Source organism: Candidatus Binatia bacterium (assembly GCA_036493895.1).
Lineage (GTDB): Bacteria > Desulfobacterota > Binatia > UBA1149 > CAITLU01 > DATNBU01.
In genome coordinates, this window is record DASXOZ010000013.1 from 230,687 (window position 1) to 281,305 (window position 50,619).

Consider the following 50,619-nt stretch of genomic DNA (forward strand, 5'->3'; position numbering starts at 1 on the left):
CGCCCGCCGGGAACCGATTTCCACTCCGAGGCCGCCGCCGGCCGCTACGACGTCGTCGTCGTCGGCAGCGGCATCGGCGGCCTGACCGCGGCCGCCCTGCTTGCGCGGGCGGGCCGCAGCGTGCTGGTCATCGAGCGCCACGACCGCGTCGGCGGCTATGCGCACGCGTTTCGCCGTCGCCGCTACCGTTTCGATTCGGCCGTGCACCTGGTCGGCGGTTGCGGCAGCCGTCGCGGCGACGGCGGCGGCCTCGTGCAGAGAGTCCTGGCGGCGTCGGGCGTCGAGGGACGCTGCGAGTTTCTCGCCGTCGATCCGTTCTACGAAGCAGTCTACGACGGCCAGCGCTTCGAGGTGCCGGGACGCGTCGACGATTTCCTCGCGATGCATGCGTCGCTGTTCCCGCGCGAGCGCGACCAGATCGTACGGTTCCTCGCAATCGTCGACGAAGTCTACAACCAGACGCGGCTGGCCCAGCAGCTCGAGTCGGCGCTGGACATCCTCGGGTCGGTCGAACGCTTTCCGGCGCTGGTGCGCTACCATCGCGCGACGCTGGCCGACGTGCTCGAAGCGAGCGTCGGCGATCCGATGCTGCGCGCGCTGCTGGCGACGACGTGGCCCTACGTCGGCCTTCCTCCGTCGCGCGTGTCGTTCCTGTACTGGGCCAACATGATGGGCACCTATCTTCGCGAAGGGCCGTGGTACTGCCGCGGAACGTTCCAGAACTTCGCGAATGCGCTGGCCGAGGGCATCCGCGGCGCCGGCGGCGAGCTTCTGCTTCGCAGCGCCGTACGCCGCATCACGACCGAAAACGGGCGCGCGACCGGCGTCGTGCTCGAAACCGGGCAGCACATCGGCGCCGACGTTGTCGTCTCGAATGCCGACGCGTTGCAGACGGCCGAGGAACTGGTCGGCGAGTCGCGGCTTCCACCGCGCTGGCTCAGCCAGGTACGCGGGGCGAAGCGCTCGATCTCGGCCTTCGTCGTCTACGCGGCCACCGACATGGACCTGGCGGCGGCGGGCGTCTGTCACGAGAGCTTCCAGTTCCGCGATCACGACCACGACCGTGCATTCGCGACGACGCTGGACGGCAATCCGGACTGGTTGTCGATGACGGTGCCGAGCCTGATGGACGCTTCGCTGGCGCCCGACGGCCAGCACGTGCTGGTGCTGACGACGCTGATGCCCTACGAGGCCGCCGCCAGTTGGAGGACACGCAAGCGAGGCGTCACCGATGCGATGCTCGCTTTCGTCGAGACCCGTGTGCCCGGACTCGCTTCCTCGCTGCGCTTTGCCGAAGGCGGCACGCCGCGCACGATGGAGCGCTACACGCGCAACACGGGCGGCGCGATCTACGGATGGGAGTTGTCGCCCGCCCAGGTGGGGCCGGGACGGCTGCCGTCCGCTACTCCGATCGAAGGATTGCACCTTGCCGGACACTGGACTCGGCCGGGAGGCGGAATATACGGTGTCGTATTGTCGGGAATCGATGCAGCGGTTCGCGTGCTCGGCCTGAAGACTCCAGACTCGCTGTGGAGCCTGCTCGGAGTCTGAGCCGCGGTGAAAAGTCTCACTGCCCCGGAGAAGATCCCATGATCCACAAGAAATGTTTCCAGGCGCACCCGACCATGGCCGCCATCGTGGCCTCCCTGGCGCTCCTCGTCGCGACGAGCGGCGCCTGCCTTGCCCAGGATGCCGCGACCGGCTCGGCTTCGGGCGCTGCCGATGCCCCGGTGAAAACGGGCAAAATAGGTCCCGGCAGCCCGGCGTCCCATGCAAAGTCCTCCGCAAAGTCCGCGAAGGCCGCACCTGCAGCCAAGGGCATTCATCTTTCGCCGGTGACGCCGGTCGCGAGCAGCGTCAACGTGCACCCGCAGGTTCTCTCCGAGTGCAAGCTTCAGACGGCGCTTCCCCAGCAGATTGCCGAGAAGAATTCCGAGATCGTGCTCTCGGATGCTCCCGGCGCCGAGACTCTCGAGCTTCGCATCGTCGACATCCATGCGCCCAACGGCGGCTGGTTCTCCGGGCCGAAGTGGGTGACCGTCGATGGCAAGCTGATGGCCGGCAAGACGGTCAAGGGCAGCTTCACCGCGAAAGAAACGTCGATGGCTTCGGCCACGGCGTGCGGCATGCTTTCGAAAGTGATCGCGGTGATGGCGGGCGACATCGCCGAGTGGGTCAAGAATCCGACCAAAAACGGAACGCTGGGGGGCGCGCACTAGCGAGCGTGCCGTGAGCGGCTCCGCCGCAGCGCTGCAAAATTTGTAGCGCTGCTCGCTGCGAGGAATCAGCCGTTGCCGTCGCTGCTGTCGTGGGCGCGCCCGAGCGACTGCCCGTGCGAGAATTCCACCCGGTTGCCGTCGGGATCGCGCAGCATGCAGTAGTAGCCGACGACGGGTCCGGCATAGATCGGTCCCTGCACTTCGATGCCGTCGGCCAGTCCCCGGGACGCCGCGCGATCGACGTCGTCGCGCGAACCCATCGCGTAACCCAGATGTGCCACCGGTCCCTCGCCGCGGTCCGGTGGCAGGATGCCGAGCAGCACGAGCACGAAATCCTCGGACCGCCCTGCTTCGGCCATCCAGACCACGATGGTTCCGTCGTCGCTGCGCCGGTGTACTTCGTGCAGTCCGACGTGGCGCGCGTAAAAACCGACCGAAGCCTCGATGTCACGGCAGAACAGCGCGACGTGAGTGCAGGTGGGTGTCAATGCGGCAGCCTCGCGCGAATCGCCGATGTCCGGATTGTCGGCATTGCCGGATGAAACGGTCGGCGCCGGCGCGTCACGCGCTCAGCTCCGGTGCATCAGGTCGGCGGCGTGCTCGCAGAGCACGTCCATCGCGGCGGCGCGGAAGATGCCCCAGCTCCGCCACGTGGGCGTCACGCGGCGCAGCTTGTCGGCAAACGACGGCAGCTCCTCGGGCAGCGCCTCCTGCCAGTCCGAGATCTTCTCGTCGGGATCGTTGCTCTGCAGCACGCCGGAAAGCTCGCGAACCAGGAACAGGTGGGTGAAGAAACGCGAATGCGCCTCCCCGGCCTTGTAACCGATGCGTGCGACGAAGCGCTCGATGCTGACCGTGAGGTTGGTTTCTTCCCAGATCTCGCGCAGGAGCGCACGCTCGACCTTCTCCCCGCGCTGGATGCCGCCCGACGGAAGGCGCATCACCGATCCGGGATAGCTCTGCTTGGTCTGCAGCAGCACGCGTCCGCTGCGGCGCACGATGGCCATGCAGACTTCGCCGTGGGCGCGCTCGCTGACCGGCGGAAACCCGATCGTCGGGAGCTCGAACGTGATCTCGCGGGGCCCGTTCCAGGAAGAGCCCGACGAAGACTTGGGGCTCAACGGTCCACCCCCCTCGCCAACGCATCGGCAGTGCGGCTGGCCAGCGTATCGGCGCGATTGGGGCCCGGAACTTCCATCTCGCATCCCGCGGCCGCCTCGTGGCCGCCTCCACCGAAGCTCGTCGCCAGGCGCGAAAGATCGACGTCGCAGTCGGGCGTGCGGCGGAAACTGATACCGCCGCCGCGACGGTCGTAGAGCGCAAAGACTCCGCGCTGCCAGCGCTGGCGCCAGCGGTCGGCAATCTCGCCCGAGTAACCGTCGCACTCGCTCGCGATCACGCGCAGCTCCCTGGCCGGAACTTCTTTCACGGTGCAGGTGTTTTCCGCCAGCTTGAACGTACTTGCCAGCTCCCGCTGCACACGGTCGTGCGCACGGCGAAGCTCGGGGCCGTACTCGAGGTCGGAACCCATCGCGAGCAGCGCGCGGTAGGCATCGTTCTGCTCCATCGCGCGCACCGTCAGCGCCAGCTCCCGCGAGCCCTCGATGGCGAGGATCCAGCGGTCGTTGTCGTCGGCCGTGCGCACGAGGTTCTCGAGCGCGAGAAGGTCGGGATTGCTGTGGCCGGCCGCGGCATCGCGCGAGCACAGCTCGTCGAAGAGCAGGCGGCTGGCCGCGTACTTCATGTCGAGCACGTAGCTGGTGAAGCTCGCGTGCAGCTTGCCCTTCTCGCGTGCCTCCAGCGCAGACTTGTGGTGGTCGATCCAGTTCAGCTCCAGGCCGCGGTCGACCAGGGCGTTGAGATGGCTCGTCGTCTCGTCGTCACGCCACGAGATGTCGGTGATCCACAGCTCCTCGTTCTCGGGATGCGCGGGGGAGAAACGCCGCAGCGTCTCGTCGATCTGGCGGTTGCTCGCGAAGGTGGGATGGAACTCGCGCCCCTCGAAGTAGCGCGCGGCCACCACGGCGCAGGTCAGCCCGTCCAGGCAGTTGGGGCCGTGGCTGACGACGGTGACGCGACGACCGGAAGACACAGGGGCACTTTAACCGCTCGTCGCCGCAAGACAATGGCCTCGCGGCTCCGCTGCGCCGTGTCAGGCCGCCGCAGGCCGTCAAGGAAGGGGGCGAACACGTTCGACTGCCTTCGACGTGACGGAGCGATAGCAGGCCTCGGCGACGGCGACGGCGGCCAGGCCGTCGCGGTAGGAGATGGGGGGAGCAAGATCACATCGTGCGTCGGCGACGAAACGCTCCAGCAAAGACCGGACCGTCATGCGCGGCGGCTCGATCACCAGCTCCTCGCGCCCGTCGGGGGAGAGGCGGTAGCCGGTGCCGAGCACGTGGTCGACGACGAGCTGTCCGTGTTCGCCGCTGGCCTCGATCAAACCGCTGCGGCTGGCCGTCGACCGCGAGCAGGCGACCTGGGCGAGCAGGCCGTCCGCGTCCATGGCCAGCAACGCGATGAAGTGGTCTTCGGTATCGCGCGTGCGAACGCGCCGCGCCGCCGCCGAGACCTCGACCACCCGGTGCCGCGACAGCCAGTGCAGCAGGTCGAAACAGTGCACCCCGGTGTGCAGGATGTTGCCGCCACCCGAATCCTCGGGAGCATCGAGCCACGCAAGGTCGAGCTGGGGAGGAAAGCGCTGCGAAAAAAGCAGCGAGTCGAGCCGCCCGATCGAGGGCAGATCGCGTCGCAGCGCTTCGACGGTGGAATTGAAGCGCAGCGTGTGGGCGGCAAGGCAGTAGACACCGCTCCTCTCGACGAGGCCGAGCAGCGCCAGCCCTTTGTCCAGCGTCGGCGCAACCGGTTTCTCGAGGATGATGCGCTTGCCGGACTCGATCGCGAGCGCAAGGAAGCGCGGCACGAGGCGCGGAATGGTTGCCAGGACGACCGCATCGACGTCGCGGCGCGAGATCAGCTTCTCGGCATCGCTCTCGAACTCGCATCCGACCTCGCGCGCCAGCGCCTCGCCTTTGTCGCGATCGCGACGGCAGACGGCGACGAGCTCGATGCCGTCGACGTCGCGGGCGGCATGGGCAGCGTAGCGGGAGCCGTGCTTTCCCGCGCCGACGACTGCCAGGCGAAGGCGGGACGCTGCGTTCGTAGTCTTCATTGCGGCAAAAATCGGCAGCAGGGTTGCATGCCCGCAGGGGCTTTCCTATTGGGCTGACGGTGCCGCGCCCGCGCGAAACTGCCGCCGGGCCCGGGCCCGTGACCAACGCCGAGCTGCCGGCGATCGTTCGCGCGCTGCGCAAGGAGGCGGCGAAAAAGCTCGCGCCGGTAGTGACGCTGATCGCCGTCACCACGCGCGAGCCGTGGCGTGTGCTGTCCTCGTGCATCCTCAGCCTGAGGACCCAGGACGCGGTGACGGCGCGCGCCGCCGCCCGCATGTTCGAGCGCTGGCCGGACGTATATGCGATGGCGACGGCGGATCCCCAGGAAGTCGCGAAGGTGATCTACCCCGTCGGCTTCTATCGCACCAAGGCGCCCCAGCTCGTCGAGATGGCCCGGCGCATCCGGGACGAGTGGCAGGGCCGAGTTCCGGACGAGATCGACGAGCTGCTCGGCCTCAAGGGAGTGGGGCGAAAAACTGCCAACCTCGTCGTCGTTGCCGGATTCGGCAAGCCGGGCATATGCGTCGACACCCACGTCCATCGCATCACGAACATCTGGGGGTACGTGCGCACGAAGACCCCGGAGCAGACCGAGCTGGCACTGAGGGCAAAACTGCCGAAGCGCTACTGGATGGAGATCAACGACCTTCTCGTTTCGTTCGGCCAGACCATCTGCCGGCCCCAATCGCCGAAGTGCAGTGAATGTCCGATCGACAGGTGGTGTCCGAAGATCGGCGTTACCCGCCGGCGCTGACGCCGACGACCGGACGCCCGCAGGCCCGCAGCGCCGGAGACACGCATGGCCACCATCGAGAACGTCGCTTCCCACATCCTCGACCTCGAAAAGGGAGCGCTCGAACGCTGGTGCAACGGGGATCCGTCGGGGTTCCTCGAGATCTGCTCCGACGACGTCGTCTACTTCGACCCTTTTCTCGAGCAGCGCATCGACGGGCTGGCCGAGCTCTCGGAGTACTACGAGGGCATCCGCGGCAAGGTCCGGGCGCGTCGCTTCGAGATCCTGCAGCCGAACGTGCAGGTGATCGGCGAGGCGGCGATCCTGACGTTCTGCTTCGTGTCCTGGGGAGGCAACGAGGATGCGTTCCGGTGGAACTGCACCGAGGTGTACCGCCGCGAGGGCGACGACTGGCGCATCGTGCAGACGCACTGGTCCTACACCAAGGGGGTTCGCGGCTGAGCCGGCCGGGCATCGTCTTTGACGGCGTGCGCCGGCCTCGCAATGATCGCCGCGACGACGAGCATCTCTTGCGAGGGAAACGATGAGAATTGCCGGGAGCTGCCTTTGCGGCGCCGTTCGCTTCGAGCTTACCCAGGACCCTCTGTGGGCCCACAACTGCCACTGTTCGCGCTGCCGCAAAACGCGGGGTGCGGCGTTTGCGCCGAATCTTTTCGTCGGCCGCGAGGGAGTGCGCTACCTCGCCGGCCAGGACCAGATCGCGTCTTACCGTCCGCCGGGCGCCGAGCGTTTCACGCACGCGTTCTGCCGCGTCTGCGGCTCGAGCCTGCCGTGGCTCAACGAGGCGCACGGCATCATCGTCGTTCCGATGGGAGTGCTCGACGACGATCCGGGGTCGCGCCCCCAGGGACACATCTTCGTCGCATCGAAAGCGCCGTGGTTCGAGATCACCGACGACCTGCCGCAGAGCCAAGGCGCCCCAGGCGCCGGGTGAAAAAGGACGCCCCTGGCGCCGGGCGCAGGCTGAAACAGTCGCGCAACCGCGCCCTGACGGAGGAATCCCCATGAAAGTCGACGGACGCTGCCACTGCGGCGCGATCACGTACGAAGCCGAGGTCGATCCGCAGAGGGTCGGCATCTGCCACTGCAGCGACTGTCAGAACCTGACCGGCTCGGTCTATCGCGTCACCGTGCAGGCTCCGAAAGACGGTTTCCGCATCCTTGCGGGCACGCCGAAGATCTACGTGAAGACGGCGGACAGCGGCAACAAGAGGGCGCATGCATTCTGCCCGGACTGCGGCACGCCCGTTTATGCGTCGGCCGTCGAGAATCCGCCTGCGTATTCGCTTCGCGTCGGTTGCCTCGCGCAGCGCGCCGTCCTTGCTCCGAAAGCGCAGCAATGGAACCGTTCCGCGCTGCCGTGGTCGTCGGACATTCGCGACGTGCCGAGAGTCTGAGACACGGGATGGAAACCGCCTTTACCCGCCTCGTCGGCTGCCGCCGGCCGCTGCAGCTTGCGTCGATGCCCGCCGTGGCGACCGTCGAGCTCGTCGCGGCAGTCGCTCGCGCCGGTGCGCTGGCGATGATGCCGGGCGTCGGCATTCCAGGCTCCCTGCTCGCACGACTGCTGGACGAAGCGGCCGACGCGGCGGGAACCAGGGTCGGCGTCAATTTCCTGATGCCTTTCGTCGATCGTGATGCGGTGCGGGCAGCGGCACCGAAGGCGCGCGTCGTCGAGTTCTTTTATGGCGATCCCGATGCGGATCTGGTCGCGATTGCGCACGACGCGGGAGCGCTGGCGAGCTGGCAGGTCGGCAGCGTGGAAGAAGCGACAGCGGCCGCGGCGGCAGGCTGCGACATGGTCGTCGCGCAGGGAACCGGCGCCGGAGGACACGTCCGCGGGCGCGGCGAGCTGTTGCCGCTCGTTGCGGCCGTGCTCGATGCCGTCGACGTCCCGGTGGTCGGGGCCGGCGGCATCGGCACCGCGCGCGACATGGCCGACGTCCTTTCGGCCGGTGCTTCGGCGGTTCGCGTCGGTACGAGGTTCATTGCGTCGCGCGAAGCGGGGGCCCATCCCGACTACGTTCGCGCGGTGGTGGCAGCCGGAGCCGGCGACACCGAGCTGACCGAAGCGTTTTCGGTAGGCTGGCCGGACGCGCTGCACAGGGTGCTGTCGTCGTGCGTGCGGGCGGCCGCATCGCTGGACGAAGAGCTCACGGGCGAAGACGTGCGCTACGGCGTGAAGTTTCCCATCCCGCGCTTTTCGACGTTTCCGCCGAGCCGCGACGCGACCGGCCGGATCGACGCGTTCGCGCTCTATGCCGGAGTGTCCGTCGCGGCGGTTCGCGACGTGCAGCCGGCGGCGGATATCGTCGCCGAGCTCTGCGACGGAGCCGAGAAGCTGCTCGGATCGCGCACGCGGACGACAAGGGAGGAATCATGAGGTCCCGCGAACAGTGCCTGAAGATCGCATTTGTCGCCGGCGCGATTACCGACGCTGCAGCGCTCGTGCCGATGCTGTACCCGCCGATGGCGAAGCTGCTGTGGGGCTTCGACGATACCGGCGGCCCCTACCTCTTCGCGATGGGATACGGTGCGTCGCTGATGGCAGCGTGGACGGTGCTGCTGGTGTGGGCGTGGCAGCGCCCCGTCGAGCGCGCGTTCGTCGCTGCGCTGACGGTGTTCGTGATCTATGGTCTCGTCGCAACCGAGATCTTTGCGGTGTTGTCGGGCGTTCTGCCTGCGTGGCGGATGATTCCGACGTGGATCCTGCAGGCTGGGCTGCTGGCGCTGTTCGTGCGCGGCTACCACCATTCGTGGTTTGCACGCGACACCGGCCAGGTACTGCCGGGCGGTGCGTGAGCGGACCGCGGGCACTCAGCTCGCGCCGGCGCGCGGCGCAGGGCCGGCGCCGAGGAACGGCATGATCGCGGCCATCGGGTTGACCTGGGAATCCAGCGTCTTGCCGATCCCCGACAACAGCCCCATCACCCGCAGCACGAGCATCAGGTCGGACGGCGCGCGCACGATCGGATTGGCGCGGATGGCCGCGAGAAGCTCGTTCTGGATGCGGTCGACCATCTCCTGGTTCGCGTAGGCGCGGCCCGACTGCAGCGCCTGGCCGAGGAAAAGCTCCCCGAGGGCGACGAAAGTGCTGTCGCCGCCGTCGCGAAGACGAAACCCGAGAGCGCGAAACGCCTCGCCGGTCGCGTGCGGGTCCTTGCCGATGATCGCGACCGTCAGGCGAACGACGGCGTCCCTCAGCTCGGGCGTGAACTCCTTGGCCAGCCCGAGGTCGAGCACGACGAGCGTGAGGCCGGTCGCTTCCTTGCGCACGAGCAGGTTGCCGGGATGCGGATCGCCGTGGAAAAAACCGTGCTCGAGGATCTGCGTGACGCAGACCCGCGTCAGCAGCGCGGCGACTTCGTGCTTGTCGATTCCCTGCCGCGCGAGGGCCTCGAGATCGGTGATCTTCGTACCCTCGATGAAATCCATCGTCAGCACGTGGCGCGAAACGAGGTCATCGACTGGCACCGGGAATTGCACCGACGGATCGCCGGCGAATTCCGCCGCAAAACGACGGGCGTTGGCGGCTTCGCGAATGAAATCGAGCTCGAGCGGGATCAGCGTGCGCACCTCGTGAAGGACGACGCGCATGTCGAAGGCCGGCTCGAGGCGCACGAGGAGGTTGACGAAGAACGTAAGGTTGGCAAGGTCGGTCGCGACGACGCGCTCGATGTCGGGATACTGGATCTTGATCGCGACGTCCTGTCCTGCGAGCGTGCGCCCGCGGTGCACCTGGGCGAGCGACGCGGAGGCGATCGGCGTCGTTTCGATTTCGGCGTAGCACTGCTCGAGCGTACGGCCGAGCGAGCGCTCGACGTGAGGGCGAATCAATGCGAACGGCCGCGGCGGCACGCGGTCGTGCAACTCGCCGAGAACCTCGATGAAGCTGGGTGGCAGAACGTCGGCACGGCTGCCCATGAACTGGCAGACCTTGATCAGCAGGCCCTCGAGGCGGACGGCGGTATCGCGCAGGCGCCACGCTGCGCGGTGGTGCTGGCGGTCGTACCAGTCGGCCCTCTGGTTGCCGCCGGTCATCCGCCCGTACACCTGGCGGACCTTGTAGTCGGCGTAAACCGTGACGACGAGCCGCGCGACGAAGAGAAAACGGACGAAGCGAATTCCCGGCGGAAGCGGCAGAGGAGCCGGCGACAGGACCGGCGAAGGGATTCGGGAGCTCAAGACCCGGCGGGCTCCGTCAACGGCGGGCCCGGTCGCGCTCGATCTCGTCGACGCGCTCGCGCAGCCTTCGCGTGGCGGTGGCCGTTTTCCACGCGTACGCGAAGACGAGCACGAAGATCAGGGCATAGGCCCAGCCGACATGGTGAAGCTGGCGCAGCGCGAGGTCTTCGGCGCCGACTGGGGCGGGCGCGGCCTCGGTAGTCTCGTTCACGTGGAAGCACTCCGTTGGGAAAGGACGCTGCGGCTCATCGCGTACTGCTCCTCGTCGCGCAGGTCCGCTTCGAGAAGCTCGATCCGCTCCTGGCTGCGCAGCTGGGACAGGCGCATGGCCCACAGCCACAGCACGAGGCCGAGATGGGCCGCGAAACCGAGCATCAGCGCGGTGACCATGCGCGGATCGTCGATGCCGCCGTTGGGATTGCCGACGATCTGCGGGTGAATCGAACGGAAAAGACGCGTGGCCATCATCACCAGCGGCATGTTCACCGCTCCGACGATGGCAAGCACTGCCGCGTAGCGCGGCGCCATCTCGTTGTCGCGCGCGAACACGCGCAGCATCACGTAGGACGCGAACACGAGCCACAGCACGAGGAACGTCGTGAGGCGCGGGTCGCCGGTCCACCAGGCCCCCCAGGCGGTGTGCGCCCAGATGCACCCGGTCACCAGCACGATGGTCGCAAACAGCATTCCGACCGAAACTGCCGCGTGCGCGGCATGATCCCACTGGCTGCCGCGGGTGCGCAGATATCCGATGCTCGCGACGCCGGCGATGCCGAACGCGAGGAAGCAGGCGGTCGCCGCCGGAACGTGCCAGTAAAAGATGCGCTGGCTGAGCCCGAGCATCTTGTCCGAGGGCACCCAGAAGAAAATGGCCGCGAGCGAGGCCAGCCCGAACGCGAATGTGACGATGGGCGTGATGCGAAGCAGCCAGCGTTCGAGGGTGTCCATGCTGATGTTCCTGGCCGATGATCTTGGCTGATGATCCTGGCCGATGATCCGTGTCCTGGCCGCGCGTCCGGGGAGCTGCGGCCTGCCGCAGTGTGCTGGGGGCCGGGTGTCGAGTCCACCGTCGCGCCGTCGTGGCTCTGCCCGGGAGCGCCGCGCCGTCAGTCCACGAGCACGAACTCGAACAGCATCCAGCCTCCGGTCACCATCACGACGTCGAACCCGGCGATGATGTCGACGCGCATGCCGAGAGCCGCCAGGCCGGAGCCGCCGAGTACCATCTGCGTGGCCTGGGCCGCCGCGATCAGCAGCGGAATCTGCAGCGGAAGCACGAGCAGCGGCAGAACCATCTCTCGCGCGCGAGTGCCGAGTGCGGCAAGGGCGAACAAAGTTCCCGTTGCTGCGATGCCGATCGTCCCTCCGGCGACGACGACGAGGAGGCCGGCGACGTTGGCGCCGAGCCAGACGCCGTACATCAGCGAGAATACCGGCAGCAGCAGTAGCTCGAACGCGACGAGCAGCAGCAGGTTGACCGCCAGCTTGGCAAGGTAGATCGACCCGCGGTCCATCGGGGACGTCATCAGTCCTTCGATGCACGAGCCTTCGCGCTCGACGAGGAACGTGCGGCCGAGCGAGAGCACGGACGCGAACAGGATCGAAACCCACAGGATTCCCGCCGCGAACCGGCCGGTTTCCTCGGGCTTCAGCGCGAGCGAGAAATCGAAGATCACGAGTACGAGAAGGCCGAGCACGAACAGCGCCGGCAGCGTCTCGCGCGAGCGCGCTTCGAGCACGAGATCCTTCCACACCAGCGCCAGCATCGCGTATCCCGACGCCGCTTCACGCGGCGGCAAGGGCCTCCGAGTAACGAAGCGCCATCGACGCCGCGTCGGGCGGGGCCGCGTCGCCGCTGTCCCACACGATGCGGCCGCGGCCGAGCACGACGGCGCGGTCCGCCGATTGCAGCGCCCTTTCGATGTCGTGCGTGGCCATCAGTACGGTGACGCCGTCGTTCGCCAGCGATGCCAGGATGCGCGCGAGAACTGCCGCGCCCTCGGGGTCGAGACCCGTCAGCGGCTCGTCCAGCAGCAGCAGCTCGGGGCGGTGCAGCAGCGCACGCGCCAGCGCGAGGCGCTGCAGCATTCCCCGCGAGTACGCGCCGGCGCGGCGGCCGGCCGCGTGCCCGAGGCCGACATCGGCGATCAGCTCGTCCACCCGCCCTTTGTCGACGACGCCGAACAATCGCGCGTAGAACGCGAGGTTCTCGCGCGCGTCGAGGTCGCGGTACAGGAACCCGTCGTGGCCAAGGTAGCCGATGCGTCGGCGCAGCGCCGCGTCGGGCGGAAGCGGCTGACCGAGCACGAACGCCGATCCGGACTGGGCGCGCAGCAGGCCCGCCAGCGTGCGAAGCAGCGTGCTCTTGCCGGCGCCGTTCGGGCCGAAGAGCGCGACGCACTGTCCGCGGCGAACTTCGAGGTCGACGCCGCGCAGCACCGGTTGGGCGCCGAATCGGCGAGAGAGTGCGCGCAGCGATACGGCGGCGCCTGGCGCTTGCGAGCTCACGCGCTGGGTCGTCCCTTGTTTCAGGCAGCCTTTCCCAGCGCCATCGTGCGGCCGTCGTCGCGAGGCCTGGTGATCAGCCACAGCACGTAGAAAAGGTGACTGGCCAGCGCAGCGGCCCACAGGAAAAGATCGAGGCGGCCGGCGGCCGCGGCGAACAGCAGCGCGTAAGCCACTCCGTCTCGCTGAACGAAGCGCGAAACGAACTCGTCGCCCGTAGCCGATGCGGACTCGCCGCCCGGGCGGCGCTCGCCGCGCTGCGATGCAGCCTGGCGTGACAGCCAGGAGTCGCGCAGCACGAAGACGTACGCGATGCCGGTGCTGACGAGTACGCCGACCGTCGCGACTACCGCCAGCGCGACCGCACCGTGGCCCCTGGCCGGCCCTCCCGCCAGGCTCCACAGCAGCGCGATGTGGAGCACCGTGTCGCCCGCGAGGTCGAGCTTTTCGCGAACATCGCCGTCGGCGAAGCTCGCGCGCGCGAGCACGATGCCGGCGGCACCGACGATGCGGGCCGCAAGGTACAGCAGTGCGCCGGAGACTCCGGCAGCGTAGCTTCCGCTCTCGATGATCCACGCGGCGGCAAGGCCGATCACGAGCTTGATCGCCGAGATGCCGGCGGGTCCGAGGGCGGTGTCGTTGAAGCGGCGCGCAAGAAGCGGGGCAAGGGTCGGTCGCAGCCGCAGCAGCGGCAGCAGCTGCGGCGGGCCGAACAGCGTTTCGATCAGCTTTTCTTCGGCATGCGCGGTCGAGACGTTGTCGCTCAGCCTCTGCTCGCTGTGCGCGTCGAGATCGAGCGTGGCCTCCGGCCCGACGAGCAGGCCGGACAGCGCTGCGGCGGCCGAGGTGGTTCCGAGGCGCAATGCAATGTCGACGGCGTCTTCGCGAGTGACGCGCGCGATCGGAACCGACACGCAGCCGCGCTCGCAGACGCGGCCGAGCAGCACCGGCTCGCTCGCATCGCGGATCGCGACGACGGCCGCGATCGCGAGGTACCATTCGGCTGCAACCAGCAGCATCGTGCTCTCGCCGAAACCGAACTCGGCGACGAAGCGGTCGGCGGGAATGCAGAGGGCGTCGGGCTCGACGATGCCGCGGATCTCGGCGCCGAGCGCGCGGCGCTCGGGCGGGTAGACGACGACGACGCCGAGCCCCAGCATGCGCGCCGCGTGGACGTGGCGCAGCACCGAAGGCACGCCGGCCAGCTTGGCCAGCGCACCCCTTCCGCTGACGAGCACGACCAGTGTCTCGGACATCGCAGCATCTATATCGGCCCGCGGCCGGGTAATCGAACGGAAAATCGGGGCTTTCGCCGGGCGCTGCTACTGCTCGGGGCCACGATCGTCGCCCCTGCTGCTGCCGGGGAAACGTTCGTTGACCCTCCTCTGCCCGGAGCAACGTTCGTCACGACCCCGCGGCGGGCCAGGAACCGGTATCGCGCAGCTGGCTGGCCTGCTGCGGATCCGACCAGCGCAGCGGCAGCGCCGAGCGGGCCAGTCGTCCGCCGCGGGCGGTGATCTCGACGAGGCGCTGCGCCTTCGCGAACGCCGCGACTTCGGGACCTTCCCAAAGGATGCGCGCGCTGCCGGCGATCTGCAGCACGTCGCCGCTGCGATAGTCGACGAAGAGAAGCCCGGCGCACGGATTTACCGTCAGGTTGCCGAGAGTGTTGAACAGGAAGTTGCCGCGAAAATCCGGAAACGTGAGCACGCTGGCGCCGCCCTGTTCGGTCACTCGCACGAAACCCGGCTTGCCGCCGCGATGCGAGACGTCGACGCCGTCGGAGCCGCCGCTGCGCGCCCGCGCTGCCGCCGATGCGATGAAGAACGTATCGGCGCTCCGCACCAGCGCGAGCGATGCCTCGCCGAGCGCGGCGCCAAGCGGTTCGTCGGGCGAAGCATCGTCGGCGCGATGAGGTTCAGCCTGCGCGTCGCCGCTCGCGCTTCTCGCACTGCTGGAAGGATCGCGCGTCCACTCGGGCCGCCGCGCCTGGATGTACTGGGGACAGTTGCCGAAGCTCTGGTCGACGCGAACCGTGAAACCGGCGGGATCCGCAGCGACGACGGTTCCGTTCATGCGATTGCGCCGTCGCGTCGCCGGCTCGATGCCGAGAAGCCCGAGCGGAGCGCCGGCCGACAGGTGCGCGGCAAGAGGGTCGTGCGTGGCGGGACTGGCGTCGATGCGAAGGTGCTTCTCGTCGAGCGCGTGCACGAAACCGGGCCAGCCCGCGACGATCGAGGCCCACGGTCGTCCGCTGGCGTCGACGCTGCCGACCAGCAACGTCGGCAGCCTCTCGAAGAACTGGCGGTGCTCGATCGGCATGGCATCGCGAATGATCGCCGCGCCTATCTGCTCGATGCGCTCGCGCACGCCGACCCGCTCCTGCACGGCGAGCTCGCCCTCGTGGAACACTTCCCGCGGGTCGTCGCTGTCTGCCATCCCCGCCGATTACGCGGCGGGGCCGTATTGCGCAAGAACGGCCCGCGTTTGCTCAAATTCGCCTCGTCCGCGAAACTCCGGCCATGAGCGCAAGGTCGTCCGTATTGTCGAACTGGGGAGCGGTAATCTCGACGCAGAACCTGCCGGAGGGAGCCGAAATGGACCTCGGCTCGCGCTGGCTGCTGATCATCCGCGCCAGCGTGTTCCCGATGACGCTGTTCTCGGGCCTGATCGGCGGCCTGCTGGCCGCGCGCGCCCCCGACGCGAATTTCGGCTGTCTTGCGCTCGCGGTCTTCGGGCTGGTCATCGCGCACAGCGCGAACAACATGATCAACGACTACTTCGACGTGGTCGGCGGCGTCGACACCGAAGGCTACGTGCGCACCCAGTACGCGCCGCATCCGATCCTTTCGGGACTGATTTCGACGACCGGCCTTCTGCTGGCGATCCTGGCCGCGAACCTCGTCGATCTCTGGATTCTCGTCGAGCTCGTGAAGATCCGCGGCCCTCTCGTCGTGTTCTTCGCGCTCGCGGGACTGTTCATCAGCGTGTTCTACGTTGCGCCGCCGCTGAAACTGAAGCACCGCGGGCTCGGCGAGCCGGGCGTTGCGATCGTGTGGGGTCCGCTGATGATCGGCGGCACGTACTTCGTGACGACCGGGCATGCCCCGCTGTGGGTCTTTCTCGCTTCGCTTCCGTACGCGATGCTCGTCGCGACGGTGCTGTTCGGAAAGCACGTCGACAAGCACGATTCGGACAAGGCCAAGGGCATCCGCACCCTGCCGGTGATCCTCGGCAAGGAAGAGGCGCTGCGCTGGACGCGCACGATGATGGTGCTGTTCTTCCCGCTCGTCGTTGCGCTCGTGATCACCGGTGCAGTCGGGCTGTGGTGCCTGCTCGTGCTGCTCGCGGTGCCGCGCCTTCTCGAGACGCTCGAGACGTTCCGCAAGCCTCCGCCTCCGCAGCCTCCGCCTGGCTACCCTCTGTGGCCGCTGTGGTACGTCGCGTGGGCCTTCCGGCTCACGCGCCGCGCCGGTGGCCTTTTCGTGCTCGGGCTGCTGCTCGACGCGATCATCCCGCTGCACCTGTCGCTGCACGCCTGACGCGCTCTTCGGCTCACTCGCGCGTCTGCCCGAAGCACAGGCGCTGCCGCACGAGCGGGCAGCCGTGTTGCCTCCGGCACGAGGCGACAGTGTCCGCGGCTACCCTTGTCAGGCGGCGCCAACGCGGCGAATCTCCAGCAGCTTCGCGTGACGGCGCGGCGCCGGCCGATGTCCGAGGGCAGTGGCATGCCCGTTGCTGCTCCACATGCATGCTCGGTCTCGTGCTCACCGCGGGTGGTGCGCGCGGCGCTTACCAGGCCGGCGTCCTCCGGCGGATTTCCGAAATTCCGGCGCTCGCCCGCCGGCCTCTTCCGTTTGCGATCGTGACCGGCGCCTCGGCCGGCGCGATCAACGGCGTGGCGCTGGCGGCGCGCTCGGGAAACTTCGGCAATGCCGCGCTCGAGATCGCGCTGCTGTGGTCCCAGCTGCGCGTCGAGCAGGTGTTCCGCTCCGACGTTCCGTCGCTGCTGACCACCGGTGCGACGCTCGCACGCGACTTCGTGCTCGGCGGGCTGTTCGGTTCGACGCTGACCAGCGGCTTCTTCGACACCTCGCCGCTCGAGGCCATGCTGCGCAACGCGTTCCCGCATGGCGGCATTGCGGACGCGATCCGGCGAAACCAGGTCTACGCAGTCGCGGTGACGGCCACCAGCTATCATTCCGGCCGCTCGTACACGTTCATCGAGGGACGCAGCGGCCATCCCGTGTGGAACAAGAGCCGTCGCGTCGTCGTTCCCGGGGTGCTGACGTACCGGCACGTGCTCGCGTCGTCGGCGATCCCGATCCTCTTCCCGCCGGCGCGCATCGATGACCGGCCCGACAGCCTGTGGTTCGGCGACGGTGCGCTGCGCCTGGTCGCGCCGATGAGCCCGGCGATCCGCCTCGGAGCAACGCGCATCCTTGCCGTCGGGGTGCGTTCGTCGCGCGCCGCAGCGACGCTCGCGCGCGAAGAGCTCGCCGGAAACGCCGCGCTGGACGCCGAAGGCGGCCGTATCGCCAGTCCGCCGCTGGCCCAGGTCTGCGGAGTGTTCTTCAACGCGATCTTCCTCGACCACCTGGATGCCGACGTCGAGCACCTGCAGCGAATGAACACCCTGCTCACGAGCCACATGCGCGGCGGCGACGACGATGCGCGCGATACGACGATCGAAGGCATGAAGCCGATCGAGCCGCTGGTCGTCTCGCCATCGGAAGACCTGGCGCTGGTGGCGCAGCGCTTCGCGCACCGCATGCCGCGCCTGGTCCGCTACATGCTGGACGGCCTCGGCATCCCCGATGCCCAGAGCGCCGACCTCATGAGCTATCTCCTGTTCGATTCCGCGTTCACGAGGACTCTCGTCGACATCGGGTGGCGCGACGCCGACGCGCGCATCGACGAGATCGAGGAGTTCGTGCGCGGCGCCGACCCGCTCCTGGCCGAGGTGCGTCAGATGCCCGTTCGCCTGCACGCAGTGGGCGGCGTCGAATAGCGCCCGGATTGCTCCAGGGCCGGCGTTTCCGCTAAGGAAGACGCATGCGCGCGGCCAGGCTTCTCGCCGTCGCCGTCTTCGCGGTTGCGGCTGCGCTGACGGCTTTCGTGCAACTGGCCCCCGAGACGGCGCTTCGTACGGCGCTGTCGCTCGAGCGCCACCGCTCCGGCCTCGTTCGCAAGGAGATCGACCTGCCGGGCGGACTCCACTACGTCTACCTCGAAGGCGGCAGCGGCGAGCCGCTGATGCTTCTCCACGGCTTCGGCGCCGACAAGGACAACTTCACGCGCATCGCGCGTCTTCTCGTGCCGAACTACCGCGTCGTGATCCCCGACCACATCGGATTCGGCGAGTCGTCGCATCCGGCCGATGCCGATTATTCGCCGCCGGCGCAGGCGGAACGCCTGCACGAGCTGGCCGCCGCGCTCGGCATTACGCGCGTGCACCTCGGCGGCAACTCGATGGGCGGCCACATCGCGATGAGCTATGCGGTGGCGTATCCGAACGACGTCGCGTCGCTGTGGCTTCTCGATCCCGGCGGGATCTGGAGCGCGCCGCCGAGCGAGCTGGCGCAGGTGCTGCAGAAGACCGGACGCAATCCGCTGATGGCCAGCAACGAGGACGAATTCGCGAAAGTCTACGCGTTCGCGATGAGCGATCCGCCGTGGGTTCCGCGGGCCTTCCTCGACGTGATGGCACGGCGGCGCATCGAGAATTTCGCGCTCGAGCAAAAGATTTTCGAGCAGATCCGCGGCGACCGGCTCGAAGAGCGGCTGCGCGGCCTGGCAACGCCTACGCTCATCGTCTGGGGCCGCGAAGACAGGGCCATCAACGTCGCGACTGCGGAAGTTCTCCACGGCATGCTGCCGCATTCGCAGGTCATCGTGCTCGACCACATCGGCCACTTGCCGATGCTCGAGGCTCCGGAAAGAAGCGCCGCCGATTACCTCGCCTTCCGTGCGTCGCTCGCTGCTTCGCCGGCCGCCACGGACCCGACCTGACCGCGCCGCCGTCGCATTTCCAAACCCGGACGCTTCCGCGTAGGGTCGCCGGGCCGGCAACGGACGACTGCAAGGCGTCCGGCCGAGCCCCGACTTCAAGGAGTTCGATCCATGCGAGAAGCCGTCATCGTTGCGAGCAAGCGCACCGGCCTGGCCAAGTCGTACCGCGGCTCGTTCAATGCGACGAGACCGGACGAGCTGGCGAGCCACGTCATCAAGGCCGCGCTCGAGCAGGTTCCTGCGCTCGAGGCGCGCGAGATCGAGGACTGCATTCTCGGCTGCGGCTTTCCCGAGGGAGCCCAGGGAATGAACATCGCGCGCGTAGCGGCGCTGGGTGCCGGCCTGCCCGAGACGGTCGCAGGCACGACGGTCAACCGCTTCTGCTCCTCCGGCCTGCAGGCCATTGCGATGGCTGCCCACCAGGTCATCAACGAAGGCGCCGACGCGGCGATCGGCGGCGGCGTCGAAAGCATCACGATGGGCCAGGGCAAGATGAATGCCGACGGCATCGTCAGCCAGAAGGTCTTCGACCTGTGGCCGGGCGTCTACATGGGAATGGGAGAGACGGCCGAAGTGGTCGCCGAGCGTTACGCGATCTCGCGCGAAGACCAGGACGCGTTCGCGCTGCGCAGCCAGCAGCGCACCGCTGCCGCCCAGGAGAACGGCACCTTCAACGACGAAATGGCGCCGATGCAGGTCAAGTGGGCGAAGAAGGGCAACGACGGCAACATGGTCATGGAGGACAAGCTCGTCGACCGCGACGAGTGCAACCGCCCGAGCACGACGCTGGACGGACTTGCCTCGCTGCCGCCGTCGTTTCGTCCGACGGGCACCGTCACTGCCGGCAACGCGAGCCAGCTGAGCGACGGCGCGTCGGCCACGGTGCTGATGTCGTCGCAGAGAGCCAAGACCCTCGGCATCCAGCCTCTCGGCATCTACCGCGGTTTCGCGGTGGCCGGCTGCCGCCCCGAGGAAATGGGCATCGGCCCCGTCTACGCAGTGCCGAAGCTCCTGAAGCGCGCGGGCCTCAAGATCTCCGACATCGACGTCGTCGAGCTGAATGAAGCGTTCGCGTCGCAGCTTCTCTACTGCATGCGCCAGCTCGGGATCAGCGACGAGCAGATCAATCCGAACGGAGGCTCGATTGCCATCGGGCATCCGTACGGAATGACCGGGTCGCGCATGACCGGGCACCTTCTCTACGAGTTGCGCCGCCGCGGCGGCCGCTACGGCATCGTCACGATGTGCATCGGCGGCGGCCAGGGAATGGCGGCGCTGTTCGAAGCCTGCTGAGCGCGCACGTTCGCAGACGGCCCGGCTCCCGCACGCGATTTCGCGCGGGAGCCGGCCGCTGCGCCAACGTCGGCGGCCTCCCGGCCGGGGGCGACCGGCGTCGCGCGCGCAGCCAGGCGACCGCGCGCGCCTTTTCGTGATAGAACGCCGCCCGTGGCGGCATCGCGCAAAGTGATCCTCATCGCGAGCGGGACCAGTCCCGACCGCGCCATCGCGCTCGAGCACCTGCTTTCGGCTGCGGCAGCGACGTTGGGCTGGACCGATCGCCTGGAAATCCGGCTCGGCGGCATCGACTCCGGCGCCGGCCGCATCAGCGATGCCGGCCTGGCGGCGCTGCACTCGGTCGGAATCGATGCCGCGAGCGCGGTCTGCCCCGACCTTTCGCGGCGTCCGACATTGCTCGAGGGCGCGGACTTCGTCGTCTGCGACCGCGGCGACGTTGCCGACGCCTTGGTCGACTGGGACGAAGCGGGCGAGGCCGAGTTCGTCGTCGTCAGCGAGATCGACCCGGAGCCGGACGGCGACGACCGGCCGATCGGCGACGACGTCAGGCACTACGAAGGCGCGATCGAAGAAGTCCTGCGCCGCGTCGTCGCGGCGCGAGCCGACCACGATCTCGGCTGACAAATTGCGCAAAACCGGAACCGCCGGCAGAAGTTTTTCCGCAGCCTTCCGGCTCGGACACTACGGTACGATCCATACCGGTGTTCCTACCGGCACTTCCGCTGCAACCGCACGAATGTCCGGGTCCGAGAGCGCGATGCAGCCTTTCGTCCAGTCGATGCCGGCGTCCTGCACGACGAGGCGATCGTTGCCGTGGATGGCGACGGAGCCGCCGATCGCAAATGGCTTTCCGTGGTCGTCGGGAATCCGCCCGGCACCGCGCGCATCTTCGTAATTCCTGCGGTCGCGCGCGTTCGGATAGTCGAGCGCGAGATAAAACTGCCATCGCGCATGGGGATGCCTGGCAATGATGCGGTAGAGACCTTCGGGAGTGCGGGCGTCGTTTTCGTGGAGCTTGGCGCCGTCGGGATCGAGGCCGAGCACGACGCGGAATTCTCTTTCGAACCGTCCGCCGCGATAGAGTGCGAGCTTTCGCTCCGACTTGTAGACGACGACCTCGACCCCCGCGGCGCTCGAGACGCGTGTGGCGGCAGGTACGCGTTCGTCCGCGCATGCGCGGCCCGCGGCAATGCATGCTGTCAACGATGCCGCGGCGATGCCGGCCAGTGCATTGAATCGCGTCCGTTCCATGGCGTATAAACGCTCTCTTGCAGGCTGCATCTTCGAACGCGGTGTGCGATGCCGCAACCGCCGCAGGAATCGGCGCCGCGGCCGCCGTGACGCGCGCCGCTGCAGGCTGCGGCGAAGCAATGCCGAAGCTCGTCGCGCGTGCGGCCGCAAAGCGGAAGCTCGTTTCGCGAGCCGCCGCGCTGCTGGCGCTCCTCGCCAGTCCGCTGATGCTCGCCGCGAGCCCGGCCGTGCGCGATCCCGCTACTGTCGAATGGGCCCTTCCGGAGCTGCTCGAGCCTTCCGGAATCGTCTGGCACCCGGGCCGCCGTACTCTGTTCGTCGCCGGCGACGACGGGGACCTCGGCGAAGTTTCGGTGGATGGAAAGCTGCTGCGCAGGTTTCATCTCGGCGGCGACCTCGAGGCGATCACCGTCGATCCCGCGACCGGCCTGCTCTACGTCGCGCACGAGGGCCGCGAATGGATCTACGAAGTGCGTCCCGACGATTTCAAGACGCTGCGCCGCATCACGATCGACAGGACCTGGAAGGGTGATCCGAATTTTCTTCGGCGCGGCGGCGACGGGGTCGAAGGACTGACGTTCGTTCCCGACGACAAGGATCCCGAGGGAGGCCGGTTCTGGGCCGTCAACCAGTACGATCCCCCGGTGCTCGTCGAGCTCGCGACGCCGCTGCGGTCATCGAAGGAAAAAATGCTGACGGCGACCATCGTGCGCGTAGTCCCGGTCAGCCCGGCGCCGCTGTCGGAAGTCACGTGGAAGAGCGACACCCGCGAGTTCCTCGTGCTGTCGGCGATCTGGCGCCGCGTGGCCGTCCTCGATGCCGACGGCAATTTCGAGCGCAGCGTCCACGTGCCCGGTTTCATGCCCGAGGGGCTCACCCGCCTTCCGGACGGCCGCATCGTGATCGCCCAGGACTCCGGCGGCCTCGTCCTGTGGAAACCCGACGGCGATCCGTTCCGCGCCGATGTGGCCTCCGGGCCGCCGGCGCCGGCCCCGGGCCAGGCGCCCGGCGCCGCGCGCACCCGCCACTGAATCCGCCGCTGAATCCGCAATGACCCCCTGCCCTGCCGCCGCCTGTCGAGCCGAACGCAAAACTGGTCTAATCTGCGCCTTCCTCGAGAACCCATGACCATACCCAGAGCCTCCCGCAAGGGTGCCGCGCCACGGCCGGCCCGCTTCCTTCCTCCGACGTCCCGCTCCGGCCGCAGGCCGCTTGCCGCGATCGTGCTCGCGGCCGGCCAGGGCAAGCGCATGCAATCGCCGCGTGCGAAGGTGCTTCACGAGGTGGCCGGCCGCAGCCTGGTCAGCCTCGTGCTGGACGCAGTGACGCCGCTTTCTCCTTCGCCGCTCGTCGTCGTCGTCGGACATGACGGCGAGCGCGTGCGCGCGACCGTCGAAGCGCGCGCGACGACCGTCGTGCAGCCGCACCAGCTCGGCACCGGCCACGCGGTGCTGCAGGCAAAGAAGGCGCTCGCCGGCTTCGACGGGGACGTGCTGGTGCTGTGCGGCGACGCACCGCTGCTGCGCACCGGGACGATGCGCGAGCTCGTGCGCCTGCACCGGCGCGTCGGCGCCAGGGCCACCGTGCTCAGCGCGATCGTCGACGACCCGACCGGCTACGGGCGCATCGTGCGCGGCAGTGCCGGCGGCGACATCCGCATCATCGAGGAAGCCGACGCCGACGAGGACCAGCTCGAGATCTGCGAGATCAACACCGGAACCTGGTGTTTCCAGGCTTCGTTCCTTTTCCACGAGCTCGCGCGCCTCGGACGCAACAACGCCCAGAACGAGTACTACCTGACCGATCTCATCGAGGCCGCCTCTGCCGAGAACGCGGCAAGCTGCGTCGCGCTCGAGGACGGCGACGAAGGCCACGGGGTCAATACCCGCGCCGATCTCGCGCGCATCGAGGGCCTGATGCAGGAACGCCTGATCGACGGGGCGTTGCAGGACGGAGTGACTTTCCTCGATCCGGCCACCGCGATGCTTTCGGTGACGACGAAGTTCGGCGCCGACACCGTGGTCGGACCGAACGTGCGGTTCGAAGGACAGGTCACGATCGGAAGCGGCTGCACGATCGAAGGCAACGCCCATCTTCGCAACACCGTCGTCGGCGACGGCGCGCTGCTGCGCTGGGGCGTGGTTGCCGACGGCGCCCGCATCGGGCGCGGCGCCCGCATCGGCCCGTTCGCCCACCTGCGGCCCGACGCGGAGCTGGCCGAAGAAGTGCACATCGGCAACTTCGTCGAGGTCAAGAAAGCGACGATCGGCGCCCGCTCGAAGGCCAACCACCTCGCCTACATCGGCGATTCCAGCGTCGGCACCGACGTCAACATCGGAGCCGGCACGATCACCTGCAACTATGACGGTTTTGACAAGCACCGCACCGTGATCGGCGACCGCGTGCAGATCGGCAGCGACACCCAGCTCGTCGCGCCGGTGACCGTCGGCGCCGATGCGTACATTGCGGCCGGCTCGACGATCTCGCGCGACGTCGAGCCCGGCTCGCTGGCGTTCAACGACAAGCCGCAGCGCGGCCGCGCGGGGTGGGTCGAGGCCTTCCGCAAACGCACGCGTCCGGCGGCCGGCGCCAAGCTCGTCGCGAAGCCCGCCAAGCCCGTAAAGGCCACTGCCAAGCCGGGCAGCACGGCCGCCAAGCCGGGCAAGACCGCCGGCAAGTCCCGCAACCCTTCCTTGAAAACCGGCAAATCCGCCGCCGCTGCCGGCAAGCCGCGCGCGGGCAAACGATCGAAGGCGAGGCGCTGACGGCCATGTGCGGCATCGTAGGATACGTCGGGCACCGACAGGCCGAGCGCGTGCTCGTCCAGGGGCTGAGGAAGCTCGAATACCGCGGTTACGATTCGGCCGGCCTCGCCATTCTCGACGAAGGGCGAATCGACGTGCGCCGCGCGGTCGGCAAGCTCGACAACCTCCAGGCGCTTCTCGACGCCAAGCCGATGAGCGGCACCACCGGCATGGGCCACACGCGCTGGGCAACCCACGGCAAGCCTTCGGAGCGCAACGCGCATCCCCACCGCGCCGGCGACGTCGTCGTGATCCACAACGGGATCATCGAGAACTACCTCGAGCTGCGCGCGGAGCTGGCCGCATCCGGCGCCACGATGTGCTCGGACACCGACACCGAAGTGATCGGTCATCTCATCGATCGCGAGCGGCGTGCGGGAAAAGGCCTTGCCGACGCCACGCGCGCCGCGATCGCGCGGCTTCGCGGCTCCTTCGCGATCGTCACGCTGTCGTCGGCCGAGCCGGACCGGCTCGTCGCCGCCAAGAACGCGACGCCGGTCGTGATCGGCGTCGGCGACCGCGAGAACCTCATCGCGTCCGACGTCCCCGCGCTGCTCGACTACACGCGCGACGTGATGTTCCTCGAAGACGGGGAAATGGCGGAAGTGACGGCCACGTCGGTTGCCGTGACGACGTTCGACGGGCGTCCCGTCTCGCGCGCGTCGCGCCGCATCACGTGGGACCCCGTCACTGCGCAGAAGGGCGGCTACAAGCACTTCCTGCTCAAGGAAATCCACGAGCAGCCGGTCGCGGTGGTCGACACGCTGCGCAGCCGGCTGAGCCAGGAAGACCGGGCCGTCAACCTTTCGGAGCTCGGCGAGCTGGAGAAACGGCTCGATTCGTTCGACCGGCTGACCATCGTTGCGTGCGGCACCGCCTGGCACGCAGCGCTGATCGGACGCTATGCGATCGAGCGTCTGGCGCGCCTGCCGGTCGATGTCGATTACGGCAGCGAGTACCGCTACCGTGAGCCCGTCGCCGATTCGCGCACGCTGATGATCGTCGTCTCCCAATCCGGCGAGACAGCCGATACGCTGGCGGCTATCGAAGCGGGGCACGCGCGCGGCGCCACCGTGCTGGCCGTCTGCAACGTCGTCGATTCATCGATCGCGCGAAAGGCCGACCACGTCCTGTACACGCACGCCGGCCCGGAGATCAGCGTCGCGAGCACGAAGGCGTTCACGACGCAGCTTGCCGCCCTCTACCTCGTCGCCGTGTGGCTCGGGCGTCGCAAGGGCAGGCTGTCGGCCGCCGACGAAGCGCGCTACGTGCAGGCCCTGGTCGAGCTGCCGCTGCTGATGGAGACGGCGCTCAAGGAAGAAGAGCCGATCGCGCGCATTGCGCGCCAGATCGCCGCCGCTTCCGACATGCTCTACCTCGGCCGCGGCGTGAACTTCCCGGTGGCCCTCGAAGGCGCCCTCAAGCTCAAGGAGATCTCGTACATCCACGCCGAGGGCTATCCCTCGGGGGAAATGAAGCACGGCCCGATCGCGCTGATCGACGAGAACATGCCGGTGCTGGTGCTGCTTCCGAAGGACGAGGTCTACGAGAAGACGCTGAGCAACCTGATGGAGGTCGAGTCCCGCGGCGGCCGCATCTTTGCGGTCACCGACGACGCCGATCTCGAGCTGGTGCGGATCTCCGAGTGGGTCGTCACGGTGCCGCGCACCGAGAGCCTGCTGATGCCGGTGCTGCTGACGATCCCGCTGCAGCTTCTCGCCTACCACGTGGCCGTCGAGCGCGGCACCGACGTCGACCAGCCCCGCAACCTGGCCAAGAGCGTCACGGTGGAGTGACGCGGCCGCGCCGACCGTCATGGACACGAATGGATCCCTCCGCGAGTCGCGGACAAGTCCGCACCCGTGGGAGGCCGGCGTTGCCGCCTGCCCGCCGCCATGGCGGGTCGCCGCATCGGTGTTCGTCGTCTTCGCGCGAGGCAGCCTTCTCGTCACCGTCGCGTACGTCATGTTCTCGGGCAACCCGCCGCTCAATCCGCTCAAGCAGATGCGGCTCTTCGCAGGCCTGTTCCTCGCCCCCGAAGCCGCTGCCTGGTGCATCGCCAGGGCGTTCGCCGGCCGGCTCCGCGTCGAGGACGGCGCGCTGGTGCTCGAGCAGCGCGAGCGCAGCACCGAGATTCCGGTAGGCGCAATCGCAGCGATCGAGCCGTGGCGAGTGCCGCTTCCGGGTCCGGGGCTGTGGCTGCGGCTGAGGTCGGGACGCCGCTTCTCGCTGGCGCTGCAGGTCGCCGACATCGTCGGCCTCATCGATGCGCTCGGCGCGGCGGGCGCGAGCGACGAGGTACGCGAGGTGCTCGGCACCTTCGCGGTGCGCTACGCGAACGCGCGCTACGCCAACCGGCCGGGGCGTCTCGACAACCCCGTCCTCAAGTTCGTCGCCTTTTCCCTGGTGCCGACGTTGCCGGTGTTCCGGCTTCACCAGTACATCACGTACGGCGGCACCTTCGGCGAGTACTACACCTTCGGCCTGCAGGCCTACCTGCTCGCATTCGCGATCTGGTGGGTGTCCTGGTCGATCTACCTCGTGATGATCGCGGCGGTGTTCCGCGTCGCCCTCGAGGCGGCCTGCATGGCCGGGACGCTGGCGGCGCCGTCGCGGGCCATCGCCGTTCGCCGCTCCATGGAGATCGTCGGCAAGCTGGCCTTCTTCATCGGCATCCCCGCGTGGATCATTCTCAGGCTGACGGCCTGATCGCCCGCGACCGGCCCGAAGTGCGGTCCGGACTGCCGGGGACGCTCGGTGACGCATTGCGCAATCCCGCCCTAGCTCTCCGGCCATTGAAAACAGGCAGCGGCGCTTACAAGCCGTAACTGACCGCGGTCCAGAACGACGAAGGCCCGGGTGCGGTGTGCACCCGGGCCTTCTTTTTTTCGCGACCGAGCCCTGCCGCGAAGTTCGGATCGCGGCCGCGAAGTCAGGTCACGGGGTGGCCGGGTTGAAGACCGACAGGCCCCAGCCCATGCGCTCGTGGCCGTAATGGTTCCAGAACGGGTTCTTTCCGCCTACGTACTGGCTGTCCGTCAGGTCCGGCGTCGACGAGCCGCTCGCGGTGCCGCCCGGGATGATGCCGGTCGAGACCGTCCCGCCGTCGTAGGTCGGGTGCGTGTCGTCGGACTGGATGTAGTCGTAGCTGGTCGACGACGTCGCGTAGTGGGTGTTGGCGTCGCGGATCGTGGACTTCAGCGTCGACGTGATGCGCGTGACGTAGGCCGCCTCGGTCTCGCCCTGGACGTACTTGAGGGCGGTCGAGTCGACCTGGCCGTCGCCGTTGCTGTCGTAGTCCGCGCCCATGAAATTCGCGAAGTTGTCGTTACACTTGAAGCCATACGTATTCGCGAAGTTGCAGGCCCTCCAGTTCATGTGGGCCAGGTAGGGCAGGAACTTGTTGCGCATGTTGACCGTCGCACCCGTGGTCGCGTCCTTGCAGGTGCTCTGCACGTTGTCGGCGTTGTAGCCGGGGTAGTACAGGTTCGAGATCGATTTGACCTTCACGCCCGAGTACACGTGCGCGTTGATGTAGGTCATCGCATTCTGCTGGTACGTCGTGCAGTTGTTCAGCGCGGTGTCCAGAACCCCAAAGTTGCAGGTACCGCTCTGGCCCTTCAGGTTGCTGCGGGACTGCAGGCCGTCGTTGCCGCACATCTCGAAGCTGACTGCACGGACGTTGCTCGGCGTCATGTACGAGGACTCCGAGACGATCTTGTTGTTGTAGACGTCCGAGGCCACCGCGCCGGACTTGCAGCGGTTCTGGATATCCATGTCGGCGTTCCAGGCGTGCTGGAGGTAGTCCGCATTGACGGTATTGGCCGAGAACAGTGCGAGGTCCCAAATCGAAGTGTCGTAGCCGGCGTAGATCGAGTCACCGTAGGCGACCACGCGGTACTTGGCCGACGTGTTCGGACGGTCGATCGTCCACGAAAGATTCTGAGTCAGCGTGCTGGCGTAGGCCTCGCTTCCTACCACCAGAAATCCCATGACAGACAGCAGCGCCAGTCTCCGCTGCAAATTCCTCTGATTCATTTCGTGCCCTCCAAAAACCCTTGTTGTGTATTAAGCGTCGCGGCCCTTGTCCCAGGGTGGTCTCCGCGGTCGAAGAGGGGTGTACCATCCAATCTGCCGCCACGCCAGAGTTTTGGAAGATAAAAAAACGCGGTAAGTGCCGGTATCCAGTGAGTTTTTTCGTCATTACCGAACGCAACTGCGTACTGTAAGCTTTCCTAGGCCCCCAGTCTGGACGCCGGTCGCCGGCCGTGCGGGCAGCAACCCGCACAAGTGAACGCCGCCACTCCTCTCAACGCCCGTCTGCGGGCATCGACCCGCAGCCGCCAAGAATTGCGGACAACCACTATTACACAGTGAGAATGGGGTCAGGCACCACAGGAATGGGGTCAGGCACCAGAGGAATAGGGTCAGGCACCAGCGAGTCAGGCACCAGCCAGCCGGCACCTCGCACCCGCAAACCCCTGCCGCCCCGATCGCTACGCCACCGGACAGTCGAGCACGACGCCGGGACTGCCGACGGCGGCCTTCAGGATCTTCAGCGCGTCGCCGGCGGTGATGGTGCCGCTGTCGTCGACATCGCAGCGGGCCAGCGTGCAAGCGGACGCGAGGCCCACCGATTCCTTGAGAGCGGCCAGCGCATCGCCCGCTTCGAGGATCCCGTCGTTGTTGGCATCGCCGCAATGGGACGGCAGCGTCGAGGTCGTCGTCGGCGCCGTCGTCGTCGTGGGCGCGACGCAGTCGACGCCGCTGGCCGACAGGGTCGGCAGGCCGGCCGGCGCACCGGAAGCGTCGTTGGCTGCAAGAGCCTTGACCACGAAGGCCGACGGCCCGGCAACCTCGCTGACCGGAACGAAATTGCACGTGACCAGGTCCGCCGGCCCGTGGAAGGCCGTCACCGAGACGAGGTCCACGGTCATCGTACGGGGTTCCGAGCTTTCGATCCCGATGCCGGCCGAGGAGAGGAGACTCGCGCAGGAGGCCGACGGAACCTGCGGCAGACGGCCGCCGGCCTTCGAATAGTCGATGCTGAAGCGCACCCGCGCCAGGCTCGTCGCCGAATCCACGCGGAACTTCACGGTACAGTCCCGGGGCTCCAGCGTCGTGGTCGTCGTGCTCGACGGCGCACGGGTGGTGGTCGTCACCGTCGTGGTCGTCGTCGTGGTCGTGCCCGCATCGCCGCAACGGATGGTCCCGATGCTGACCGACGGAAGCGGATCGATCGCGACACTGGCGGCGTCGCGGGCGCTGACGGTGACGAGTTGGGAAAAATCGTCAGCGGTCGGCGTGCTGGCGCCGGCCGAATAGACGTCGCAGCGCAGGACTTCCGACGAGGGCGGTGCACCGGCCGCCGACGCGAACGCAACCGTCAGCGCTCCCGCCTGGGAGCCGAGGAAATGGTTGGCGGCCGCTGCGGCCGACCCGGGCGCCACGCCGGTGCAGCGCACCTGCCCCTGCGGGTCGAGCGGAAAAATCTTCGGCCGCAGGTACTGGACCGTGAAGTCGAGCAGGCCCGCCGAGGTGTGCTCGCCGAGAGGACCGACATCGAATGCGACGTCGCAATGGGTACGCGTCGAATCCGCGTACGCCGCCGGGGACGCGGCAGCGAGGATCGCCACGACGAGCAGACTGAGCGGAGCCAGCACGATGAGCAGGATGCTCAGACGGGCCGCCGCCGCGGCGCCCGCAGGCCACGCAGGATTGGAAAGCATCGGCAAGAACTTGCGCACGGGGAGCCAGCTTACGCCGTGCGCGTCGGGACTTCCCCTCCCGATCTCCAGCTTGACGCCCCAGCCGCGCCGCGCCGCTTGGACCCGCCCGGCCGACGCGCTACGGTCCCTCGCATGAGCAGCCTCCACGACTTTTCGATTCGCAGCATCGACGGCAACCCGCGCTCTCTTGCCGAGCTCGCGGGCAAGACCGTGCTCATCGTCAACGTCGCATCGCAGTGCGGCCTTACTCCGCAGTATGCCGGGCTCGAGGACCTGCAGAAGAAGTACGCGGCTCGCGGCTTTACGGTGCTCGGGTTCCCGTGCAACCAATTCGCGGGACAGGAGCCCGGCAACGAAACCGAAATCGCGTCGTTCTGCTCCACGACGTACGGCGTGACGTTCCCGCTCGCCTCCAAGATCGACGTCAACGGCGACGGCCGTGATCCGCTGTACGCGTGGCTGACCGGCGAGCCGACGTCGCCCGACGGTCCCGGCGACATCAAGTGGAACTTCGCCAAATTCCTCGTCGGCGCCGACGGCTGCGTGATCGGACGCTACTCGCCGATGGTCACTCCCGAAGACCCCGCGCTGGTCGCAGACATCGAGAAGGCGCTGTCGGCAGCTTCGCGATGACGATGTTCGCGAAGGCCGGCGAAGGCGGCCGCGCTTCGCCGATCGCGCCCGTGGCCGAGGTGATCGAAGAGATCCGCCGCGGCCGCATGATCGTCCTCATGGACGACGAGGACCGCGAGAACGAAGGCGACATCGTCGTCGCAGCCGAGAAGGTCACCGTCCACCAGGTGAACTTCATGATCCGCCACGCTCGCGGCCTGATCTGCATGCCGATCACCGAGGAGCGCATGCAGAAGCTCGGCCTGAGAATGATGGTGCCCGAGAACACCGCGCCTCTCGGCACGGGCTTCACGGTCTCGATCGACGCGCGCTCGTGCACGGCGGGAGGTGTCACGGCCGCCGACCGCTGCCGCACGATCCGGCTTGCCGCCGACCCTTCGGCCGACGCCGGCGACTTCGTGATCCCGGGACACATCTTCCCGCTGCGCTCGCGGGAAGGTGGAGTGCTGGTGCGCACCGGCCAGACCGAGGGCTCGATCGACCTTTGCCGGCTCGCCGGCCTGCAACCCGCCGGTGTCATCTGCGAGATCCTGAAGGAAGACGGCACGATGGCGCGGCTTCCGGATCTCGTCGCCTTCGCCGAGACCCACGGCCTGAAGATCTCCACGGTAGCCGACCTGATCCAGTACCGGCTCCACAACGAGTCGCTGGTAAGCCGGGTGGCCACGGCGAGGCTTCCCACGCGCTACGGCGGCGAGTTCACCGCCCACGTCTATCGCTCCAGCGTCGAGGAAGGGGAACACATCGCGCTGGTCAAGGGCGCGATCGATCCGGAAAAACCTCTGCTGGTGCGCGCCCATGCCGAATACCTGCCCGGCGACGTGTTCGCGTCCGCGCAGCGCAATACGGGTGATGTACTTCACAGATCGATGGCGAAGATCGCTGCCGACGGCGAAGGGGTGCTGCTGTACGTCCGGCGCCACCGGCGCGGCGCAGAGATGCTTGCCGAAGGCGGCGGCGGCCCCGCCACCACCAATCCGAACGTGCGCCTGGCCAGTTTCAAGGACTACGGAATCGGCGCCCAGATCCTTCGCGACCTCGGCGTGCGCCGTATCCGCCTGCTGACGAACTCCCCGTTCCGTCTGCCGAACCTGGCCGGCTACGGCCTGGAAGTCGTCGAAGTCGTTCCCGTCTGAAAGGGCGGGTCCACGGCCGGCCGGACAAGGCGAAACGCCGATTTCCCGCTCCCGGACGCGCGGTTGCCGCCCGCGCCGTCGCCGCACATGCGGACCGCGTGCGATCGAGACCGCGGGGTCCGACGGCGTCCGGAAGGGAAAGTAGACGAAGCCCTAGCAATGTCGGGGGCTTTCGGTTACCAACGACGTGTACGGATCGGTGCGGGTACCGCCAGGCCAGAATCGCGGTAGCCGGCCGTGTACCTCCAGGAGGTCGTCATGCGAAGGATCCTTCTTGCTGCCATCATTTTGACGCTCGCCGCTTCCGGGGTGGCGTCTGCCGCCGAGGCGATCGGGTACGTGAAGACCGTGTCCGGCTCGTCCAGTGTCGTCCGCGACGGGAGCGAGCGCAGCCTTGCGGTCGGCGCGGCGGTGTTCGAGAACGACACGCTCAAGACTGCGAAGGAGTCGAGCCTCGGCGTCACGATGAAAGACGGCACGACGTTGTCGGCCGGTCCCGAGACCGTGCTGCTGCTCGACAAGTACGCGTACCAGCCTGCTTCCAAGCAGCTCGGCTTCGTCGCGCGCGTCAGCCAGGGCACGCTCGACTTCGTGTCGGGCATGCTCGGCAAGCTTGCGCCGGAGTCGGTTGCCATCGAGACGCCGACCGGCGTGATCGGCATGCGCGGCACACACTTCGTCGTGCGCGTCGCACCGGGCCAGAAGTTTGCCGACGAGACCGCCAAGCATCCGTCGAAGAAGGGCTGACCATAGCGCGACTCGCGGTTCGGATCGGCAGCAGAGAAAAAAGGCCCACGGAGCAATGAAGCGCAGCGCCATCGTCCTTGCATTGGCAATGGCGGCCGGCGCCTGCGCTCCGAAGAACTACGTCGTTTTGCTCGACAATCCGGGCGGCGGATCCGGCAAGGTCATCGTTTCCAACGACAAGGGCCAGCAGTGGCTCGACAAGTCCGGCTCGGCAACGACCATCGACCGCCGCACCAAGGCGCCGAGCTCGCCGTGGCAGCTCAAGGTCGAGGAGATCGAGAAGGTCTTCGCGAAGGCCTTCGGCGCGCGGCCGCCGCGCTTCATCAGCTACACGATCTACTTCAAGCCGGGCGGCACCCAGATCGACCCGAGCTCCTACAAGACTTTCCAGGACATGCTCGCCGAGGTGCACAAGCGCCCCGGTGTCGACGCGACAGTGGCCGGCCACGCCGACCGCAAGGCTTCCGCCGACCTCAACGAGTTCATCTCGCTCGAGAGGGCATACGCGGTGCGCGACGCGTTGGTGAAGGCGGGAGTGCCGATCGAGCGTATCCAGCTCGACGGCTACGGCGAGACGAGGCCGGCCATTCCCACTCCCGACGATGTCCCCGAGCTGCGCAACCGCCGCGTCGAAGTGACGGTTCGCTGACGCTCCTGCGATGGCGCGGGCGCGAAGGACGCGCGCCCGCCGATCCTACTTCTCCGTGAATACCATGCTGGTGCCGCTTTCTCCGCGACGCAGTCGCGCGAGATGGAACGCCGCCAGCCCGTCGTCGGGTTGCCCGGCGAGGATGTCCTCGAACGCAATGGCGCAGGCCGGATCGTTCGCGCCCATCAGCTCGAACGCACGCCTGTAACGCTCGATCGCGAGCCACTTCGGATCATCCTCGGCCAGCACTTCGTAGACCTCGACGCCGTGGGTCTTGCCCTTGAGGTGCAGCGTTCCGGCGGGGCGGCCGTGAAAGCTCGCGCAGCGCTCGACGGTCGTGCCGCTGACGCAGATGCGCGTGCCGAGCTGGCGATTGGCGGTTTCCAGGCGCGCGGCGGTGTTGATGGGGTCGCCGAGCGGCCGGTAGTCGAAGTGGGAGCTGCCGCCGAAGTTGCCGACGACGACTTCGCCCGTGTTCACGCCGATGCGCGTCAATCCGAACGGGATGTTGTCGGCCATGCAGCGTTTCGAGTAGTCGTTGGCGAAGCGGTCCATCGCCAGCGCGCAGCGCACGGCGCGCTCGGCGTGGTCCGGCTGCGTGACCGGTGCGGAGAACAGCACCGCGACGGCGTCGCCGACGATGCGGTCCAGCGTGCCGTCGTGCTCGAATGCGATGCTGACCATCCCTTCGAGGTATTCGTTGATGATTTCGGTCAGCTCCTGGGGATCGGCCATCGACTCGACCATCGTCGTGAACCCGGCCACGTCGGTGAGCACGAACGAGCACTCGCGCCGCTCGCCGCCGAGGCGTAATTCCCCGGGGTTCTTGATCAGGTGCTCGACGAGGTTCGGTGAAAGATAGTTCGCGAACACGTCGCGGATCCACTGCCCCTCGTTCTCGGTCGCGAGCTGGCGCGGCACCGTGTAGGCGACGAACGTCGCGAGCAGCACGAGGCTCGGGAATACCGGATCGGCCAGCACCAGCATCTGTCGCCACGCGTAAATGGCCGCACTGCTGATCACGACGATGCCCACCGCGGCGGCCAGCGCCGCCGGCAGCACGCGGCGCCGCGAGCCGAACGCGAGCATCACGAGCCACGCCAGCACCACCACCGACGTCTCGAGGCCCTGCACCCACAGCGGCCGTGTCGCGAACACGCCGAGCATCGCCTGTTCGGTGAGCTGGGCGTGGATCTCGACGCCGGGGACGATCTTGCCGAGAGGTCCGAAGCGGAGATCCTGCAGACCGGTAGCCGATGACCCGAGGTAGACGATCGAGCCTTTGGGAATCAGCCCCTCGCCCTGGCCTTCCATGATCTTCCATGCCGGAACGTAGCGCTCCGGCACCGGCTCGGTCAGGTAGATCAGCGTGCCGCCGAACGAGTCGGTCGGCAGCGTGTAATTGCCGATGCGCACGCTGCTCAGCGCGGCGGTGCCGTCGGAGCGGGTCTCGGCGGTCAGCGTGTAGTTGCTCGCTCCGCTCGAGACCCGCAGAGCCTCGGCAACGAGACCGGGAAAGTTGTTGCCGTCTTTCGCGACGAAAAGGGGCACGCGCCGCACCACGCCGTCGCGGTCGGGGCTGAAATTGACGGCACCGTTGCCCGCCGCCGCTTCCTGGAGCTGCGGCAGCGAGACCACCGCGCCGTTGTAATTGGTCAGGCGGAGCGGTTCCTGGGCTCCGATGCGGACGAAGCGGCCCTTGCCGACCGGTGTGTTGCCGCCGGCCTCCTCGGTCAGCGCGAAAGCGGCAACCACGTTGCCGCGACGGAACTCGTCGGCCAGCGTTTGGTCGTAGTCGGGCAGCCTGCCGAGCGCCGCGGCGACGTCGGGCTGGTCGCGCCACTCCGAAGAAAGCCACGCAGGCGACGTGCGATCGCGTTCGGCAAAGATGAAGTCCGACGCGATCGCCGAGGCGCCGAGACTCCGCAGCGTCGAGATGAGCAGGGCGACCTTGTTGCGAGGCCACGGCCACTGGCCGAGCCGCGCCAGGCTCGCCTCGTCGATGTCGACGATGCGCACCGGCGCGGCCTGGTAGGTGCGCGGCTGGGACCGCTGGTAAGCATCGAATACGGCGTGGTGGATATTGCCGACGAACCAGGGCTCCTTGCGCTCGGCCCAGATGCCGCACGCGACGACCAGTCCGGACAGCAGGATGCCGACTAGCCGCAGCCTCTTCGGCATGCGTCCGGCCAACGTGGTCGGGTTGGAATTGGCGATGGCCATGGCGTCCGCGTTTCCGCGCTACTCTACCTCGATGACGAGGAAGTGCGCGTTCAGGCCCTCGTTCTGGTGGCCGAAGATCTTGGCGTGCGAGATGTGGCGGAAGCGGTAGCCGACCGACCAGCGCAGGCCGTCGTCGCTGCCGAACGTGACACCGATGCCGGCGTTGTCGCTGAACAGCACTTCGGATCCCAGACCGTAATTCTGCAGCGTCGTGAAGATCAGGCCGATGCCGCCTTCGAAGTAGGGCACGACGTTGGTCCAGCCGAGCGGCGCGAAGCGCGCGAGCGGAACTACCGAGGCCTCGAACGCGTGCGCGTCACCGAAGATCCCGCCAACCGTCGGCTCGACCGACCACGAGAAGTCGGTCTTGGCTTTCGCGAAGAAGTTGTCGAGGAAGTCGGCGCCCTGGAAATGCCAGCGCCAGCCCACCGAAAGCAGCGCGATGTCGCGCTGGCGGTTGTTGACGTCCTGGTCCGGCGAGTAGCCCGCGAGCAGCAGCGGGCCGTTTCCGAGCAGGTCGGCGCGGGCCGGCGCGGCGGCGGGCAGCGCCTCGAGCATGGCGACCACGAGACTGGCGGCCAGGACTCGCCGGAGGCGGCGGCGTGCAGGGGAAGGCTGGGTGGGGACAGTTGCAGGCATCCGGTTTCCTCGTGGTCGGGGCCCGCGGCACTGCCGCAGGGTTGGCGACCGGCGCAAGCGCCCGGAACGGTGCCTGCCGGCGCGTGATTAGCCCCAAGGGAGCCGACTCGCAAATCAGGTGGTGCCAAGCTACCCTGCGGCGACGCGCGCCGGGGCGGCGCGAGTCGCTCGAGCTCCGGGTGACACTTACTCCATCGCATCGAGGCTTCTCCCCCTTGCCGTTCCCGACCAGGCTGCGACCCGCGGCCTGCGCCCTGATTCCACTGGCCTCGCTCGTCGCGGTCGCATCCGTTGCACGCGCCGCGGACACGGTGGCGGGGACGAAGGTCGATTCCGCCGCTGCCGCATCGGTCATCGGACCGGCGGCTGCCGCTGCCGCACCCGCGACCGATGCCGCACCCGCACCCGCACCCGCGGCCCCGGCTGCCGCGGACGACGAGAAGCCGCAGCCGGCCGCGCTCGAGCTCGCGTTCACGCCTTTCGAAGACAAGCTCTTCGTCGAGGCTCGCCAAAATGGCGTTCCGATTGTGCTCTACTTCGAGGCCGACTGGTGCGCGCCGTGCCGGAAAATGCACGAGACGACGTTTCGTTCGCCGGCTGTCGTGGAAGCTGCAGCCGGCATTCGCCTGTTTCGTGTCGACATGACCAGACCCAACTCCTACCTCGACCTGGTCGAGAAAAGCTTCCGTATCACCGGCGCGCCCACTGTCGTCTTGTTCGGACCGGACGGACAGGAACGGCAGCGCCAGCTCGGCTTCATCCCTGCGGCGACATTCGCGAAGATGCTGAGCAGCACGAGGAAGCCGGCAACCAACCACTGACGGAACCCATACCGAATGTCTTCAGCAGAACCTGCCACACCGATCGCCAGAGAGCCGCTGGCTTTTGCCGATCTCGACCTGCCCGATAGCGTCCGGCGCGGCATCGAAGATGCCGGGTTCACCTTCTGCACGCCGATCCAGGCCGAAACGCTGCCGACGGCGATCACCGGCCGTGACATTGCAGGCCAGGCGCAGACCGGCACCGGCAAGACGGCCGCGTTCCTGATCGCTGCGTTCACGCTGCTGCTCAGTCGCCCGCGCCGCCATCAGGGCAAGGGCTCGTGCCCGCGCGTGCTGATCATCGCCCCCACTCGCGAGCTGGCGATGCAGATTTTCGAGGAGGCCAAGCTGCTCGGCAAGCACACGGGCCTCGTGCTGCACGCGGTCTACGGCGGCGTCGATTACATCAAGCAGCTCGACCGCCTGGCCGAAGGCGTCGACGTGCTGATCGGCACCCCGGGGCGCCTGATCGACTATCTCAAGCAGCGCGTCTTCACGCTGAAGGATTCCGAGATCCTGATCGTCGACGAGGCCGACCGCATGTTCGACATGGGGTTCGTCGACGACCTTCGCTACCTCGTGACCAAGATGCCGCCGGCCACCGAGCGCGCCTCGTTCATGTATTCGGCCACGCTGTCGTATCGCGTGCTCGAGCTCGCCTACGAGTACATGCACGACGTGCACCGCGTCGCGATCGACGAGGAGCAGGTGACGGCCGAGCGCGTCGAGCAGCTCGTCTACCACGTGGGCGTCGACGAGAAGCTGCCGGTCATGCTGAACCTGCTGTTGCGCGAAAAGCCATCGCGCGCCCTGGTGTTCGTCAATACCCGGCGCGGCGTGCACTTCGTTGCCGAGAGGCTCGAGCGCCACGGCTACGCGGTCGGCGTTCTGGTGGGCGACGTCGACCAGAAAAGGCGCATCCGCACGCTGCGCGACTTCAAGGAAGGCAACATCTCCATCCTCGTCGCGACGGACGTCGCGTCGCGCGGCCTGCACATCGAGGCCGTCAGCCACGTCTTCAACTACGATCTTCCGCAGGATCCGGAAGACTACGTGCACCGAATCGGGCGCACCGCGCGCGCAGGAGCTTCCGGCATCGCGTACTCGCTGGCCTGCGAGCATCACGTCTACTCGCTCGAGGCGATCGAGGAATTCATCGGGATGTCGGTCCCCCACACGTTCCCCGCTGCGGAGCTGGTCAGGATGCCGCGGCCGCAGCCGCGCCCGGCCCGCGTCGAGCCTGTCCCGGTCGAAGCGGATCGTGCCGCAGAGGAAGCGCCCGCCGCGGGCGAAGCGGGAGAAGGCGACGGCGCTCCAGGCCGTCGCAAGCGCCGCTCGCGTTCGAAACGCAAAGGCTCGATCGAAAGGACTGATGCCGGTGCCGCCGCGCCTGCATCCGGCGCGCAAGCCGAATCTTCGCCGCCGCCGGCGCAGGAGGCGGCCGACGCCGCCGGCCCGCGCCGCAAGCGTCGCCGCCGCCGACGTCGCCGCTCCGGTGACGCCGCCGCTCCTTCGGGCGACGGCAACGCGACCGCCGGCGAGCCCGGCTGAACGGGCGGCTCCCGCACGATGTCCCCCGCCGGCAGCGACGAACGATGGAGTGACGTCGTCGTCGACCGCGAGCTGCGCGAGCGGCTGCGGCCGGCGCTGCGTTTCCTTTTCGAGCGCTGGTGGCGCGTCACGCTGCGCGGAATCGAACGCGTTCCCAGAGACGGTCCGGCGATCCTCGTCGGCAATCACTCGGGCGCTCTTCCGCTGGATGCCGTGATGCTCGCGTACGCGCTCGACCGCGAAGAAGAAGCGGCCAGCCCGCGTCGCGTCGCGCGGGTGCTTTACGATCGCTTCATCGAAGGCATCCCGCCGCTGGCCGACTTCTATCGCCGCGCCGGCGGTGTGCCGGCGCGCTACCAGGTCGCCGATGCGCTGCTGCGGCGAGGCGAGCTCGTCGTGATTTTCCCGGAAGGCGTCGGCGGCGTGGCCAAGCTGTTCGACGACAGGTATCGCCTGCAGAGGTTCTCGACGTCGGCAGCACGGCTGGCGGTCAAGCACCGCGCCCCTGTGATCCCGTTCTCCATCGTCGGCGCCGAGGAAGCGTATCCCCTGCTCGGCCGCAGCCAGGAAGGCAATGCCCCGCTAGGGGCGCCGTACGTGCCCGTGACGCCGTTCTTCCCTTTGCTCGGCCCTCTCGGCATCCTGCCGCTGCCGACGAAGTGGACGATATCGTTCGGCTCGCGCATCGCGCTGCACCGCGAGAAGCGCTTCGGCGGGTCGCCGAATTTCGAGGCGATGACGGCGCGCGTGCGCCGCAGCGTAGAAGTGCTCATCCGGCGCAGTCTCGACGAGCGCGAGTCGGTCTTCCTCGGTTAGCAGGCCGCGTGCATCATGGCCGTCACGATCTACACGCGCGGCGACTGCGAGTTCAGCCGGCGCCTGCGCGAAAGCTTTCGCGAGCGCGGCATTGCGTTCCGCGAGATCGACGTGGGCGCAAACCCCGAATGCATTCCCGAGCTGGTCAAGCTCACGGGACGCCGGCGCATCGTGCCGGTCGTCGTCGACGGCGCCAAGATCGAGATTGCGCCACAGGGCGGCACCGAGTTCTGATCGACCACCTGCGGGCAGCGGATTTTGCTTCGTTGCCGAAAAAAAGACTGGTCAGATTCCCGTCAGTTGTGTAAGGTCCCGGCTCGTGGAGGAGAAGCGCCTCTACTTGCGCCTCGGCGACCGTGTCTACTCCGACTCGCACGAAGAGTGGGGCACTGGAGCTGTTGTCGAGGAAATGACGTCGACGATCGTCGGCGGAACCTGCCTCGTGCGCGTGCTGTTCGAAGACGGACAACAGCGCACGTTCCACAATGATCTCGATCACGAGATGTGCTGCTACTTCATGGGAGTGCGGCGCGAGATGTCGTTCGACTGGGACCGCATGCAGCGCGTGCGCTCGGGTCCCGGATCGAGACGCCGAATTGCCAGTCGCGGATAACGCGGCGCGGGCTGCGTAGCGGCCGCTACTCGAAAAGTGCAGCGAGGCGACGCACGTCAGCGCGTAGGCACCGCGTGTCAGCGCGTAGGCGACGCACGTCAGCGCGTGTGACGGATCGCCTCGGGCAGAGGATTACCCTTCGCGTCGGTGCGTGCGATGTGCAGCTTCTCGAGCGTGCGCAGCGTGTCCTCGTTGACCCAGCCGACCCCGCGCGCGCAGGGGCGCGGCTGGCCGTCCTCGGCGACCATCGTGAGGACCGGGTTGTGGAAATTGACCTGCAGCCTCTTGGCCATGCCCGCCGTGTAGCGCGGGTGGCCGGCGAAGGCCAGTTGGCGGGCGCAAACGGGGATTTTCCGTTCGATCGCGTTCGATCGGCGGATCGGTCGAAGTGCCCGGCGTTGACACTCGCGATCCCGGCCGCATGGACTGCGGTGATGGCTCGCGCAGCGAAAGCTCCCCTGCCTTCGCGTCCCACGCTCGCGGCGCTTCGCGAGGCAGCGGCAAGTTGTCGGGCCTGCGACCTGTACAAGCGCGGCACCCAGACGGTGTTCGGCGTCGGCGCCAGGGGAGCGGACCTGATGCTGGTCGGCGAGCAGCCCGGGAACGACGAAGACCTTGCCGGGAAGCCCTTCGTCGGTCCGGCCGGAAAACTTCTCGATCACGGGCTCGAAGCAGCGGGCATCGAGCGCAGCGATACCTACGTCACCAACGCCGTCAAGCACTTCAAATGGGAGCCGCGCGGCAAGCGCCGCATCCACAAGAAGCCGAACACGACGGAGATGGTCGCGTGCAGGCCCTGGCTCGAATCCGAGATCGCGGCGGTACAGCCGAAGCTCGTCGTATGCCTCGGAGCGACGGCGGCGCAGTCGCTGCTCGGAGCAGCGTTGCGGGTAACCAGAGACCGCGGCAAGATCGTCGATACGGCGTACGGCGTGCCGGCGATGGCAACGGTGCATCCGTCTTCGTTGCTGCGCGCGCCCGACGACGAGACCCGTCGCGCCGAAACGCGTCGATTCATTGCCGACCTGGCCATTGCCAGACGATTCATCGAACGCTCGTGAGCCCGCCGCGCCGGCGGTTGCCCGCCTGGCGTAAGCACCGCGAGGCGATTGCCGCCCGGCATGTCTTGGCCAGGAGGTTGCCCGCCTCGCGTCCCGTTGCTAACTAGCTCTTCCCCGAAAACTGCAGCGGCAGCGCCGCTGCCTGCCGGCGCGCCCATGGACTACAAGAGCACCCTCCAGCTTCCCGCAACGGATTTTCCGATGCGCGCGAACCTTCCCGAGCGCGAGCCCGCGATGCTCGCCAAGTGGGAATCCGAGCACCTGTACGGCCGCATGCTCGCCGGCCGCGAAGACGCGCCGCTGTTCCTGCTGCACGACGGACCGCCGTACGCGAACGGCAACATCCACATCGGTCACGCGCTGAACAAGATCCTGAAGGACATCATCGTCAAGTACCGCACGCTGGCGGGCTTTCGCGCGCCGTACCGGCCGGGCTGGGATACCCACGGCCTTCCGATCGAGCTCGAGGTCGAGAAGAACGTCGGGCGCAAGGCACGCGCCGAAATGAGTCTCGTCGAAGTGCGCAAGCTCTGTCGCCAGTACGCCGACAAGTACGTCGGAATCCAGCGCGACGATTTTCGCCGCCTCGGCGTTTTCGGCGAATGGGATCGCCCTTACCTGACGAAAGACTTCGACTACGAGGCCCAGGAAGCGCGCGAGCTGGCGGCGATCCTCGAGACCGGCGGCATCTTCCGCAGCAAGAAGCCGGTGCACTGGTGCGCCTCGTGCCGCACGGCGCTGGCCGAGGCGGAAGTCGACTACGAGACGAAGAAGACGACATCGGTATTCGTCGCGTTCCCGATCGAGGCGAAAGGGCCCCTGGCACCGTTCGCCGACCGGCGCCCGTCGATTGCGATCTGGACGACCACGCCGTGGACGCTTCCGGCCAACCTCGCAGTGGCCGTGTCGCCGGACTTCTCGTACTCGCTCGTCGAGTCGGCCGATCGCAGCCTCGTCGTCGCCACCGACCTCATCCCTGCTCTCGCGAAGCGTTTTCCGCTCGGCAAGACGCTCGCGACGTTCCAGGGACGCGAGCTCGAGGGTGTGAAGGCGCGTCATCCGTGGATCGATCGCGATTCGCTCGTGATCCTCGCTGAACACGTGACGCTGGAGGCCGGTACCGGCGCCGTGCACACCGCGCCCGGGCACGGCCAGGACGACTACGTCGTCGGGCTGCGTTACGGACTGGAAGCTTACGCGCCGGTCGATGCCGGCGGCCTGTTCACGGCGGAAGTCCCCGAGTTCCAGGGCCAGTTCGTGTTCGCCGCCGATCGCGCAATCCTCGATCTTCTCGCCGCACGCGGCGTGCTGCTTGCCGAAGAAGACATCGAGCACAGCTATCCGCACTGCTGGCGCTGCAAGAAGGCGATCATTTTTCGCGCGACCCACCAGTGGTTTTTGTCGATGGAGCACGCGTCCTTGCGCGACCGCACGCTGGAGGCGATCGACACCGTGCGCTGGATTCCGGCGTGGGGCCGCGAGCGCATCCACGGAATGATCGCCGGCCGCCCCGACTGGTGCCTTTCGCGCCAGCGCGCCTGGGGAGTGCCGATCATTGCGGTGCGCTGCGAGAGCTGCGCAAACGTCGAAGCGACGCCTGCGCTGGCCCTTCGCGCTGCCGAGATTTTCGAGAAAGAAGGCGCCGACGCGTGGTTCGCGCGCCCGGTCGAGGATTTCCTTCCGGAAGGCTTTGCCTGCCCGTCGTGCTCGGGCCGCCGCTTCGAGCGCGAGACGGACATCCTCGACGTCTGGTTCGACTCGGGCGTGAGCTTCGCAGCGGTCGTCGAGAAGGACTTCGGCGCCGGCACGGTCGCCGATCTTTACCTCGAAGGCAGCGACCAGCACCGCGGATGGTTCCACTCGGCGCTGCTGACGTCGGTGGCGACGCGCAGCCGCGCGCCGTACCGGTCGGTGCTGACGCACGGGTTCGTGCTCGACGGCGAAGGCCGAAAGCAGTCCAAATCGCTCGGCAACACCGTTGCGCCCCAGGACGTGCTCAAGACCTACGGCGCCGACATCCTGCGCCTGTGGGTGGCCTCGGAAGACTACAGCGAGGACGTTCGCATCTCCGACGAGATCATGAAGCGGCTGGCCGACTCCTACCGGCGCATCCGCAACACCGCGCGCAACCTTCTGGCCAATCTTTCCGACTTCGATCCGGCCGACGCGGTGCCTCACCGCGAACGCAACGAGATCGACCGCTGGATCCTCGCGCGCCTCGACGATTTCCTCGGCCGCTGCCGCCACGCCTACGACGAGTTCCAGTTCCACATCGTCTTCCACGCGCTCAACAACTTCTGCAGCGTCGACCTGAGCGCGCTGTACTTCGATGCCGCGAAGGACCGGCTGTACACGAGCGCGAAGACTTCGCGCGGCCGCCGCAGCGCCCAGGCGACGATGCACGAGATCCTTCATGCGCTGGTGCGCGTGATCGCGCCGATTCTCTGCTTTACGGCTGAGGAAATCTGGCACGCGATGCCGTCGTCGCGGCGCGAAGGCGAGGCTTCGAGCGTGTTTCTCACCGATTTCCCGGTGGCCGATCCCGCGTGGAAGGACGATGCACTGCTGGCGCGCTGGCAGCGCCTCTGGGAGATCCGCGCCGTCGTGACCAAGGCGATCGAGGAGCACCGCCGCGACGGGCGCATCGGACAATCGCTCGAGGCCAGGGTGACCGTCGCGGCCGGCGGCCGCGACGGCGAGATGCTCCAGTCCATCGGCAACCGCGCTCTTTGCGAGATGTTCATCGTCTCGCAGGTCGAGCTTGCCGGCGGCAACGGCAACCTGGCCGTCACCGTCGAGAAAGCGCGCGGAACGAAATGCGGCCGCTGCTGGAACTACGCGGAAGCCGTCGGCACCTTCGCGGATCATCCCGAGCTTTGCGACCGCTGCCATCCGGTGGTGACTGCACTGGACCCATCGTGAAGCCCCGCATCCTGGCGCTGATCGTCGCGGTGGTGTTCGCGCTGGACCAGTACACCAAGCACCTGATCATGCGCGACTGGCAGGTCGGCGAGTCGGTGCCGGTGATTCCGTCGTTCTTCTCGCTGACGTACGTGCGCAACCGCGGCGGCGCCTTCGGAATGCTCGCGAACCTTCCCGATGCCTGGCGGGTCACGTTCTTCGTCGCATTCGCGGTGATCACGGTCGGGGCGCTGGTCTGGCTCCTGGCGAGCACGGCGCGCGAGGACATCCTGCAGCGGCTCGCGATCGCCGCGGTAATCGGCGGCGCCGCCGGAAACCTGTTCGACCGGATTCGTTACGGCGAGGTCGTCGATTTCCTCGACGTCTACGTGCGCGACTGGCACTGGCCGGCGTTCAACGTCGCGGACAGCTTCATCTCGTGCGGCGTCGTCGTCCTGCTGCTCGCCTCGATGGCGTCGCCGCGCGGGGCTCCGGACTGAAGACGTCGGGCGGCGCCGGTCCCCCGGCGCCGGCGCTTTCGTGGCAGCCGCCCACGACGCGCCCAGCCATCCCGCCGCGTCCGCCGCGCAATGGGTGCGAATGAAACTGGCCCGTCCCGTGTCGAAGACGCGAGACGACCGCCCGGGACCCCCGGACAGTGCAAATGAACCAGGACGAGGGAAAACGATGACTCCCAGCAGTGCAAAGCTCGCCGCGGTAGCTCTTTGTTCCTGCCTGCTCAGCGCCTGTGCCGACGGGCAGATGTCGCCGCAGGCGAGCGGTGCCCTCGGCGGCGCCGCGATCGGCGCCGGCACCGGCGCCATCATCGGCAGCGCCACCGGCGACGCCGGAGAGGGGGCGCTGATCGGCGGCGCCCTCGGCGCAGTGACTGGCGCCATCATGGGCGACAGCGTCCAGGCCCAGCAGGAGCGCGAGCAGCGCGACCGCGAGCTCGCCGAAGAAATGCGCCACCACAATCTCGAGGCGCACGGCAGCGAGCGCGGCGTCGTCGTCGATCTGCCGGACGTGCTGTTCGAATTCGGTCGCGCCGAGCTGGCACCGGCAGCAAGACAGAAGATCGTGGCGATTCGTGACGTACTGCAGAGTCCCGGGGTGGTGTGGCGCCACGTCTCCATCGAGGGCCATACCGATTCGATCGGCAGCGAACAGGCGAACCTCAAGCTCTCGCAGCGGCGCGCCGACTCGGTCGCCGCTACACTGGCCGGCCTCGGCGTCGCTCGCCCGCGCATGGCGACACACGGTTTCGGCAAGGCCTATCCGGTCGCACCGAACGTGACACCCGACGGCCGCGACAATCCCGAAGGCCGCGCGCGCAATCGCCGCGTCGAGGTCGTGATCCTGAACGAGCAGAACGAAGGAATGCCGCCGCCGTCGGCTGCCGTCCCGCCGGGGTACCCGCGTCCGGCATATCCGCAGCCCGGTGCGTACCCGCAGCCGTATCCGCAACCTGGCGCCTATCCGCAACCCGGCGCGTACCCGCAACCCGGCACGTATCCGCCGCCGGTGTACCCACCGCCGGTCTACTATCCGGCGCCGTATCCGTATCCGTACCCGCGGCCGTACGGCTACTGAACGCGCAGCGGCGAGCGTACCACGACGGTGACGAAGCCGTTGGGCGATCTCGTGATGCGATCGACGTCGACGGTGAGCCGCCGTCGTCAGTGGCAGCGCAGGCGCCCGAGCGGATCGAGCGAGCATGCCACTGCGGAAGCACGCGTTTCGGCGCAGCTCGACGACAGGCCAAGCAGGATGCGCGCCGACGGAGTCAAAAAGGATCCGAAATCCATCGCGCGGCCCTTGATCGCGATGCGGTAGCGACCTGCTGATCCCTTGACCGGTTTCAGCGACATCCGCGAGATGCCGCCCGCCAGCCCGGCCGGATCGTCGTAGAGCCAGGACGTGCCGTGCAACGCGAACTGCGCCGCTGCGGCGGGGCCACCGAGCACGGTATCGAGCACCGGCGCCTCGTCGTTCTGGATCACGAGGTGGATCCCGTCCGAGACGGGATCGAACGCAGCCGACGCCGTCATCTGGGCCGTCAGCGTCATCCGGTCGTTCGCGCCGCCGCGCTGGTCGATCGAAAGCCTTGCCAGGTCCAGCGGATCGCCGCCTTCGCAGGCGCTGTCGCAGGCGTCGCCGAGCCCGTCGCCGTCGCTGTCGGCCTGGTCGGCGTTCGCAGTAAGGGGACAGTCGTCCTCCCAGTCGCAGTACCCGTCGCCATCCCCATCGTCGCAGGCATGGATGCTTCGCCAGTCGTCGCGGACGGTCTGCCACAGCGGGCCGCGCGACGACATTTCGTCGTAATAGAACCACCAGAACACGCCGCCGTCGGCGTACGGAAACGCGAAGTTGGCCAGGTACATCTGGTCCGCCAGCGCGCGCCGCACTGCACCGGTGGGGTCGGCCTGGCTGCGCCACCACCACGCCTTGGTCGTCGCCGGAGACCAGTAGCCGAGCTCGCCCATGACGATGCGCTGCGACGGGAACAGCGCGTGCAGGCGTTCGTACACTTCGTCGTGTGCCACGCCGAGAGGAGCGTCGCCGATCCACGTGCTGAGCGCCACGGTGTCGATGTCGGCCGCGGTCGCCGGGGCGACGTTGTCGTGGATCCATTGGAACAGCGTGCTGGATGGGCCGCCGGCAGTGCCCATCTGCCAGTAGAACGTCAGCAGCGTTTTCGCGGACGGAGCCGTGGTTTTCACGTAGTGCGCGGCATAGGCGACCTTGGCGGCAACGTCGCTGCCGAGCCACTCGCCGTTGACCTCATTGCCTACTTCCCAGACCTCGATCGACGGAAAATGATCGACGTACTCGTTTACCCGAGCCTGGAACTGCGCCAGCGAGTATCCGGACATCGCCGAGCTGTCGAGGATCTGGCCCATCACCGCCAGGCCTGCCGAATGGGCGAGCGCGACGATGCCGTCGTACTGGGTCGCAGGTACGCCTTCGTCGAATACGATGCGGACGATGCCGGTTGCACCGTCGTTTCCGGTAAGGTCGGCGACCGATGCGAGCACTTGTGTGTCGTTGTTCAATCGGTCGATCGTAAAACCCCACCATTCGGTTGCAAGGCCCGACCTCGCACGGTCGCGACCGTAGTCGCGAAGAAGGATCTCGAATGCGCGCACCAGCAGGTCGAGGGCCTGCTGCGACATCACGCCCTTCTCCGATTCGACCGAAGTTGCCGCGACGGCGCTCAGAAGAGCGTCTGCCTGCGAAACGTCATCGGTGAACTCCGCGCGCGGGACGTAGCCGGGACGACGCGAAAGCGCCCCTGCGAGTTTGCTGCGCACGTCGCGAGCGGCGAGCTCGTTGAAGACGACGGTGCCGGTGGGAAGCCCGGCGCCCTGGTTGTCGAGCAGCAGCGTCGAATAGCCGGTGTGCTCAGTGGACCACGCGATTGCGAGGCCTTCGCCGGCGCCGGCGATGTCCAGCGACGGAAGTCCGGCAGCATCCTGCATGGGCAGGTGCGCGACCGACGTCGCGTCGCTGAGCTTGTAGAGAAGATCGTTGCGCCAGCCGCTCGGTGCGGCGCTGGTCCGATCGAGGAAGGCCTGCGTGGACAACAGCGTGCCCGATTCGTCGTAGGCCTTGAGCACCAGCGGAGCGCAGAAGGCAGTGCGAGCGGCCGCGGCCGTGGCAAACAGCACGGCCGCCGATGCGAGCCGCACCGGCAGCATCGAGCGACGGCAATACGCCGGCGGTTTCGTCGAGTTCATGACGTTCGCCTCCCCGGGGGCAGTGTGGCGGGAATCGTGTCCTTGCATCAATCCGCTTTCTGCGGCAGCGCCGCGATCACGTCCTGCCATCGCGGCACTTCGTCGGCTGTCGCGGGAACGTGCCGCCACAGCACGCGGCCGTCGCGCCCGATGAGGAAGGCGCCGGCGCCCTGCCAGCGCGTTCCAGAAGCGCTGCGGTTACGGATCCCGCGCCCGCGCAGCTGCATCGCGCCCGACAGCGAACGCAGGCCGAGGAAATGCGAAAGCGGCGTGTAGCCGAGGCCGCAGGCGCCGTACCATTTCCGAGCGACGTCGTCGATCCACTGCGCGCCCTGGGCGCCGCCGACCTCGGCGAGCCATTTCGCCGCCACGCGCGAATCGCCGTGGCTGACGAACACGACGTCGACGCGGTCGTCGCGTTTGGCCAGGTCGCGAAGCTCGCGCACCGTCTGCTCGGCGAAGGGACAGCCGACGTGCCTCAGGAAGACCAGCAGGCGAAACGGTCGCGTCGAGCCGGGCGAATCCGCAAACGGGAGCACGTCACCGACGTGCACCGGCTCCGCGACGTTCTGCTCGCGCGGTTTTCGTAGCCCGATCCACGCCATCGCAGAACCGAACCACTGCCGCCGAGCTGTCACAAGTGACGGCCAAAGAGGCGGGAGCCGGGCGTCCGGGCCTCGACTCGGGCAGCGGCAGTATGCAAGCGCAGCAGTGAAGCGAGACGACGGCGGGTCGCAGAGCCGGCGTCCCGCCCTGGTTCCGACACAGCTTGACGCGAGGCACGGTGCATACCATCGTGCGCCGATGCCCAATGATCGCACTGCGCGCTCGAACAATCGGCGCATGCTTGTCGCGTTGACGATCGTCACGGCGATGTCGTGGTACGGTTGCAGCGCCGTCACGAACCAGCACGAACAGGTCGCACTGCCGCCGCCCCCCGCATCGGTGACACCCGCGGAGTCCGGCTTCCTCACCGACTACTCCGCGTTGCGCGCTTCGGAGCAGTTCGCGTCGCTGCGCTTCTTCCGCGACGACGCGGCCAGGCGCGGCTTCCACAAACTGCTGCTGCGGCCGGTCGATGTCTGGCGCGGGTCGGACCATCGCCTCGACGACATTCCCGACGAGGACCTGCAATCCATCGCCGATTCGTTCTCGCGCGCGGTTTCCTCCGCACTCGGCCGTGATTTCCAGATGGTGACGCAACCGGGACCGGGCGTACTCGAGATTCATCTCGGACTGACGCTGGTTGCCGATCCCGCCTCGCACATCGATGCGTTCTCGACGAACGAGCCGGCAGCCGACGCCGCTCCGCGCAGCGGCAAGCTGGCCGACGCCACCGGGCGCTTCCTGCGCGAGTGCGCGTTCGAGGCGGAATTCTCCGAAGCCACGCCCGTAAAGCGCCCGGCTCCGGAAACTCCCAAGGTGCGCCACGAGGTGCGAATGGCAGTGTTCGATGCACGCCGCGGCGCCGAGACTCCGAAGGGCAACGTGCAGACCTGGGAAGATGTCGATGCGGTGTTCGCGAAGTGGGGCGCGTTCCTCGACGAGCGCCTGCGCGCGCTCGGCAGCGGAAATTTCGAGCCCCGCCTCACCGCGGGCAAGGCGGCGAAGCCGGCCGCCGCTCGGCACCGATAGGAAAAGGACCCGGCCTCAGCGGCAGTAAACGTCGGCTCGTGCGGTGCAGCGGTAGATACGATGGCGGCCGTTGCCGCGTGCGTCCGACTCGCAATTGCCACGGCGGCTCCCGGATCGAACACGGGCATGTCCACCAGCGTTTTCGCACAGGAGCATGCTGTGGTCCTGCGCCAGCGCAATCGCCTCGTCACAGCAGTCGCGCTTGTTGTCGAAGGACCAGCCGGTGTCGCCGTAACCGGCGAAATATTCGGCGAGCGCCGGCGCGGGAACTGCCGCCGCAATGCCGGCAACGAACATCACCGCGAAAACGATACGACGGAAAGTCGATCGCGAAGGGAGTGGTGAGTCTTGCAGCACGGGCGACCACTATCACGCGTCCTGCCGTCGTGCCACCAGGACGTCAGCCCGCTCCGCCGCCGACCGCCTGCATGATTTCGCGCACGCGACGGCGCTTGCGGTCGCTGCGCCCGCAGCGCTGCACACCGGCGAGGACGACGAGCCCTGCGACGAAAGGCTCCACAACACGAGCAGGAAAATCACGATCCACGACAGGTCGACGGCGACATCGACGCCGCCGACACGGAAGAGCCTCACGCTGCGCTGCCCGTTCATGGAAAAATTCCTCCCGCACGAGGCTGGCGGCGGCAAGCCGAGGCGCGCCCCGTCGAGGTGAAAAAAGCACAGGCGGCGCAAACCGTGCCGCTTCGGAGGGAGGGCGCGCGGCGCGGCGGCACGACCGGGGGAGGGGCGCGGCCGCCGCATGGTATCCGTTGCGCTGACCCGGCGCGGGGCTTATGCAGGTCGTTATCATGCCCTTCGACGTGATCTGCATCTCCCAGACCGACGGTTCCGGCGGCGCCGGCATCGGCCGAGCCGTCGCCGACCGCCTCGGCTTCCGCTACGCCGACGAGGAAGTGATCGTCCAGGCCGCCCACCTCGCCCAGGTAGACCCTGCGGTGGTCGCGGCGGCCGAGCAGCGCCAGAACTGGTTGCAGCGCTTCATGGATGCGATGACGACCGCGCAGGATGCGATCGGCACCGCGACGCTGGCTGCCGGGATGGTCGTTCCTACCGTCAACAACCCGTGGGCACGGCGCGCGTCCAAGGACGACCTGCGCAGCCTCATCCGCGCGGCAATCCACGAGCTTGGAAAAGCGGGCAGTGCGGTGATCGGGGCGCATGCGGCGTCTCACGCCCTTGCCGGCAAGCCCGAAGTGCTGCGCGTGCTGATCACCGCGCCTGCGCCGGTGCGTTGCACGCGCGTTGCGGCCAGCCGCAGCATCCCGATCGAATCGGCCACCGAGGCCATTGCGGCGGGCGACCAGGGAAGGCGCGAGTACTTCCGCGTTTTCTATGAGCTCGATGAAGAGCTCCCTACCCAGTACGACCTGGTGCTCAACACCGAGCATCTGACGGCAGAGCAGGTGACGGAAGTCATCGTTCACGCGGCTCGCGGCTAGATCGGGGCCGGGCGCCGAGAAGGGGCCATCTGCTGCGTTGGCCTCGCTTCGCTCGCTACAGCGTAC

General features: G+C 67.8%; 53 protein-coding genes (1 of these 53 running past the window's edge). 32 read left to right on the top strand and 21 right to left on the bottom strand.

Annotated elements, in window-relative coordinates; genetic code table 11:
• On the top strand, positions 1-1,551 hold the 3' portion of the coding sequence (locus VGK20_03055; GenBank protein ID HEY2773014.1) for an NAD(P)/FAD-dependent oxidoreductase. Its footprint begins 12 nt before the window's first position; 1,551 of the gene's 1,563 nt are visible here — the last part of the coding sequence; its start codon lies off the left edge, out of view; the stop codon is at positions 1,549-1,551.
• Positions 1,552-1,589: 38 nt separating this feature from the next.
• A complete protein-coding gene (locus VGK20_03060) occupies positions 1,590-2,219 on the top strand; it encodes a hypothetical protein (GenBank protein HEY2773015.1) in 630 nt (209 codons plus the stop codon).
• 65 nt (positions 2,220-2,284) lie between these two features.
• Here VGK20_03060 and VGK20_03065 read toward each other — a convergent pair whose 3' ends face one another.
• The 4 genes from VGK20_03065 to VGK20_03080 all read right to left on the bottom strand — a co-directional run bounded on the left by VGK20_03065 (position 2,285) and on the right by VGK20_03080 (position 5,391).
• Positions 2,285-2,707: a VOC family protein gene (locus tag VGK20_03065; GenBank protein HEY2773016.1), complete on the bottom strand. Its 423-nt coding sequence runs from the start codon at positions 2,705-2,707 to the stop codon at positions 2,285-2,287.
• Between the two features lie 81 nt (positions 2,708-2,788).
• On the bottom strand, positions 2,789-3,340 hold the full coding sequence (locus tag VGK20_03070; protein HEY2773017.1) for an NUDIX hydrolase: 552 nt from the start codon (positions 3,338-3,340) through the stop codon (positions 2,789-2,791).
• Entirely contained in the window at positions 3,337-4,311 is a 975-nt protein-coding gene (locus VGK20_03075; GenBank protein HEY2773018.1) for a hypothetical protein, read from the bottom strand. The genes VGK20_03070 and VGK20_03075 overlap by 4 nt, the downstream gene beginning before the upstream one ends.
• A gap of 78 nt (positions 4,312-4,389) precedes the next feature.
• Positions 4,390-5,391 carry a Gfo/Idh/MocA family oxidoreductase gene (locus VGK20_03080; protein HEY2773019.1) on the bottom strand — a complete coding sequence of 334 codons (1,002 nt, stop codon included), beginning with the start codon at positions 5,389-5,391 and terminating at the stop codon, positions 4,390-4,392.
• A 59-nt stretch (positions 5,392-5,450) separates the two neighbouring features.
• Here VGK20_03080 and nth point away from each other — a divergent pair, with 59 nt between their 5' ends.
• The 6 genes from nth to VGK20_03110 all read left to right on the top strand — a co-directional run bounded on the left by nth (position 5,451) and on the right by VGK20_03110 (position 8,948).
• Entirely contained in the window at positions 5,451-6,146 is a 696-nt protein-coding gene (gene nth / locus VGK20_03085) for an endonuclease III (GenBank protein ID HEY2773020.1), read from the top strand.
• 45 nt (positions 6,147-6,191) lie between these two features.
• Complete coding sequence (locus tag VGK20_03090) at positions 6,192-6,587, top strand: nuclear transport factor 2 family protein (GenBank protein HEY2773021.1); 396 nt, start codon at positions 6,192-6,194, stop codon at positions 6,585-6,587.
• Positions 6,588-6,669: 82 nt separating this feature from the next.
• The gene (locus VGK20_03095; protein HEY2773022.1) at positions 6,670-7,080 is read left to right on the top strand and encodes a GFA family protein; all 411 of its coding nucleotides are present in this window, start codon (positions 6,670-6,672) and stop codon (positions 7,078-7,080) included.
• 70 nt (positions 7,081-7,150) lie between these two features.
• Positions 7,151-7,543 (top strand): GFA family protein, encoded by a 393-nt coding sequence (locus VGK20_03100; GenBank protein ID HEY2773023.1) that lies wholly within the window; start codon positions 7,151-7,153, stop codon positions 7,541-7,543.
• Positions 7,544-7,551: 8 nt separating this feature from the next.
• Positions 7,552-8,529 (top strand): nitronate monooxygenase, encoded by a 978-nt coding sequence (locus VGK20_03105; GenBank protein ID HEY2773024.1) that lies wholly within the window; start codon positions 7,552-7,554, stop codon positions 8,527-8,529.
• A complete protein-coding gene (locus VGK20_03110; protein HEY2773025.1) occupies positions 8,526-8,948 on the top strand; it encodes a hypothetical protein in 423 nt (140 codons plus the stop codon). Before VGK20_03105 ends, VGK20_03110 begins: the two co-directional genes overlap by 4 nt.
• A 15-nt stretch (positions 8,949-8,963) precedes the next feature.
• Here the strand turns inward: VGK20_03110 and VGK20_03115 are convergent, their stop codons facing one another.
• From VGK20_03115 to VGK20_03145, 7 genes are all read right to left on the bottom strand, one after another.
• Positions 8,964-10,331: an AarF/UbiB family protein gene (locus VGK20_03115; GenBank protein ID HEY2773026.1), complete on the bottom strand. Its 1,368-nt coding sequence runs from the start codon at positions 10,329-10,331 to the stop codon at positions 8,964-8,966.
• Positions 10,332-10,347: 16 nt separating this feature from the next.
• The gene (locus tag VGK20_03120) at positions 10,348-10,542 is read right to left on the bottom strand and encodes a hypothetical protein (protein ID HEY2773027.1); all 195 of its coding nucleotides are present in this window, start codon (positions 10,540-10,542) and stop codon (positions 10,348-10,350) included.
• Positions 10,539-11,279, bottom strand: a complete 741-nt coding sequence (gene ccsA / locus VGK20_03125) for a cytochrome c biogenesis protein CcsA (GenBank protein ID HEY2773028.1) — start codon at positions 11,277-11,279, stop codon at positions 10,539-10,541. The genes VGK20_03120 and ccsA overlap by 4 nt, the downstream gene beginning before the upstream one ends.
• A 158-nt stretch (positions 11,280-11,437) precedes the next feature.
• Complete coding sequence (locus tag VGK20_03130; GenBank protein ID HEY2773029.1) at positions 11,438-12,130, bottom strand: heme exporter protein CcmB; 693 nt, start codon at positions 12,128-12,130, stop codon at positions 11,438-11,440.
• Positions 12,117-12,839: a heme ABC exporter ATP-binding protein CcmA gene (ccmA, locus tag VGK20_03135; GenBank protein ID HEY2773030.1), complete on the bottom strand. Its 723-nt coding sequence runs from the start codon at positions 12,837-12,839 to the stop codon at positions 12,117-12,119. Before ccmA ends, VGK20_03130 begins: the two co-directional genes overlap by 14 nt.
• Before the next feature lie 20 nt (positions 12,840-12,859).
• Positions 12,860-14,092, bottom strand: a complete 1,233-nt coding sequence (locus VGK20_03140) for a hypothetical protein (GenBank protein ID HEY2773031.1) — start codon at positions 14,090-14,092, stop codon at positions 12,860-12,862.
• A gap of 148 nt (positions 14,093-14,240) precedes the next feature.
• Positions 14,241-15,275, bottom strand: coding sequence for a pyridoxamine 5'-phosphate oxidase family protein (locus VGK20_03145; protein ID HEY2773032.1), 1,035 nt, complete (start codon positions 15,273-15,275; stop codon positions 14,241-14,243).
• A gap of 83 nt (positions 15,276-15,358) precedes the next feature.
• On the opposite strand from VGK20_03145, the gene VGK20_03150 reads away from it, so the two are divergent.
• The 5 genes from VGK20_03150 to VGK20_03170 all read left to right on the top strand — a co-directional run bounded on the left by VGK20_03150 (position 15,359) and on the right by VGK20_03170 (position 20,765).
• Positions 15,359-16,378: a prenyltransferase gene (locus tag VGK20_03150; GenBank protein ID HEY2773033.1), complete on the top strand. Its 1,020-nt coding sequence runs from the start codon at positions 15,359-15,361 to the stop codon at positions 16,376-16,378.
• A gap of 209 nt (positions 16,379-16,587) precedes the next feature.
• Complete coding sequence (locus VGK20_03155) at positions 16,588-17,847, top strand: patatin-like phospholipase family protein (protein ID HEY2773034.1); 1,260 nt, start codon at positions 16,588-16,590, stop codon at positions 17,845-17,847.
• 44 nt (positions 17,848-17,891) lie between these two features.
• Positions 17,892-18,848, top strand: a complete 957-nt coding sequence (locus VGK20_03160) for an alpha/beta fold hydrolase (GenBank protein HEY2773035.1) — start codon at positions 17,892-17,894, stop codon at positions 18,846-18,848.
• A gap of 111 nt (positions 18,849-18,959) precedes the next feature.
• On the top strand, positions 18,960-20,141 hold the full coding sequence (locus VGK20_03165; GenBank protein HEY2773036.1) for a thiolase family protein: 1,182 nt from the start codon (positions 18,960-18,962) through the stop codon (positions 20,139-20,141).
• 153 nt (positions 20,142-20,294) lie between these two features.
• A complete protein-coding gene (locus VGK20_03170; GenBank protein HEY2773037.1) occupies positions 20,295-20,765 on the top strand; it encodes a hypothetical protein in 471 nt (156 codons plus the stop codon).
• 60 nt (positions 20,766-20,825) lie between these two features.
• Here the strand turns inward: VGK20_03170 and VGK20_03175 are convergent, their stop codons facing one another.
• The gene (locus VGK20_03175) at positions 20,826-21,395 is read right to left on the bottom strand and encodes a L,D-transpeptidase (GenBank protein HEY2773038.1); all 570 of its coding nucleotides are present in this window, start codon (positions 21,393-21,395) and stop codon (positions 20,826-20,828) included.
• A 17-nt stretch (positions 21,396-21,412) separates the two neighbouring features.
• On the opposite strand from VGK20_03175, the gene VGK20_03180 reads away from it, so the two are divergent.
• The 4 genes from VGK20_03180 (at position 21,413) to VGK20_03195 (ending at position 26,908) form a co-directional block, all read left to right on the top strand.
• The gene (locus VGK20_03180) at positions 21,413-22,426 is read left to right on the top strand and encodes an SdiA-regulated domain-containing protein (GenBank protein HEY2773039.1); all 1,014 of its coding nucleotides are present in this window, start codon (positions 21,413-21,415) and stop codon (positions 22,424-22,426) included.
• 93 nt (positions 22,427-22,519) lie between these two features.
• Positions 22,520-24,160 (top strand): bifunctional UDP-N-acetylglucosamine diphosphorylase/glucosamine-1-phosphate N-acetyltransferase GlmU, encoded by a 1,641-nt coding sequence (gene glmU / locus VGK20_03185; GenBank protein HEY2773040.1) that lies wholly within the window; start codon positions 22,520-22,522, stop codon positions 24,158-24,160.
• 5 nt (positions 24,161-24,165) lie between these two features.
• Positions 24,166-25,995 carry a glutamine--fructose-6-phosphate transaminase (isomerizing) gene (gene glmS / locus VGK20_03190; protein ID HEY2773041.1) on the top strand — a complete coding sequence of 610 codons (1,830 nt, stop codon included), beginning with the start codon at positions 24,166-24,168 and terminating at the stop codon, positions 25,993-25,995.
• Positions 25,996-26,113: 118 nt separating this feature from the next.
• A complete protein-coding gene (locus VGK20_03195) occupies positions 26,114-26,908 on the top strand; it encodes a hypothetical protein (protein ID HEY2773042.1) in 795 nt (264 codons plus the stop codon).
• A 228-nt stretch (positions 26,909-27,136) separates the two neighbouring features.
• Here VGK20_03195 and VGK20_03200 read toward each other — a convergent pair whose 3' ends face one another.
• Entirely contained in the window at positions 27,137-28,237 is a 1,101-nt protein-coding gene (locus VGK20_03200; GenBank protein HEY2773043.1) for an SGNH/GDSL hydrolase family protein, read from the bottom strand.
• 458 nt (positions 28,238-28,695) lie between these two features.
• Positions 28,696-29,928 carry a hypothetical protein gene (locus tag VGK20_03205; GenBank protein ID HEY2773044.1) on the bottom strand — a complete coding sequence of 411 codons (1,233 nt, stop codon included), beginning with the start codon at positions 29,926-29,928 and terminating at the stop codon, positions 28,696-28,698.
• A 132-nt stretch (positions 29,929-30,060) separates the two neighbouring features.
• Between VGK20_03205 and VGK20_03210 the strand changes: the two genes are divergently transcribed.
• The 4 genes from VGK20_03210 to VGK20_03225 all read left to right on the top strand — a co-directional run bounded on the left by VGK20_03210 (position 30,061) and on the right by VGK20_03225 (position 33,093).
• Positions 30,061-30,561, top strand: coding sequence for a glutathione peroxidase (locus tag VGK20_03210; GenBank protein HEY2773045.1), 501 nt, complete (start codon positions 30,061-30,063; stop codon positions 30,559-30,561).
• Positions 30,558-31,697: a 3,4-dihydroxy-2-butanone-4-phosphate synthase gene (gene ribB / locus VGK20_03215; protein HEY2773046.1), complete on the top strand. Its 1,140-nt coding sequence runs from the start codon at positions 30,558-30,560 to the stop codon at positions 31,695-31,697. Before VGK20_03210 ends, ribB begins: the two co-directional genes overlap by 4 nt.
• Positions 31,698-31,955: 258 nt before the next feature.
• Entirely contained in the window at positions 31,956-32,444 is a 489-nt protein-coding gene (locus tag VGK20_03220; protein HEY2773047.1) for a FecR domain-containing protein, read from the top strand.
• Positions 32,445-32,499: 55 nt separating this feature from the next.
• The gene (locus VGK20_03225) at positions 32,500-33,093 is read left to right on the top strand and encodes an OmpA family protein (protein ID HEY2773048.1); all 594 of its coding nucleotides are present in this window, start codon (positions 32,500-32,502) and stop codon (positions 33,091-33,093) included.
• A gap of 45 nt (positions 33,094-33,138) precedes the next feature.
• Here VGK20_03225 and VGK20_03230 read toward each other — a convergent pair whose 3' ends face one another.
• Together VGK20_03230 and VGK20_03235 are read right to left on the bottom strand one after the other, a co-directional pair.
• Complete coding sequence (locus VGK20_03230) at positions 33,139-35,316, bottom strand: adenylate/guanylate cyclase domain-containing protein (protein ID HEY2773049.1); 2,178 nt, start codon at positions 35,314-35,316, stop codon at positions 33,139-33,141.
• Positions 35,317-35,334: 18 nt separating this feature from the next.
• Complete coding sequence (locus VGK20_03235) at positions 35,335-35,955, bottom strand: acyloxyacyl hydrolase (protein HEY2773050.1); 621 nt, start codon at positions 35,953-35,955, stop codon at positions 35,335-35,337.
• Between the two features lie 215 nt (positions 35,956-36,170).
• Here VGK20_03235 and VGK20_03240 point away from each other — a divergent pair, with 215 nt between their 5' ends.
• The 5 genes from VGK20_03240 to VGK20_03260 all read left to right on the top strand — a co-directional run bounded on the left by VGK20_03240 (position 36,171) and on the right by VGK20_03260 (position 39,756).
• Positions 36,171-36,776: a thioredoxin fold domain-containing protein gene (locus tag VGK20_03240; GenBank protein HEY2773051.1), complete on the top strand. Its 606-nt coding sequence runs from the start codon at positions 36,171-36,173 to the stop codon at positions 36,774-36,776.
• 15 nt (positions 36,777-36,791) lie between these two features.
• A complete protein-coding gene (locus tag VGK20_03245; GenBank protein HEY2773052.1) occupies positions 36,792-38,327 on the top strand; it encodes a DEAD/DEAH box helicase in 1,536 nt (511 codons plus the stop codon).
• Positions 38,328-38,345: 18 nt separating this feature from the next.
• Complete coding sequence (locus VGK20_03250) at positions 38,346-39,143, top strand: lysophospholipid acyltransferase family protein (protein ID HEY2773053.1); 798 nt, start codon at positions 38,346-38,348, stop codon at positions 39,141-39,143.
• A 15-nt stretch (positions 39,144-39,158) separates the two neighbouring features.
• Positions 39,159-39,377 carry a glutaredoxin family protein gene (locus tag VGK20_03255; protein ID HEY2773054.1) on the top strand — a complete coding sequence of 73 codons (219 nt, stop codon included), beginning with the start codon at positions 39,159-39,161 and terminating at the stop codon, positions 39,375-39,377.
• Between the two features lie 85 nt (positions 39,378-39,462).
• Positions 39,463-39,756 carry a DUF3553 domain-containing protein gene (locus VGK20_03260; protein ID HEY2773055.1) on the top strand — a complete coding sequence of 98 codons (294 nt, stop codon included), beginning with the start codon at positions 39,463-39,465 and terminating at the stop codon, positions 39,754-39,756.
• A 98-nt stretch (positions 39,757-39,854) separates the two neighbouring features.
• Here VGK20_03260 and VGK20_03265 read toward each other — a convergent pair whose 3' ends face one another.
• Positions 39,855-40,049, bottom strand: a complete 195-nt coding sequence (locus tag VGK20_03265; GenBank protein ID HEY2773056.1) for a hypothetical protein — start codon at positions 40,047-40,049, stop codon at positions 39,855-39,857.
• Between the two features lie 141 nt (positions 40,050-40,190).
• Between VGK20_03265 and VGK20_03270 the strand changes: the two genes are divergently transcribed.
• The 4 genes from VGK20_03270 (at position 40,191) to VGK20_03285 (ending at position 45,311) form a co-directional block, all read left to right on the top strand.
• Positions 40,191-40,817: a UdgX family uracil-DNA binding protein gene (locus VGK20_03270; protein HEY2773057.1), complete on the top strand. Its 627-nt coding sequence runs from the start codon at positions 40,191-40,193 to the stop codon at positions 40,815-40,817.
• A gap of 156 nt (positions 40,818-40,973) precedes the next feature.
• Positions 40,974-43,739, top strand: coding sequence for an isoleucine--tRNA ligase (gene ileS, locus VGK20_03275; GenBank protein ID HEY2773058.1), 2,766 nt, complete (start codon positions 40,974-40,976; stop codon positions 43,737-43,739).
• Entirely contained in the window at positions 43,736-44,218 is a 483-nt protein-coding gene (lspA, locus tag VGK20_03280) for a signal peptidase II (protein HEY2773059.1), read from the top strand. Before ileS ends, lspA begins: the two co-directional genes overlap by 4 nt.
• A gap of 187 nt (positions 44,219-44,405) precedes the next feature.
• Entirely contained in the window at positions 44,406-45,311 is a 906-nt protein-coding gene (locus VGK20_03285; GenBank protein ID HEY2773060.1) for an OmpA family protein, read from the top strand.
• Positions 45,312-45,397: 86 nt separating this feature from the next.
• Here VGK20_03285 and VGK20_03290 read toward each other — a convergent pair whose 3' ends face one another.
• Positions 45,398-47,458 (bottom strand): hypothetical protein, encoded by a 2,061-nt coding sequence (locus VGK20_03290; GenBank protein HEY2773061.1) that lies wholly within the window; start codon positions 47,456-47,458, stop codon positions 45,398-45,400.
• 47 nt (positions 47,459-47,505) lie between these two features.
• Entirely contained in the window at positions 47,506-48,063 is a 558-nt protein-coding gene (locus tag VGK20_03295; GenBank protein HEY2773062.1) for a hypothetical protein, read from the bottom strand.
• Between the two features lie 199 nt (positions 48,064-48,262).
• Between VGK20_03295 and VGK20_03300 the strand changes: the two genes are divergently transcribed.
• Complete coding sequence (locus tag VGK20_03300; GenBank protein HEY2773063.1) at positions 48,263-49,093, top strand: DUF3313 domain-containing protein; 831 nt, start codon at positions 48,263-48,265, stop codon at positions 49,091-49,093.
• 15 nt (positions 49,094-49,108) lie between these two features.
• Here the strand turns inward: VGK20_03300 and VGK20_03305 are convergent, their stop codons facing one another.
• Both VGK20_03305 and VGK20_03310 read right to left on the bottom strand, forming a co-directional pair.
• Entirely contained in the window at positions 49,109-49,393 is a 285-nt protein-coding gene (locus VGK20_03305) for a hypothetical protein (GenBank protein ID HEY2773064.1), read from the bottom strand.
• Between the two features lie 69 nt (positions 49,394-49,462).
• Positions 49,463-49,705 (bottom strand): hypothetical protein, encoded by a 243-nt coding sequence (locus VGK20_03310; GenBank protein ID HEY2773065.1) that lies wholly within the window; start codon positions 49,703-49,705, stop codon positions 49,463-49,465.
• Positions 49,706-49,902: 197 nt separating this feature from the next.
• Between VGK20_03310 and VGK20_03315 the strand changes: the two genes are divergently transcribed.
• Positions 49,903-50,553, top strand: coding sequence for a cytidylate kinase-like family protein (locus VGK20_03315; GenBank protein HEY2773066.1), 651 nt, complete (start codon positions 49,903-49,905; stop codon positions 50,551-50,553).
• Positions 50,554-50,619 lie beyond the last annotated feature (66 nt).

Bases quoted from the DNA above. Each gene is read 5' to 3' on its own strand.
- VGK20_03205 (HEY2773044.1), bottom strand. From the start codon at position 29,928: ATGCTTTCCAATCCTGCGTGGCCTGCGGGCGCCGCGGCGGCGGCCCGT.
- VGK20_03165 (HEY2773036.1), top strand. From the start codon at position 18,960: ATGCGAGAAGCCGTCATCGTTGCGAGCAAGCGCACCGGCCTGGCCAAG.
- VGK20_03090 (HEY2773021.1), top strand. From the start codon at position 6,192: ATGGCCACCATCGAGAACGTCGCTTCCCACATCCTCGACCTCGAAAAG.
- VGK20_03060 (HEY2773015.1), top strand. From the start codon at position 1,590: ATGATCCACAAGAAATGTTTCCAGGCGCACCCGACCATGGCCGCCATC.
- VGK20_03140 (HEY2773031.1), bottom strand. From the start codon at position 14,092: ATGTCCGAGACACTGGTCGTGCTCGTCAGCGGAAGGGGTGCGCTGGCC.
- ileS (HEY2773058.1), top strand. From the start codon at position 40,974: ATGGACTACAAGAGCACCCTCCAGCTTCCCGCAACGGATTTTCCGATG.
- VGK20_03250 (HEY2773053.1), top strand. From the start codon at position 38,346: ATGTCCCCCGCCGGCAGCGACGAACGATGGAGTGACGTCGTCGTCGAC.
- VGK20_03220 (HEY2773047.1), top strand. From the start codon at position 31,956: ATGCGAAGGATCCTTCTTGCTGCCATCATTTTGACGCTCGCCGCTTCC.
- VGK20_03150 (HEY2773033.1), top strand. From the start codon at position 15,359: ATGAGCGCAAGGTCGTCCGTATTGTCGAACTGGGGAGCGGTAATCTCG.
- VGK20_03295 (HEY2773062.1), bottom strand. From the start codon at position 48,063: ATGGCGTGGATCGGGCTACGAAAACCGCGCGAGCAGAACGTCGCGGAG.
- VGK20_03255 (HEY2773054.1), top strand. From the start codon at position 39,159: ATGGCCGTCACGATCTACACGCGCGGCGACTGCGAGTTCAGCCGGCGC.
- ccsA (HEY2773028.1), bottom strand. From the start codon at position 11,279: ATGGACACCCTCGAACGCTGGCTGCTTCGCATCACGCCCATCGTCACA.
- VGK20_03200 (HEY2773043.1), bottom strand. From the start codon at position 28,237: ATGAATCAGAGGAATTTGCAGCGGAGACTGGCGCTGCTGTCTGTCATG.
- glmU (HEY2773040.1), top strand. From the start codon at position 22,520: ATGACCATACCCAGAGCCTCCCGCAAGGGTGCCGCGCCACGGCCGGCC.
- VGK20_03245 (HEY2773052.1), top strand. From the start codon at position 36,792: ATGTCTTCAGCAGAACCTGCCACACCGATCGCCAGAGAGCCGCTGGCT.
- VGK20_03210 (HEY2773045.1), top strand. From the start codon at position 30,061: ATGAGCAGCCTCCACGACTTTTCGATTCGCAGCATCGACGGCAACCCG.
- VGK20_03300 (HEY2773063.1), top strand. From the start codon at position 48,263: ATGCCCAATGATCGCACTGCGCGCTCGAACAATCGGCGCATGCTTGTC.
- VGK20_03095 (HEY2773022.1), top strand. From the start codon at position 6,670: ATGAGAATTGCCGGGAGCTGCCTTTGCGGCGCCGTTCGCTTCGAGCTT.
- VGK20_03225 (HEY2773048.1), top strand. From the start codon at position 32,500: ATGAAGCGCAGCGCCATCGTCCTTGCATTGGCAATGGCGGCCGGCGCC.
- VGK20_03155 (HEY2773034.1), top strand. From the start codon at position 16,588: ATGCTCGGTCTCGTGCTCACCGCGGGTGGTGCGCGCGGCGCTTACCAG.
- VGK20_03175 (HEY2773038.1), bottom strand. From the start codon at position 21,395: ATGGAACGGACGCGATTCAATGCACTGGCCGGCATCGCCGCGGCATCG.
- VGK20_03235 (HEY2773050.1), bottom strand. From the start codon at position 35,955: ATGCCTGCAACTGTCCCCACCCAGCCTTCCCCTGCACGCCGCCGCCTC.
- VGK20_03290 (HEY2773061.1), bottom strand. From the start codon at position 47,458: ATGAACTCGACGAAACCGCCGGCGTATTGCCGTCGCTCGATGCTGCCG.
- VGK20_03230 (HEY2773049.1), bottom strand. From the start codon at position 35,316: ATGGCCATCGCCAATTCCAACCCGACCACGTTGGCCGGACGCATGCCG.
- ribB (HEY2773046.1), top strand. From the start codon at position 30,558: ATGACGATGTTCGCGAAGGCCGGCGAAGGCGGCCGCGCTTCGCCGATC.
- VGK20_03270 (HEY2773057.1), top strand. From the start codon at position 40,191: ATGGCTCGCGCAGCGAAAGCTCCCCTGCCTTCGCGTCCCACGCTCGCG.
- VGK20_03145 (HEY2773032.1), bottom strand. From the start codon at position 15,275: ATGGCAGACAGCGACGACCCGCGGGAAGTGTTCCACGAGGGCGAGCTC.
- VGK20_03315 (HEY2773066.1), top strand. From the start codon at position 49,903: ATGCCCTTCGACGTGATCTGCATCTCCCAGACCGACGGTTCCGGCGGC.
- VGK20_03160 (HEY2773035.1), top strand. From the start codon at position 17,892: ATGCGCGCGGCCAGGCTTCTCGCCGTCGCCGTCTTCGCGGTTGCGGCT.
- VGK20_03100 (HEY2773023.1), top strand. From the start codon at position 7,151: ATGAAAGTCGACGGACGCTGCCACTGCGGCGCGATCACGTACGAAGCC.
- VGK20_03080 (HEY2773019.1), bottom strand. From the start codon at position 5,391: ATGAAGACTACGAACGCAGCGTCCCGCCTTCGCCTGGCAGTCGTCGGC.
- glmS (HEY2773041.1), top strand. From the start codon at position 24,166: ATGTGCGGCATCGTAGGATACGTCGGGCACCGACAGGCCGAGCGCGTG.
- VGK20_03105 (HEY2773024.1), top strand. From the start codon at position 7,552: ATGGAAACCGCCTTTACCCGCCTCGTCGGCTGCCGCCGGCCGCTGCAG.
- VGK20_03110 (HEY2773025.1), top strand. From the start codon at position 8,526: ATGAGGTCCCGCGAACAGTGCCTGAAGATCGCATTTGTCGCCGGCGCG.
- VGK20_03265 (HEY2773056.1), bottom strand. From the start codon at position 40,049: ATGGCCAAGAGGCTGCAGGTCAATTTCCACAACCCGGTCCTCACGATG.
- VGK20_03285 (HEY2773060.1), top strand. From the start codon at position 44,406: ATGACTCCCAGCAGTGCAAAGCTCGCCGCGGTAGCTCTTTGTTCCTGC.
- VGK20_03310 (HEY2773065.1), bottom strand. From the start codon at position 49,705: ATGAACGGGCAGCGCAGCGTGAGGCTCTTCCGTGTCGGCGGCGTCGAT.